Consider the following 56,303-nt stretch of genomic DNA (forward strand, 5'->3'; position numbering starts at 1 on the left):
GCTAAGGCGGTCACTAGGTTTGCTCCTGTGGAGAACCCACCGAGCCAAACACCTTCCACTTTTTCATTGAGCAATTGGTAGTGATGAGCGACAACGTTTTGCCAATCCTCTAGCTCAGGAAGCGACAAATCTGCAGCCCGCGTTCCGTGACCGGGTAACAAAATGACTCGCACTAGATAGCCTTGAGCGGCAAGGTCGGGAGCGATATCCACATAAGAGAATGGAGAGTCCCCAAGCCCATGTACTAACAGAATACCTTGTCCATTTGGATTTTGGGGAACAAGCTCAAAAGGTGCTACAGCGCTAAGTTCGGTTTGCTTGTCGTCGGTAAAGAATACTCGATTTTCAAGTAACCACTGTTGAGTCTCAGCAAGGTAGGTTTGATAGTCTTCTTGCATGTAGGGCTGTAGTGATTTTGATGCGACAAATTGTGGATCTTCAGGTTCACTGGCACATCCAGAGAGAGTTAAAGCAAAAACGGGTAATAAAACTAGTTTTTTGCACTTGAGCATTATCTATATCCTTATAAATGGTCAGTATGCTGGCATATGTATCCACTTGCTTAAAATAGATTGAAATAATCTATCGCAAAGCACTTTGGAGGCAACTTTGCTTACATCAGTCATTTGAATGTAACTTAAATTTATACCAAGCATAGGTTTACTGTAATAAATACTCAGCATTATTCAATTAGATTAAGAAACTGATTTCTGGCTTGGTATCTATTTTGCATTTCTGTGGATTATCAAGCAGAAACCATAGATTTGAGTGATGAGTGGGAATGAAAGGATTGTTTGAGTTTTGTACAATCTGTGACATTATTCACCAAATTGCATCTTGCTCACACGTTTGCGTGACCTATCTCTCATTATCATTATATTGAGATTTGATCTTTCTAAAAGTGTGAGTTTAAGCAGATATATTTTGAAGGATTAATTTATTATCTCTGCAATGACGAACAAAAGAGCTTTTGAAAAGCCGTAAGTCGTTTTTTATTACATTATATTAGTTCAATGTTAGAGGCCCCCAGAATGACGGAACATAATAATAATTACTCGCATTTGTCGAGTAACAAATTAGTACGTAACACAGTTGCATTAGTACTAGCAGGCGGGAAAGGTACTCGCCTGAAGGGATTAACCAAAGAGATCGCAAAACCAGCTGTTTCTTTTGGTGGTAAATACAAAATTATCGATTTCACACTTTCAAACTGCATCAACTCAGGTATTCGTCGTGTAGGCGTACTGACTCAGTTCATGGCACACGATCTTATCGATCACGTGCAAAAAGGCTGGGGCTTTATGACCAACTCTACGCTTGATGAGGGTGTTGCAATTATCCCAGCACAACAGCGTGTTGGTGAATCTTGGTACCGTGGTACAGCTGATGCTGTATACCAGAACCTTGATTTGATTCGCAGACGTAAATGCGAACAAGTTCTGATCCTTGGTGGCGACCACATTTATAAGATGGATTACTCTCGCATGCTTAACTTCCATGCTGAAAGTGGTGCAGACGTAACAGTTGCTTGTATCAAGAAACCAATCGAACAAGCATCTTCATTTGGTGTAATGTCACTGGATGATAACGGTCGTATCGTTAGCTTTGATGAGAAGCCAGAAAACCCAACTCCACATCCAAAAGATCCAAGCCAATCACTTGTTTCTATGGGTATCTACATTTTCAATGCAGATATCTTGGACAAAGAGTTGAACGATGCTCTACTAGACCCAGAATACGGTCACGATTTCGGTCACAACATCATTCCAAACCTTTTAGAGCGTGCACGCGTAAACGGTTATGTATTTACTGAACGTCATCCTGGTAACAACGGTTACTGGCGCGATGTAGGTGATTTGGATGAGTACTATGCAGCTAGCATGGACCTTGTTGCTCCAGATCCTGAACTAGACTTATACGACCACTCTTGGCCGATCATTACTCAGCAGCAGCAACGTCCGGGCGCAAAATTTGTGTTTAACGATGAAGACCGTAAAGGCTTCGCTGTAGATTCGGTTCTATCTGCGGGTACGATTATCTCTGGTGCAGAGGTGAATCACTCACTAGTAGCGACTAACTGCCGCATTGAAGAAGGCACAGTACTTCAAGACAGCATTATTCTTCCAGAAACCGTCATTGGTAAGAACTGTCGACTAACTAAGGTTATTGTGGGTGAGAACACTATCATCCCTGATGGCACAGTTATCGGTGAGAACCTAGAAGAAGATTCTAAACTGTACGAAGTTACTAAAGGTGGCGTTGTACTAGTGACTGAAGCAAGCTTCCAGTAAGCATTGCAAAAGTTGATGAAATGGAGCCTATTGGCTCCATTTTTTTTGCAATCGAGAAATGGTTGCGCGGTAATTATTCCAAGCAAAAATGCCCGCGAGGGTGTTACCGATTGCGGCCCCAATAAATAAACCTTGCAAGCCACCCAGGTATGCGCCGGCATACAAACAGGGCAAAAAGAAAACAAACAGTCGGCAAGATGAAACCAGTAATGCCTTCATTGGTTTGCCCAAGGCATTGGAAACAGAAACCAATAAGATACAAACGCCCAGCGGAGCAAGGCTAAAGGGGACAATAACCAAATGCATGTCCAAAATTCGCTCTACACTTTGCTCACCTGTCATTAAGGTAGCCAGTTGTCCTGAGATAACCAAGGTGATCAGCGCCACTAGCACTTGTGAGCCAAGAATATATACGCAGGCAATATTGACCAACTTGATGATCTTATCGCTGTCTTTCGCCCCAACAAATCGACCTATCATAGGTGGCATGGACATAGTTAAGGCAAGCACGCTGACAATAGCAAAAAACTCATAACGACTTCCTAGAGCCCAAGCAGCAACTGCGGCTGTGCCGTATGATGCGAGAAGCTTAGTTGAAAGCATTGCCGCTAGAGGCGGCATCAGCTGGCTGGTCATTGCCGGCATCATGATACCGAACAGTGAACTAATGCTTTGTTTGATATCTAGGTTACCCCAGTCAAAGGAATAGTAGTGCTTTGATTTAATTCGGTAGACTACGTAGAGAATACCGATACCGAAGGCAATGATGGTTGCCACTGCCGCGCCATGGATTCCCATATCAAAATAGAAAATGAAGATAGGGTCGAGCACCACGTTTAAGATGCTGGTTACCACCATCATGATGCCGGGCAACATAGTATTACCGTTTGCACGACATACGCTGTATAAAAAATACAGCACCGCACCAACCCAAGCACTGATCAGCCACACTATCCAATAAGTATCTATGATAGGAAAGACTTCTTCGGTCGCTCCTAGTAGAGACAGCAATGGCGAACGAATCAAATACAAAAATAAGCAAATAGCGGCACAACCAACGCTACCGAGTGCCAGCACCAATCCACCTAGTTGCTTGGCGTACTTTTCATCGTTTGCACCTAAAGCATGGGCAATGACAGAAGTGGTTGCGATGCCAAGGCCTACTTGCACCCCAATGATCAGTTGGCCAATAGGAAGGGTGAAACCTTGCGCGGCTAGAGGGAGAACGCCAAGCTGTGCGATAAAGGCTGAATCGATAAGCTGGAAACTCATTAAAGAGAGTACGCCAAAGATCATTGGCCAGGTCATCTTATAGAGTTCGATACCTAAGGTTCGGCTAGTCTGTGATTTCATTAATATCAGTTTGATTCTTAAGGGAATTATAGTGAGTAGTAAGAGTAGTCGCTATCTGGTCTCGCTGCGAGCGAGACCAGTGCTGAACTTTAGTACGGCGGTAACAACTGATTGTTGTTTAGCTTATGTTGATCATCCACTTTCTTAGCGAACTGTGCAATTTCTGAAAATTGCTTTTTAGTCCAAACGTGGCGTTCTTTAAGGTAACCGGGTAGTGCACTAAAGTTCTTCTCAGAATCGGTGGCAACGAGAGTAAGGTAACCAAATTCTTCAAGGTATTCATATTCAGATAGTGACGTTGTCACTCTATTGTCACTGTCTCCCCAATGCGGAGTAATGGTTAACCTAGGTTCGTAGTCGCGGGTTTTGACAACCCATTTGTTGGGCAGTCGCTTGCCACTGTCCCACCATTTCTTATCAAGACCATCCATAATCTCTTCAGTTCGGTCTTCGTTTTGAGCGCCAAGCTCAGTCAGTTTTCTCAGAAATATCTCAGAGAAGGCTTGCTGATACTCTTCTTTCGTTGGATTTGAATTGGTTTCTAAAATCTCTATTGCAATAAAAGCGCCAAGCATATTGGAGTAGAGATCTTCTGGAGAATAAGCTGATGGGTATTCTTTGAATCCGGCAACCGAGGTAAAACCAAACCACTGAGCAACTTCGTGCCACTGTGCTAAACGATAGGCAAGAAGGCCACTTAGCTCTATTTCAGCTTGTGCCTGCTCTTCAGGCGTCATATCAACAAGCTTATCCGTCATCTCAATCATACGACTGCGAAGCTCATCTTCTAGGATGACCTGCTTTTTCGTGCCTAGTTGTCCACTGATTTGAGAGTGTAAGTAGAGCGTATAATCTGCGGTATCTCGGACATGGGCGGTATCAATGATGCCGCCTTTTGACGTATAGATAAGTCCATTCGACTCATCACCGGTGCCCATTAGGCTACTCGCAACACCTTGTTCTCCATCGTTGTATAGATGATCTTCGAGATCGGAAAGCTCGACAATATTGTTAACTCGAAAGAAGGGGACTGGAACAACGCCGAGTTCTGACTTCATGTTGATACCAAAGGCACAACAGGGGCGGACGCCACTAGGCGCATCTATTGCATAGCTTGCAGAAGAAAAGAGAGTGATTCCTGCGATAAGTAGAGATTTTAGTTTCATTAAATGCCTTTAAAGGGTTCTTTAGAACGCTTCATGTATATTGAAATAAACAGTGGTCTCGTCTCCAAAGCCTAGGTCAAGACGAACATTGACTCTAGGTTTGAAAGCAAAACGGTAACCGACTCCATAGGTAGGGAGCCAACTGTCTTCAAATAATCCTTCAAAGTGAGGGGCGATATTTCCTGCTCCGCCCCAAATTACAGCGCCATGTCGTTCGTTAAACTTGTGGCGGTATTCTAGCTGTGCGGCCATCTGATAGCGGTCTCTGTACCGGCCGCTATAGTAACCGCGCATGCGATCGTCCCCACCCAATTTGCTCATAGCAAACCAAGGGAGGTCTTCGTCATTGCTTAGCCCTTGCACAAAGTAGTCAAAGGCGAGGATGTTATCGTCGTATAAATTCACATACTCACGATAATTGATGGTCAGCTCTTCATAATCGTAATCACCACCGAAGGCTTTTACATACCATCGATGTTCAAAGCTAACTAGGCGACCAGAGTAAGGGTTGGTTTCGTAGTCTCGGGTATCGTATTCAAGTGCCAGAATAATACCCAGGTTAGTAGTGTCTTCCAATTGCTCAGGCGTCAACGCGCTACCGTCTGATTCTTGATGGTATAGGAACGTGGCGTCGAAACCGGTTTTGATAAAGTAGCCATCTATAAACTGGTAGGCAACGGTGGGCTCTAATCTAAGGTATAGGGCTTCATGCTGGGTTTCATTGCCATCTTGTTCAGCGGCATCTTTTCCCACGCCCCAATATTTACTGGGTGTCTGAGAGAGACGTCCCATCAAACCTAACTTCCATTGGTTTTGATTTAAGAACGTTGTGTTGTCGACGCCTATCCCGTAAGTACCTTCTGACGATACATAGCCGCTCAGCGTTAGAGTAGAGAGTTGGTTGCCTGTTTCAAGGCCTTGAGGCGCATACAAACCCACGGCGGCCACACCAATACCGACACCTTGTTCAGGGTTGGCAAAGGGGCCGGGTAAAACGCCCCAATCCATGCCACCAGACAAATCCACCTCATCACTAGAGCCAAAGAACTCCAGTAAATCGGTCACCCAACCCGTGCCTTTGTTGGTCAGGTCGTTACCTTCAGCCAATGCGTAAAAGGGGGCGCTAGAAAGTAGCAGCAGGCTTATTGGATTGGATAAACGCTTCATTAACTGCGTACACCATGTTGACCTAAGGTGTTAGCCTTAGGTGTATGTGCGCGGATAAATAGGGACGGGTTTGTTGGCATCTTTAAAAGCGGGTGTCCAAAGAGATAAATGCACTTTGACGGTCGCCAAAGCCAAATTCACCGATGATGTTGAAAGTAGGGTTGATGACGTAGTTGAAGCCGACGACGGTGTTCCATTCAGATTCAAGCTCCTGTTTAACAACAAAACCTGCTGTTTCTCCTTCTGCTTCAATCATGTTTACGAACTCCGCGGGGAAAATATCTCGTAAATCACCCTTTAGGGTTTGTTGAATATTCTGATATTGACCACCCACCCAAACACGAATTGGATGGCCGTGATTAGTAAAATCAAAACCTACTCTTGGCGTTACAACGATAGAGTCGATGCCGCCATCAATAACAGTAAGATTAGTTTTAGTGTAACTTGCATCAATAATGGTGAACCATTCTTCATACCCACCAGCAACAACGAAACCACCACCATACATGTTGCCGTCGAGGTCAAGCTTGAACGGAAGTTGTGGTAGCGTGAGGTTGCGATCATTACCGTAGTTTACGTTTACTATTATGTCTGTTTCAGAATAGCCAGATATCTTCCCGGCAATAGCGTAAAAGTTTAAGAATGGGAAAAGCCACATATCTGCGCGAACAGTCCATACCTCACTTTCTTGATACCCACCAATAGTCTCTACATCAATGCTATTGATTGGGATATCAGCGGGGATCCCAGGAATTGGTGGGATTAGGCAATCACCAGTAATTGGATTACAAACACCAGGGAAACCGGGAGTACCTTCATTTCCAAGACTGTCTTTTATGCCATTTAAATCTATTGAAGTAACATTAATCCCTTGCTCGACCTTCATGTAACCCACGCTAAGTCCAAATGCTTTAGGCAGAACGTAACCACGCTCTTCTGCTTCTGACTTCCAAATAGGGAGCTCGAATGATGAGGCGTATGAATAGGTGGGAGCAAAAGTAGTGCCAATGATGGCGGCGGCAGTGGAGAAACGTCTAAGTTCCATTCAGAAATCCAAAAGGTATAAAATTGTGATACGGATAACGCAATTATATACCCTTTGAACAAAAAAGTGAGAAATTACACAGATTTACACTTAGCTAAGTGGGTGTTTTATATTCACTTTGTTTAGTATTTCATCGATTAGTTGCAATGTAGCAATAGTCTGCTCAGGAGATATCACCTCACTGAATAATTTTCCTTCACGTAGACAGCTTTGCACTTCGCGAACTTGATACTCAAACCCCGAACCTTCATGAGGGAGATTAAGCGCAATGGGATCGTTACCGTACACCTCAAGCGTTGCTTTCGTGGCATCCCAAAAAGCGCCATCAATGGTTAATTTGCCGTCACTACCATAGATGGTCATGCTGTTATCTAGGTTGGACCTAAAAGAGCAGGTGAACTGGCTGGTGAAGTCGCCGTAATCCAATGTCGCAGAGCAGCGTTCATCAACATTGGTTTCGCCAACGAACACATGTGACGAGATACTTTGTGGCTCTCGTTTAGCTAGATATTGAGTCAAAGAAATATTATAGATGCCTGCGTCGAGCAGCACACCACCAGCCAGTTTTGGATTGAATAAGCGGTCTTCATAATTGCGCTCTGCCTTGAATCCAAAAGTAGAGTGGATATTTTCTAGCTGTCCAATTTGACCTTCTTCAACCCAGCGTTTTACCTCAAGCCAAGTAGGAAGAAATCGGCTCCACAGCGCCTCCATCAAAAAGACGTTGTTGTCTTTGGCAATCTGAAATAACGCTTTGGCTTGGGAGGCATTAACAGTAAGCGGCTTTTCACACAATACAGCCTTGCCTGCTTTAAGACACTGCTTAGCAGTATCAAAGTGAAACTGGTGGGGACTGGCGATATAGATAACATCGATTTCTGGAGAGTGGATGAGCTCAGCATAACTATCGAACACATGGGTTATATTGTGCTGCTTGGCAAATGATTCTGCGTTAGGACGACTGCGACTGGCCACACCATATAATCTGCCATCATTGATTACGCTAAATGCTTCGGCGAAGCGATTAGCAATACGCCCCGGTGCGATAATTCCCCAGTTGATCATCCGTTATCCTATTCGTTAGTCTTCTGATTTGAGTTCGTTCAATGGCAGCCAATCAATGGTGACGCCGGCTTGATTAAACATGTCTTCACTGACCTTGATTTTGTCTCCCCAACGAGAGAGAAAATCCGGTTCTTGTTCTGGGCAGTGTACCGCAGAGATACCTGTTTGAATGATCTTCGCCGCACAGTTTGGACAAGGGAAGTGGGTTACCCAGATTTCACAGCCATCCAGATCACGTTTCGCGAACAAGATCGCGTTTTCTTCGGCATGCAAGGTTTTCAAATACTTCATATCACGCTCATCGGTCTCAGCGCTGTCGGTAATACCGTGGGGATATCCGTTAAAGCCAACTGACACAATACGGTTGTGTTTGGTAATGACAGCTCCAACTTGAGTAGAAGGGTCTTTACTCCAAGAACCCACCAGTTCAGACATCTGATAAAAGCGCTTTGCCCATTTCGTTAGCATGTTTAATTCCTTGATTTAACTAAGGGTATCAATAATTGATTGGTTTTAGCTTAACGGTTATTCCTTACAAGCCAAAACATTTTTATTCGATTAACCGTATCTGTTTGTAATTTATGCCAGATGTGGCTTGAACATGATTCTGCTAGGCTTATCGAGAATTTTGTCTATACAGTTGATCTATTGGTTTACTTGAACCAATAGTTAATCGTTGATTTCATAGGGTGATGTTTAAATTTGTTAATCCTTATTCGTGGCTTGCCTGGTTCGGGCAAGTCCACATTAGCTAAACAGCTAACACGAGCACATGAATTACTGCACTTAGAAGCGGATATGTACTTCACCGACGAGAACGATGAAAACTATCAATTTGATGCAAGCAAGCTTGGAGAGGCCCATCTATGGTGCCAAAAGCAAACACTAAAGAACCTCAAACAAGGCAACTCTGTTGTGGTTTCGAATACCTTCACTCAAGTATGGGAAATTAGACCTTATCAAAGAATGGCAAAACAGTGCTCAGTTGAGCTATACATATATGAATGTGAAGGGCAGTTTGCGAATGTTCACAATGTTCCGCTAGACAAGGTTGAAGCAATGCGCAAGCGCTGGGACGTCTTACCACGAGATCTAAAAAAGCGTCTAAAATCAATTGAGTACTAATGCACAAGGAGAGTGGTATTGCGACAGTTTATCGAAGGCCTACCTAAAGTAGAGCTTCATTTACATATCGAAGGGACGCTGGAACCAGAACTCATGTTCGAACTGGCGAGAAGAAACAACATTGAGATACCATTTTCTAACGCTGAGGAAGTTCACAAGGCTTATCAGTTTAACAATTTACAGTCTTTTCTTGATATCTATTATCGAGGGGCAAACGTACTGATCACAGAGCAAGATTTCTTTGATTTAACTTGGGCCTACTTACTAAGGTGTCACCAAGATAATGTGATGCATACTGAAATCTTTTTCGACCCCCAAACTCATACCAATAGAGGCGTATTGTTTGATACGGTTGTTAATGGTATCCATAGTGCTCTTATCAAAGCCCATGAAGACCTTGGTATCACTAGCCATTTAATTATGTGTTTTCTGCGTCATCTCGATGAGGACTCGGCGTTAGAAACACTTCAAAGCGCCTTGCCTCATAGGGATAAAATCATAGGAGTGGGTTTAGACTCTTCTGAATCGGGACATCCGCCTAAGAAGTTTCAAAAGGTTTTCCAGTTGGCATTAAAGGAGGGGTTTCTTACGGTTGCTCACGCTGGAGAAGAAGGGCCTTCAAGTAATATTCAAGATGCAATGACGATGCTCGGCGTGTCTCGTATTGACCATGGAATACGTTGTGTTGATGATCCCAAGCTTATTGAGACGCTACAAGTGCTGCAAATCCCATTGACTGTGTGTCCATTATCAAACGTCAAATTGAAGGTGTTCGATACCATGGAAGAGCACAACATCGTAGAGCTGCTGCATCAGGGACTGTGCGTGACCATTAACTCAGATGACCCTGCGTATTTTGGTGGCTATATGACAGATAACTTTCATCAAATCGCCCTGACTCATCCAGTGGAATCTAAAGAACTCGCTCAGTTTACCCGCAATGCCATCAAGGCAAGTTTTGCGAGCGAAGCTCGTAAGCAAGATCTATTACGACACTTAGAGGGCTACCTTGTCCAAGGGATCCACTGATTATTGATATTTACCAAGAGCCAAGGTTAGGTTACTGATGACCTTGTCTCTTATGTGCAAAGGCTCAATAACCTCAACTAGATTAGCGTTTTTCATTAACCACCACTCAAAGCCTAAACTATCACGTACTTTCGCTCGAATAGTGGTGTGCTCATCATCGGACTCTACAATGGATTGACACTCAGAAAGCTGCGTTTCTTCGATAAGGTGTAAGCCGTGATAGTTGTTGATTTTGAGCACGACTTCGGTGAATTGCCCCCCAGAGAAATGAGGCACATGCTCCTCAATATATTGCTTAGCACTAAAGTTTTGATGGGGCTTTAATACCGTAAAGCCGAGCGACATATCGGTGATCCTATGGATAGCAAAGGTGCGGTACTCTTGGCTGTTCTCTTTCACTGCCAGTAAATAAAAGCTGCGACCATGCAGAGCAATACCAAGAGGTTCGACACTGTACGGTTCGTCATGCAAACTGCCACGTTTTCGGTATTTCATTTTGAGTAGTCGCTTCTCTAATATTCCTTGCTCGATAGTGTCTATTAGAGCTTCATCAAAGCTTGGCGAGGTGAGTTGAAACTCGATGGGTGCATAGCTAAAGCGTTCCTTCCACAGTTCAATCCTTTTGTCTCTCTCTGCTTTACCTGTACTGATGAGGTTTGACACCTCTTTGCGCATGGTAGGTGGGAGCATTTCCAATACTTCGTGCTCAATAATTTGCAAAGAAAGGACGCTACTCATTGCCGCAGGATTGATAGGGTGCTGCTGGCCCTGAGAGATCTTTATCTGATGAGGACGTTTTTCAGTATCAATTTCGACAGAATAATAATCTGACGCCACCTTATTGATAACCCTTTGCACTGTCTTCATTTGGCTTTTGTCATCTAGGGTGGAGTCGATAAGATCCTTTGAAAGCAATATCTGGCGCAGTTCAAGACTGGTGACATAATCGGGATGGCAGGGAATATTTTGCAGAACGAGTTGATAGCGCTCAAACGTTTTGGACATTGCTTTACACCTTCTCATCAGATAACGTTGAATATTCTAGTTAAAGAGACAGTTTTTGTCTCTATATTGACCATAATTAGTAGTGTCATCGTTAATTGGAACAGAAAATATGCGATTTAACCTCGCAATGTGCATGATGGTATTGGCAACCTCATTCAGTGCATTTGCAGACAATACCTGCCGAACAGACTCTCTAGGCACAACGCGCTGCAGTGATGGCACCACTTATCGTACCGATTCATTGGGCACGGTAAGAGACAACAAAGGCAATACATGGCGCACTGACTCTTTGGGTACAGTAAGAGGTAGTGACGGAACCACTTACCGCACCGACTCGTTAGGGACGGTAAGGGACAATAAAGGTAATAGCTGGCGTACAGATTCTCTGGGAACAGTTAGGGGTAGCGACGGCACTACCTGTCGAAAAGACTCTCTTGGCACGGTTAGATGCACTAAATAACAAGGAATTATAATGACATTAACCTATGTGATTTTTGGCTTAGTGGTTCTGCTGACATCAGCAGTGGCGTATTGGGTCGCTCAGCGCCCTGTTGGGCAACTGAAGCTAGAGCTCGAGCTAGCTAATGCAGAATTGGCGAATCAGTCAGAGCTGGCGCAGAGTACGCAACAAAAGCTAGAACATGCGCAAGAAGATGTAAGCGACTTAGAAGTGCGCTGTGCTCAGCTAGGCTCTGAACTCCAATCTGTCCGAGTCTCTGAGCATACCTACCGAAAGCAGCTGAGCGAGAGAGAACACACCCTGCGTCAAACCTCTGAATTGCTTAGTGAAGCAAAGGTGGCGGAGAGTTCGGCAACGGCCAGTTTTAAAGCCAAACTCGAAGAGCTGCAGCTTGAAAACCAAAGAAGCCAGGCACTCAACGTTGAACTTCGTGATCTAAATGAAAAGTACTCCAATGCTATGGGTAAGATTGGAGAGCTTAACACTGAGATTGAGACCAAGCAGACCCATTACGATCAGCAAATTGCGTTACTTAAAGAGAGCAAGCAAGAACTGAGCAAGGAGTTTGAGCGTCTAGCGAATGAAATCTTAGAGCGTAAAGGTCAGGCATTTAAGCAGCTTAATACTGAAAGTATGAGCTCTATTTTAAATCCTATTCATCAAGAGCTACGAGGCTTTAAGAACAAGGTTGAGGATATCCATAGCAGGGAGACTGAGCAGCGAGTGCAATTGCGTACTGAACTGCAGAATCTGCAAAAACTTAACCGAGAGATCACTGACCAAGCGGATAAACTCACTACTGCGCTTAAAGGCGAGAAAAAAGTGCAGGGCAACTGGGGCGAGTTAATGCTTGAGAATGTTCTGGATAACTCCGGGCTTCGCCTAGGCACTGACTACAAGCGAGAAGTGAGCATCGATAGTGAAGAGGGACGCTTTAGACCCGATGCTATTGTTTATCTTCCGCAGAATAAGCACTTGGTTATTGATGCTAAGACCTCACTAAACGCCTATACGCGTTATGTGAATTCAGAAGATGTGAATGAGCGAGAAATCGCCCTGCGTGAACATGCCTCAGCGGTGCGCGATCGCATTAATGAGCTAGCAGCAAAAGAGTACAGCAAGCTGCCAGGTCTTAACTCGCCAGAAGTAGTGATCATGTTCATCCCTATCGAATCTGCGTATGTGGAAGCGTTAAAGGCGGACTCTAACTTGTTCCAATCGGCTCTGGAGAAAAACATTCTTGTGGCTACCCCAACAACGCTATTAACCAGTTTGAACATAGTCAGACAGCTGTGGCGATTTGAAGAGCAAAACAAGCATACGGCTGAGTTGGCCAACCGCGCAGAGAAGTTCTACACCAAACTCAATACCTTCTTAAACTCTATGGAAGGGGTAGGTAAGCAGTTGGATAAAGCCAAAGAAACCTATGACAGAGCACTAGGGCAATTGCATACGGGTAAGGGAAACCTTATTAAGCAAGCGTCAGAGTTTAAAGAGCTGGGCGTTGCAGTCACAAGAGAGTTGCCAGCTGAGTTAGTCGAGAAGGCGAACCTAGAGCTTGAGTATCACCATACAGCGCCTGAGCTGACCGTGATTGATCACAGCAATAGCTAAACGGCTAAAACCACAAACACTATACTTAAGGCAATTACTAATGAAGGCGATTGCCTTACATCTCCAAACGAGATAAACGAATAATAAAGGAAACACAATGGCATCACGCGGCGTAAACAAAGTCATCATCGTAGGAAATTTAGGCACTGATCCTGAACTGCGTCACTTCTCAAACGGCAATGCAGTCGCCAACTTTACGGTGGCAACATCTGAGACTTGGCAGGATAAAGCGACCGGTCAGCAGCGAGAAAAAACTGAGTGGCACCGCATCTCTGTCATGGGTAAGCTGGCTGAGATTGCGGGAAATCACCTGCGAAAGGGCTCTCAAGTGTATATTGAAGGGCAATTGCAAACCCGCAAGTGGCAGGATAAATCAGGCCAAGAGCGCTACACCACAGAAGTCGTCGTGCAAGGCTTCAACGGCACCATGCAAATGCTAGGTGGCCGTCAGCAGGGCGAGCAAAGCAGCCCAGGCAATCAATATGCTGGTGGTTCAAACCAAGGCAATCAGTTTAGTGGGGGCAATGCCCCTGCTAATGCACCGACTAACCCAGGTCAATCGGGCGCACCAGGTGGATTTACCCCAAGCCCTGATGACTATGATGATATTCCATTCTAGACCCTGCTTTTCAAGTTAGTCTGTTAACACTCAAAGACAAAAACAAAGCTCAACAGTGTGTTGGGCTTTTTTTTGTCCGTTTAATAGAGGCGATTATTTCACCATCTACTGTTAAGGACACTTGTAGTCGCCAATCTCGGTATCTTGACCTTACACGATGACAGTAACGTTTGTTACTGTCGTCAATTGATAAGAACAAGATAACCATCAGCTTTATACTGGGTAAATACTCCGTAAAGACTTTAAGTTGATGATAAGAGAGATGTAACTGTGTTTGACGAAGAACTTGAAGAAGAGTGTGGCAGTATTATTGGCGATATCTTGGTTGGCTTTGGTATCTTCTTTCTGGTGATCGGTATTTTTAAGCTGATCTTTGCTGCCATTGAAGCGTTTTTTATTCTGCTGAGTTTCTTGTTCAATTGCATACTGTGGGTGTTCTATAAAGCGAAGCTAATAGCGGTAAGAGGAACCGGCTACCAAGCGTCTGAGTCAAATGATGAAGAGCTCGCCAGTTATGGCGGTCGAAGCCCGTATGCTCATGGTCTAGCAGCCCTTGTGATGATAGTCGGTGGTTTATCTTTGTTTATGGGTAATGATGCGAGCAATGTGTCAGCAAATGAATCCTATCGAATGAATCGAGAAGTGGTTCAAACAGAGCCGGCTAAGTTACCCCTATTACAAGCAAAGGTGCTAGCGACTAAGCTCAATGCACGTAAAGAGCCACATACAAAAGGCAAGATTCTATATAAACTACAACGCAACCAGACCGTTGATGTCTATATGAAGCAGGACGGCTGGTGGTTGGTTGAAGTGAATGGCGTTAGGGCTTGGACAAGTGCCAAGTACCTGAGGGCTCAATAGACACTATTGCTCAACCGTACATTGGAAAATAAAAGAAAAACGCCCAATTTAATTCTACAAATTGGGCGTTTTTGTTTGAACTGAGATTTACTAGTTCTCAATTACTAACCTTTGCTAGCTCTTAATTATTGAGCTTTACTAGCTAGCCACTCAAAGATCGCAATCAAACGCGAATCATTAAGGTTGAACAGCGTATCACCCACATACCACTCAATCATAGATTGGTGTGGATTGCCGGTCACCTGAGGATTTCCCAGCCAAACGCCTTGCTCTTTGGCAAGCTGGTCTCTGATCTCAACGGCGGTTTCATAGTCGAAGGGTAAGATCAGGTGAAGCATGTTCGCCTGTGGCTCGACAGGGTTTAAAGTGAACTGCGGAAATGCCTCGAGCAACGAATAGATTTCTTTAGTGCGACGGTATAGCGCTGGCATTTGCTCTAAACGCTGCTCAAACTGCATCGCAGCTGAAACCACGTAGGGGGTTCTATGGTAAACATTGCCACCTTGGCGCTGCATCCATTTTCTAGCGAGAGCGATAAAGGATTCATCTCCCAGTAAGATTGAGCCACCGAGTCCGCCAAGTCCTTTATAAAGCGATACATAGGTAGTATCAAAACCCGCGGCTATCTCGTGGTATGGCTTGTCATAGAAAGCGGCAGACTCCCACAAGCGAGCGCCGTCCATATGCAGGTGTATGTTGTTTTCCTTGCAGTAGGCCTTGATGGCTTGTAGATCATCCCATGGCAGCAACTGACCACCAATCTCGCGCATAGGGAGTTCGTACAACACCGCTGACAGTTCATCAGGGCAAGAGGCGAGGTCATCGACCTTCCAAGGTCGGTAACGGTTGCCTAGATTAAGGACATTGAAGCGTTGCTGCAGCTGATAGTTTTGATTCTCATGGCGCAAGATATGACTGGTTTCATGCATCCCAACCAACTTGTTACGCTTTTGTCGGCAGACTAAATCCAGAACCGTTGGCTGAGTCAGTGTGCCTGTCATTACAAATAGGCCAGCCTGGTAACCGAGCAGTTTTGCTATTTTCGCCTCGAAGTTTTGGATCAAGTCACCTTCGCCATAGACGTCGTGCTGAATATCGTTGTTTTCACACCATGTTGCCATTTGAGAGAAAAGCTCGGCGGGGGTAGGCGTGTGATGGCTTGATAATATGAGATCACATTCAGCGCGTAGGTTGTTTGTCATGTTACCCTTCCTTTGGTTTTAATTATTCATGCTATAGGAGTTGTTAATTCACCTCAACTCTCTCTTTTATCAAACCAAATCTTTGCGATACTCATAATAGGATTTGATTGCACTGCTTAATACATAGTGGAAGGAGTGCACGATATGCAGCTGTGTTTTAATGCCTCTTCCTCTACCAGGTTGCCATTTTATCCAGCCTAGATCAGCAAGATTCTTCATTGTTTTTGCCACATTCCGAGTGGAGCAAGACATGACGCGAGCTAAGGTTTGAGTGTCTAATTTAGGAATGTTCATTGGAGCCGTACCTTTGTTTTCCCGCCCACAAAAGGAAAAGACCGAAGTGATAAACACTGTCGGTCTTTTTTGTAGAGGTTAACCAATAGGAGTTATACATAGAACTCGAAAATTTATTCAGAGACTGTAATTACTCTTTTTTCTGAGTCCAAGTGTGGAATGCATTGCGGTGTTGCTTTTGCTGCATTCTTTGCTTGTGTTTACATTGTCTTCCAATGCGAGTTCGTCTAGTGCGGGTTAGGCGGTTCATTTTATGTACTCAAAAGTGTGTTGCTGACCGTAAGTGCGATCAAAAAGGAGTGAACAATGTGTACAATAATTGCTCGCTTTTAAGTATGTACGCGAATGACGGATTTTTCCTGTTCAATTTTCATCACAGATCACAATAGGGCAAATCAGTCCTAAGCCGTCTTGGAATTAAATATTCGTTACAGGTACGATATAATGCCTAGCCCCTACAATACAGACACTATTTGTCGCTTTTTAACGATATGATAGAGACTAGATCTTCAACTACTGATTCATAACAAATAAAGGTGAATACTGTGTATACACAAGGCGATTTATGCCCGCATTGCGGAATACTTATCATGATGCCAACAGATTTGGAGCCAGTTTGCCTGTGTTGTGGTAAAACTATTAATGAAGACGAAGATGAGTAACCTACACGCGTCTTATTAAACGAATTTAACCCTATCTTTCATAGATATAGGGTATTGTGAAAAGTTCTATCTCTTTACTTTTAAAACGACTTTCCTACGTTGGTTTTGATGAAAATACTGCACACCTCTGACTGGCATTTGGGCCAGAATTTTTTTACTAAAAGCCGCTTAGCTGAACATCAGCAGTTTATTCAGTGGCTTTTAGGCACCGTCGAGTCCGAACAGGTCGACTGCGTCATCATCGCCGGTGACGTGTTTGATACTGGTACGCCTCCAAGCTACGCACGTGAGTTGTACAATCGCTTTGTTGTGGATATGCACAGATTAGGGTGCCAGCTTATCGTTCTTGGTGGCAACCACGATTCAGTCGCTATGCTCAATGAGTCAAAACAGCTTCTTAAGCAGCTTCATACTCAGGTGATAGCGAGCGTAGGTACAGAGATCTCAGAGCAAATACTAGAGATAACTAAGAGTAGCGGGGATGTTGGCGCTATCGTATGCGCCGTTCCTTTCATTAGGCCAAGAGATGTGCTTAAGAGCGTGTCTGGAGAATCGGGAAGTGAAAAACAAAAAGCGCTTGGCGAGGCGATAAAAGCCCATTACTCAACTCTTTATCAAAACGCTTTGCAGCTGCGTTCAAGTAAAGAGTTAGATGTGCCTATCCTTGCGACAGGGCACTTAACCGCGCTTGGGGTCACTACCTCAGAGTCAGTTCGAGATATCTATATTGGCACGTTAGACGGCTTTGCCGCTGATGGCTTCCCGCCAGCAGATTACATTGCCCTTGGGCATATTCACCGCCCGCAAAAGGTCGCTAAAAGTGATCATATTCGTTATAGCGGCTCACCTATCTATCTGAGTTTTGATGAGCTGAAATCCCAGAAACAAGTGGTGTTGGTGGAGTTTGCATCAAGCCATCTTGTGGGTATAGAGCCCGTTGCTATCCCTTCATTTCAGCCGATGTTTTCTTTAAAGGGCGATTTAGCTAGCTTGCAGCATCAACTGGATAGCATCAGCGTTGAAGAAGGGGCATCTGTGTGGGTGTCTATTGAAGTTGAGGTTCAAGACTACCTAACGGATCTTCAGCAAGCGGTACAAAAGATGATTGGTGACAGAGAGATTGAAGTGTTACAACTGCGCCGCTCTAGATCGCACAGAGAACGCACGTTAAATCAGGAGCAAGCCGAAACCTTGTCAGAACTTAGCCCAATAGAGGTGTTTAGTAAGCGATTAGCTGTTGAGGTCTTTGACAGCGAAGAAGACAAAGCCCGACAGCAGAGAATAACTACGCGCTTTAAGCAGATTGTCGAAGATGTTGAAGGGGAGAGGTCATAATGAAGATCCTTAACCTCACTTTCGAAAACCTAAACTCCCTCAAGGGTAAATGGCACATTGATTTCTCATCGCCTTCTTTTGTGGAAAGCGGTTTGTTTGCCATTACCGGTCCAACAGGAGCGGGTAAGACCACCATACTCGATGCCATCTGTTTGGCTATCTATCACGAAACCCCAAGACTGGGCGGGATCTCAACATCAAACAATGAAATCATGACTCGTGGCACAGCCAGTAGTAGTGCAGAAGTAGAGTTTGAGGTTAAGGGTAAGGCGTATCGTGCCCACTGGAGCATGCGCCGATCTCGCAACAAGGCGGATGGCAATCTGCAACCAGCGACGGTTGAGTTAGCCGAGGTAGAGTCTGGCACCATTATCGCCGACAAGGTTAAAACAAAGAATGAGCAGGTCAACGAGATAACGGGACTAGATTTTTCTCGCTTCACTAAATCCATGATGCTTTCTCAAGGCCAATTTGCCGCATTTCTAAATGCCAATGCCAACGATAGGGCTGAATTACTAGAAGAACTTACCGGCACCGAGATCTATGGTCTTATCTCAGAGCGCGTTCATCAGCACTACAGCGATGCAAAGGTTGCCTTGGGTCAGCTTAATGCACGCGCCGAGGGCGTTGCACTGCTGTCGCAAGAGCAACTTAAAGAGTTAAACGAACAACAAGTAGAGCTCACAGCATTAAGCTCAAGTCAGCAGTCACAGCAAACGTTATATCAATCACAGCTGAACTGGTGGGGGCAACAGCAGTCGCTAGAACAGAAAGTGACAACGCAACAAAGTAGCCTTGCTAATGCACAAGAAAAACATCACGCATTGCAACCCGACATTGAAAAACTGCAACGCAGTGCTCCAGCAGAAGGGATGCGTACCAGCTTTGAACTATGGGCCAACACCAAGTCTGAAAGCGAGCAATTAGAGACGCAAATTGCGGGTAAACAACAATCTATTGATGAACAAAACAAAGCCCTAGAGCCACTTCAAGAAGGCGTACATCAAAACCAGCAACGACTGAATCAAGCAGTGGAGCAACAAACTCAATTACGAGAGTTAATTCAGCAGCAGATCGTTCCGCTAGATACGCGCATTGCTGAGCAGAAAAAATCAGTGACAAAACAAACGACGGCAACTGAGGAATCGGTTCAGGCACAACAAGGTATAAACAAAAGAGAACTTGAGCTTTCAGCTGAGATAGAGTCCGCGCATAAAGGGATAACTGAAGGGAAAGTCTATTTAGACGCTCACGCTAAAGATGAATGCCTGCAAAGTGCCTTACCTTTGTGGATGCAGAGCTATAAGCAATATGCGCAATTGCTAACAAAGTCTAAGCAAGCAACGCAGTTGGTTACGTCTCTCAATAGTGAGCACAGTAAGGGCAAGCACACTCTAGATTCAACACAGCAAAAAGTGGAAGCGTCGAAGCGCGTTCTACTGGAAAAAACCAAGTTATTTTCTAGTACACAAGAGCAGTTAGAAGCAGCCCTTAAAGACGGCGACACGTCATCATTGCATGACCAACTGCAGGCTTTGCAAAGCAGCCACCCTGTTTATATAAGGCTGGAAAATGGCAATGATAAGCATGCTGAGAACGGTAAAGAATTACTTGAGATTACTCAGTTTATAGACCAGCAAACAGCCTTGATTGCGAAAAATCGTCAACAGGTCACTGAACTTCGCAGCAAGCAGGCACAACTTGAGCAAAGTGTAGCGGATATTAGGCAGCTTCTGGATCAAGAAAGTGAATTGGCGAAGTACAGAACGCAGTTAGATAACCATACGCCGTGCCCGCTGTGCGGATCTGCCGAACATCCTGTGTTGCAGTTCAGCGACAGTAGTGTTGATGTGACTAACTTGCTGACGAGGCAAACAGATACAAAGCATCAACTCACTCAAACAACGACAGAGCTAAAGGAGCAAGAAGCACAGTTAAATACGCAGCTTAGCCATCAGCAGCACGCTGAGAAAAGGCATCCAGCTCTGTTACGAGAAAAAGAGAAGATACAAGAACTGTGGGGCACGCTTACCGCATCACTTGGCTTAGTTTTAGAGCTAGGTGACAGCCAAGGTGTTGAGCGCCTGCTGAAGAAAAACGACGAACAGCAGAAGAAAATCAATGCTCAGCTTAAGCGTTTGGACAACCTTCAGAAAAATCGAGATGAAGCGAATAAGGCGCAGCAAGAGTGCCAAGCCTCTGTTTCACTATTGTCTGATAATCTAAATGCACAGTCGAACGCCCTTGCTCTTATCAACAGCAAACTGGAATCTGCGCAAAAGGAAGCCAAGCAATGGAGTGATGAGGCAAGCACTGTTTGGAGTGAATTGGCGGCAGAGGTCAAAGCGTCAGGATTTGATTTGCCAGAGGTCGATACTGAGCAGTGGTTTAACCAAAAGCGTGAAGACCTCACTCGCTGGCTAAAACTGACCACCGAAATACAGCAATCAGAGCAGCAGTTAGATAGATTGCGTACTCAAAGTCTCGCTTTGGAAGAGACGCTAGCTTCTGCAAACGCAAGGCTTGAACAAGAGCGCTCTCGCTTAAAAGAGATGCAATCAATCCTGCTAATTGATGAGAAACAGCGCCAAGGGTTATTTGCGGATAAATCGGTAACCGCTGAATCTGAAAGAATGCGCCAAGAGGTGGATGGGGCAGAAAAGCGCTATAAAATCGCTATAGAAAATAGAGATTTATGTAAGAGCACAATTGCCACGTTATCGGGCGAGTTAGCGTCAATGCACCAGCAGAAACAGCTTGTTGGTGATAAATTATTACAACACACCAAGGCATGGGAGAGCGAATTACAATCGAGCCCTTTCTCTTCCATTCATGAGTTCCAAGCAGCGTTACTGTCTAAACAAGAAAGAGATGCGCTCACTGCAAAGATTGAAGAGAGTAAACAGAATCTAGAGCATGCCAAAGCAACGCTTGCTAGCGCAAGTTCTGCATTGGTGGCACATAAGCAAGATGCAGACGAAAAAGGCTGGGAGTTGCAGCCTCAGGCAATCCTTGAACAAGAATTTGCCCTTATTAAGCAAGAGGCTGATCAGACGCTGAAACAGCAGGGCGAAATTACTCAGCAGATCGCCTCTGATCAAGCTAATCGTCAGCGCCTAAGCGGTTTGCTAGATGAAATAGAAAAGTTTGAGCAAGAGTACAATGATATCTCACACTTGAACTCACTGGTGGGCTCGGCAAAGGGAGATAAGTTTAGAAAGTTTGCTCAAGGTCTAACCCTAGAGAACTTGGTGTATCTTGCGAATAAGCATTTAGCGCGTTTTCATGGGCGATATGAACTGCAGCGTAAGTCTGATGATGGTCTTGCACTGCAGGTACTGGATACCTGGCAAGGAGATGCGGTGCGTGATACCAAGACCTTGTCCGGTGGTGAGAGTTTCTTGGTCAGCCTTGCATTAGCCTTGTCTCTGTCGGACTTGGTGAGCCATAAAACTAGTATTGACTCGCTATTTCTTGATGAAGGCTTTGGTACGCTTGATGCGGAAACCCTGGATATGGCACTCGATGCACTCGACAACTTGAATGCGTCGGGCAAGATGATCGGTGTTATTAGCCACGTAGAGGCGATGAAAGAGAGAATACCTTTGCAGATCAAGGTCTCGAAACGAAGTGGTCTTGGCGTCAGTGAACTTAGCCGAGAGTACGCCTTGTAAGCCTAAGTACATAACTAAACACAAACAGTCGCACCTATAGCGACTGTTTTTGTCTTGAATGTCGCTATTGTGGAACAAGATTTAAAATTGATTCTATAAGGGTTGGCGATGGTTAAGTGGGGCGTGGGTATAGCGGTTGTGTTGGCGTTGTTGAGCCACTGGGAATTGGCACTCATCGCGGTGATTTGCATCCCAATTGCTATGGTGGCTATCCCTACAATGATCATCACGGCAGGTGCTACTATTGGTGTGTTGTTGGCGAAAGGTCTGTTGATCTTATTGCTCATCTTGATCTTTGGCTAATCACTTTAAACGGTGTGGAGTGTGTGATGGACTACCAAGAGTTCAACCAATTTTGTAGCTCATTTAAGGCAACAGATCATGTTGTGCAATGGGGTAATGCCGACGTCTGGAAGGTAGGCGGCAAGGTGTTCGCTATTGGGGGATGGAGTAAAGACAAAACACCCGCATTCACGTTCAAAACCTCAGATCTAAATTTCCAGTTTTTAAGTGATCACGATGGATACATACCAGCCCCTTATTTTGCCAGCCGCGGAATGAAGTGGATCCAGCAGGTGGATAGCAGTGGCCACTTGGATGAAGAGCTAAGATATTATATCTCTGAATCTTATCGCTTGGTTGCTCTAGGTTTAAGTAAACGCAAGCGCGCAGAGTTTGGGATTGAGCTCTAGTCTTCTGAGCTCTAGACTTCTTCTCTCGACATCTCACTGTTACCACTTCAACATGCTTGTTACTGTCAAAGTGTACTAAACTCACTCATCTGACCACATTAAAGTTAATGTATCTACTAGTTCGGAAAAGGAGAGCCCAGCATGTACCCATTTTTTCGCCTTGCTAAGGTGTATTGGCAAGCACGAAAACAATCTTCATTAAAGATAAGTGATAAAACGACGACGTATTTTTCTTGTCGTCCATGGGATCTCGATATTTTCAACGAGCTTAATAATGGCCGTGTGTTAACCCTTTATGATCTCGGACGAACGGCGTTAGGCATTCGTTGTGGACTGATGACCGTGCTAGCAAACAAACGCTGGGCATTAGTGGTAGCAGGGAGTTCGGTACGCTATAGAAAGCGCATCCATATGTTCAACAAGATCACTATGCACACTCAATGTGTAGGCTTTGATGATAAATGGCTTTATGTGGAGCAATCCATGTGGGTAAAAGGGCAGCCATGCTCATCGGTACTGATACGAGCCGGAGTAACGTCTAAGAAGGGGATTGTAAGCCCTAATGAAGTATTAAATGCAATGGGCGAACCCAATCAATTTGGAGAGCTACCTCTTTGGGTTAATGAATGGGTAGATTCAGAGCAACATCGTCCATGGCCGCCATTGGATGGTGAAGTCGAGGCTGAACCACAAACCGAGCATGCGTGATTCAGACAGGAAGCTTCACATCAGAAGCTTCCTATCCTTTATTTAGCGATGTTCGTTAAAAATGCGCGGCCCATCCTAGCAAGAAGCCTTGTGACGCCGTGTCGTAGGCAAAGGTATCCCCATTGTCATAGTCTACCCAAGTGGATTTGTACGCTAGGTTTAAGTCCGACCAACCATTGATGGCATAACGCACTCCAGTTTGTATTGAGCTAGTAAAGTTGGTGTCTCCACTCAGTCCTATATCGCCATTAAAATAGACACTCCAGCTTTCGGTAAGAGGGGTAGTTAAGCGTGCGCCAATCAAATAATCCACCCAATCTTCTTCTAGGTTACTAGAGTCGTCAATGACACCGTTTTGAGAGCGAACCCGAGTATCGATGTCATTGTCCCACCAGCGAATACCCGCCATGTAGTCTACAAAGCCAAAGTCATACTGATAACGTTTGAAGACTTTGGCTTCTAAAACACCTTGTCGAATGTCCATGCTGCCACTAACAACATTGAAATCTTGCTGTAGCAAGGAATCAGTTTTGCCTGACAGTTTCATGAAGCTGTAGTCGATATAGAAGCCCCATGTATTCTTATACACACTTTCCCAATGACCCATCGCACCCATATCAATCTTGTCCATGATGAATTTTGGATCGACATCGACATCGGCAGAGAGGTTATTGATCTTGCTGTCGCCACGAATATTCAGAGCGAGGGCATATATCTCAATAGAATGTTGCCAGTTGGAGCTAGAGGTATCGGGATCGTTGGCAAAGGCATCGGATGAAAAGGCTAGCGCAAGTGACATAGCGAGTAATGAATGACAAGTAAGGTTTTTCATTGGGTCACGAATCCTTGTGTATGAAAAATCAAAGCAAATCTGTATACCGCTTGGGGTTGTACCCATACGGTCATGTTAATTCAGTATGGCACAATCTAATTAAATGAAAGGGTTAGGGGGATTATTGTTTGTGGGTTCTGTTTTAAGTCATTGGTGTGAGTCACCAATATTTGTCGACTCTAGGAATGAAGATGGTAGGGATAAGAGAAGTAGGATGTTCCAGTTACAACAAAGCCCGCTAAAAAGCGGGCTTTATCATAAATTTGGTGGGTCCGGGCGAATTCGAATCGCCGACCCCTACCATGTCAAGGTAGTACTCTAACCAACTGAGCTACGGACCCAAATTTTGTTGTTCAATACGATTGCAGGTTAATGCAAGAGGATGGTGGGTCCGGGCGAATTCGAATCGCCGACCCCTACCATGTCAAGGTAGTACTCTAACCAACTGAGCTACGGACCCATCTTCTTGAACGAGAGTGATGTTATCGATAAGCGGGGTAGGGTTCAAGCACAAATCTTAGGTTTGTGAACTGTTTGCCGTTTTTGTAATCGAACAAGGACTTTTTTGATTGAAATGCGATCAATGCCATTGGAATTCACTAAAGAAAATAAACGCGTCTTTTCAAAGAATAAACACTTAGGTATTTGAATTCTTTGTTGAATTTGCCATTCTCATACTAGTGACTGCAATTAACTAGGAAAGGGAATGACTCAGGCAGAACAGTCTATCAACCTTGTTCGAATAGAAGACGTTAAGTTTTTCGTCGATCTTTTGATGCAAATCGATGCGGATGCGTACCAAATTCTTCGTCAAGCCACCATCCCTAATGATATCAATAGTGACAATAGCTACGACTGTTTGCCCGAAAGTGCAATGTTAAATGCTCTTGAGGTGTTAGGTTCGCACTATAGCAAAGAAGAGCTAGGGGTCATTTTTTGGGAAGGGATCCGCAATAGTTATATGCCGACCTTTGTGTCGCAACTCTCCGAACATGACTCAGTGCTCGATGCCTGCCACGAACTGACTGAGCTTGTGAAAATCTCATCACCAAACTCAAAGGTGTATCCAACGTTTACCGCTGGATCTTGGTGGCTAGTAAGAGAAAAGCTCGGCCAAAAAGAATCTTGGTATGAAGACGCAGAGGTGTTTTCTGTGCTGTTTATGGTGGAATTCATTCGCTCTATTACTGAGGCGACGTGGAAACCTGAGCAGATCTCTTTAGTCAGTGATCATAGTGACCTCTATACCAGCTTACCCACTTTGCACAATGTTACGTTTATCCATCAGCGCTCTGCCACCGCTATCAAGATCCCTGAAGCGGTAATGGAGAGAGTACCGAGTTTTTATAAGAGCTCCAGTGTCTCGAACAGTGTAAAGCCAATTTTGTTCAGTGAGCCTACTTTCATGGATACCTTTAGGCTGGCTATCTCGCCTTACCTGTCTATGGGGAAACTTCCGGTAAAGCTTGCCGCTGAGATACTAAGAATGAATGTACGAACCTTACAGCGCCGTCTAGAAAAGGAAGGCTTAGTGTATAAGGCGCTCATTGAAGATATGACCTTTGAGCTGATAATAGAGGCAATGAAAACCTCTCAAGAATCTATTACCACCATTGCCAACCGATTTGGCTATTCGGATGCTGCTCATTTCACCCGCGCTTTTAAGCGTCGTTACAATCAAACTCCTAGAGCGTTCAGAAAGTCTCTTACAAACGAGCCTGAATAAATGGATTGTTTTAACTCATGTCATTAAATGGCAATTATTAAAAGTGGAAAGTCTTTAATATCACTCCTAAGTTATTGAGTGTTACAGAAATTAACTCTCGGATTTCAATCCTGAAGATGATGTAACTGTAGGAAAGCAAAAAAGACCTACCCAATGGCTTCATTGTTAGATGGATATAACGTCATTAAACCTGACGAATCACGATGGATACTGAGTTTGACGCTTTATAGGAAACAACAAATGAAAAACGTTTTGAAACTTTCAGCAGTTGCAATTTCATGTTCTCTGGCATTTTCTGCCTCAGCAGCAACGACCATTTTTAAGAACGTCGATATCTTTAACGGTACAGAAGACAAGTTGTATGAAGATCACCATGTAATGGTTGTCGACAACAAAATTGCTCAGATTTCGTCGAAAGAAATCACTGCCGAAGATGCGACAGTCATTGATGGCGAAGGCAAAACCCTTATGCCTGGTTTGATTGATGGTCACGCACACATCATGATCAACTACAACTTTGACCAAATTGAGAAGAATAAAGACCTTACAGACATCTCTATTAACTCAGTGACTGTAGCGGAGCGCTTTTTGCAAGATGGCTTTACTACGGTTCGTGATATGGGCGGCCCAGCATTTGGTCTAATGCGTGAGATTGAAGCGGGCAATGTAGCCGGTCCTCGTATTTACCCATCTGGCGGATTCATTTCGCAAACCTCTGGCCACGGTGATTTCCGAGACCGCTCTGATGCGGGCTTCTCTATTCAATCTGCGGGCGATATTTCAAACTTTGAGCGTATGGGCATTGGCGCAGTCGCTGATGGCGTACCTGAGGTGCAAAAAGCAACGCGTTTGAACCTGCGTAACGGCGCGACACAAATTAAGATCATGGCTGGTGGCGGCGGTTCATCACGCTTTGACCCAATCGATACCACGCAATACTCAGTTGAAGAGACGTGTGCCATTGTAGAAGCAGCAAAAGACTGGAACACCTATGTAGCAGCGCACGTATTTAACGACCGCTCTGTAAATCGTCTTCTCGATTGTGGCGTGAAAACCTTCGAGCATGGCTTCTTCATCAATGATGAGACTATGCAGCGTATTTCTAAGGAAGGCGGTTATGTAGTTCCGCAAATGTGGGGATTGTCACCAGACCTTGCGAAGAACCCATTGATGCCTAAAGATAAACTGCCTCTTATTGCTGAGCTACGTAAGAAGTACGGCACATTCGGCCAACGTCTTCTAGAGAACGATGTGAAGGTTGTATTTGCTTCTGACTATGTGGGTGTGAATTCGGATGCAGAACGTGCACGTCGTTATGAGATCTACTGGCGTGCTGAAGCCTTTGGTAGCAACTACGAAGTACTGAAGCAGATGACGTCTAATGCAGGTGAGATGCTGGCTATGTCAGGTCCTCGTGGTACGGCTAAAGGTAAGCTAGGTGTCATCGAGAAAGATGCAATCGCCGATATCATTCTTGTTGAGGGTAACCCTCTAGAAGACATGTCTGTGATTGGCGCGACTGACGCTTGGTTTGACGCGGACCCAGAGTACAAAGAGATTGAAACCATCAAGCTAGTTATGAAAGACGGTAAGATCTATCGCAACAAGCTGTAATCAATTCTGATTAGTTAACTATCTAGTATTCAATAACCAGTGTTTAGTATCTAGGCAGGGCAATATGTCCTGCCTCTTTTCTTAAGGTATCTGTAAATGAAGTTGTTAAAACGAATTCTGCTAGGAAGCGCATTGTTGTTCTCACTGAACCTATTAGCCAAGGATGTGGTAGCCCAGGAAATGGAACCAACATTATGGCAAGACTTGCTTCCTCAAGTAGAAACGGTTGAAGACCCGTTTGCAGCGCTAGATCCTAATCAGCTTTACGATTTGGGCACAATAGCCCGCTACCGTGATGCTCAGAAGGTAGAAGGGTTTACACCTTCTAAAGAATCACAACAAGAGATTGAAGCGTTAAAAGCGAATTTTGCCAAATCGAATATTGATGTCGATGAGTTATTTGTTCAGCGTGAAACGATCATGCAGCAACGTACTAAGCTTGCGACTCTACCTAATACAGAGCTACTTAATAAGGCTCATCGCATACCAGGCTTTATTACTCCTGTTGAAATGGAAGGCACAAAAGTGACTAAGTTCTTCTTAGTGCCTACTGCAGGTGCGTGTATTCATACGCCACCGCCACCACCTAATCAGATTGTATTGGTTGAATACCCGGAAGGCATTGAGCTAGTCAGTTTGCAAACACCAGTTTGGGTTGAAGGCGAGCTGTTTAATGAAGCTGCAAAAGCAAATGTGAACTACAGTGACGGCGCAAGCAATGTTGAGACGGTATATCAGATGTCAGCGCAGGAAGTCGAACTGTATCAAACCAACTAAGTTATTCGATTGATGGCGCATAAAGGGCGTCATTGAGTAACAAATACCACTAAAATACAAACAAATCATAAAGATATCAGGGTGTGACATGACATTGACTTCTCGACTTTCTAAATCTTGCCTAGCAATCGTAACGGCACTTGCGTCAGCATCAGCTTTTGCAGAAGGGGCAAACTTTGAAGGACCAGACTCAGTAGAAAACACCATTGCAGCGCAAAAGGGTGAGCAGAAACATTGGCGTGAAAACTTAGCTGATAAGGGCTTTACCTTTGGCGCTGACTATTTTGCTCTTGGACTGGCAAGTCCTAATGGTGCAACTGGCGATGATGTCAGTGCTTCATCGGGTGTTGCTCGTTTGTACGGACAGTGGAACCTTGTTGGCCGTGATAGTGGCAATACTGGTAGCTTAATTTGGAAAATCGAACATCGTCATGCGTATTCCGATTATGCACCTAAGGATTTTTCTGGAATTACGGGTTCTCCTTTTAATCCCGACACTTTGGGTTATATGGGGTTGATGTCTCCGGCATTTAGCGATCAAGGCTTTCGTGTTACTGACTTAAATTGGAAACAAAAGATCAACGGTGGTCGCGGTACTATCCAAATTGGTTGGCAGGATGTGACTAACTACGTCGATACTTATGCGTTAGCGAGTCCGTGGACAGGGTTTTCGAACCTAGCATTTTCTACCGGTTCTGGAGTGATGGGCTTACCTGATGACGGCATCTTAGCGCTATCTGGCGGCCATATGATAAGTGATAACTTTTATGTAGTCGCTGGTATCGCAGACGCCAATGGTGATTCTGGTGATATTTTTGAAGGCTTTAATACTGTTGGCGATGGTGAGTACTTCAAAACACTAGAATTTGGCTGGACAGCATCTCAAGATCAGATATTTACAGAAAACTTCCATATCACTTTATGGCAGATGGATGGAGGTACTCGTCACAACATAGACGCAGATGGTGATGATGGACAAGGTATCAATTTCTCGTACAGCACATTTGTAACACCGCAAATTATGCCATTTGTGCGTGGTGGTTTCTCAGAAGGTGGTGTCGCTCTTTATGACAAATCGATATCTGCAGGCTTTGGTTATTTTGCTTTGGGAGGCGCGAATAACAATTTGGGCTTTGCGCTTAACTGGAGTGAGATCAATGATGAATATTTCCTTGCCCCGTTAGCCAATAGTGATTCACAGGTAACCGCTGAGTTGTACTACAACATGCAATTTGGTGACCACTTCCAAGTCACCCCCGATATTCAGTTGATTGTCGATCCTGCATTTTCTACAGAAGACACCGCGCTAGTCGTTGGAGTACGTGGACGCATATTCTTCTAATACCGTTACTCGCTTCTAATTCCACAAAAGGGTCTTGATTCTATCAGGGCCCTTTTTCGATCTTGCTAAGCTAGCTTTACCTTTTCGATTTGTTATAGTGAAACAAATCAATAGCTTGATGGATAACAAGGAGAGTTGATGGAAGTCACAGTCAGACGTTCAGAGCCGCAGGATGCAAGAGCCGTCAAAGAGATTTATGAGTGTACCAATGCCTATATGGGTACACTGCAACTGCCTAACCCATCACTAACATTGTGGGAAGGGCGACTATCCACTGTTCCTGATCATGTCTTTTCCTATGTCGCGGTTGCAGATGATGAGATCGTTGGCAATATCGGCTTTGAAGTAGGTACAAACCCAAGGCGTCGACATGTGGGCTCATTTGGTATGGGCGTTAAGGATCATCACCAAGGAAAAGGTGTCGGGACGGCATTGCTCGCCACAGTGATCGACTTGGCCGATAACTGGCTTAACCTGAAACGCATAGAACTGACTGTATTTGTAGATAACGAATCAGCGATCAATTTGTATATGAAGCATGACTTTGTCATTGAAGGTGAGTCCCAAGCCTACGCATTTCGAGATGGGGAATATGTCTCGGTGTATCACATGGCGAGAATCAAAAGTTAGACCATTGCTGAGCTTGCAGTAATATAATCCTGCACAGTATTTAAACGCTATTTTCGGTTGAGTGTTCAGCCCTAACAGGAAGTCTTATGAATTTGGATAAAGCTAAGAAACGAATCGCGAAACAGGTTAAAAAAGGCTTCAACGGTCACCCAAAAATTACTTTAGCCTACTTTGGGCCCTCAAAAGACTATGCGACTGAAGTGTCAGTTCAGTTTACTTTGAGTGAAGGCGATAGTGCTCAGGAAGAACGCTTCGCTTGTGAAACAGAGATTAGAAACAATGAGTTAATTCAAACCACATTACTTAAAATCATTGAGAGAGCCAATGTGAATTCTGTCATTGAGGTTGAAGGCGTTACCGTTCTTTAGCCCAAGTAATTTGTCTCATTGTTTTCCAGTTCTATGTTTGTGGTCTTCATAAGCTAGGTTTAGCTTCGCGTTAACTATGTATTGAAATAACGGAGTATCAAATGTCAGAACATTCAGCAACCGTTAGATGGAAACGTGGTGAAACTGAAGCTTTCAGCGACAACAAGTACAGTCGAGGCCACACCTGGGAATTTGATGGCGGTGCATCTGTTTTGGCTTCAGCATCGCCTCATGTTGTTCCTCTACCGCTATCTGTTGAAGAAAACGTAGATCCAGAAGAAGCCTTTATCGCGGCTTTGTCCAGTTGTCATATGCTTGTCTTTCTATCGATTGCCGCAAAGAAAAAATACGTCATTGAAAGCTATACGGATAACGCAATAGGTACGCTAAGAGAAAATACCAAGGGCAAGATGGCCGTCACTCAAGTGGTACTCCGTCCTCAGGTAGTCTTTTCTGGTGAGCGTGTTCCGACAACAGAACAACTAGAAAAAATGCATCATCTGTCTCATGAGAATTGCTTTATTGCGAACTCGGTAGAAACAGAAGTAATCACGGAAATAATTACCTAAAGACTTTAAAACAACAAAAGCTTAATGGGCTTGGCCTAAAACCATACAAGGAGCGTTAATGGTTGTATATGGAGATCTGCAGTCTGGGAACTGTTTAAAGGTGAAATTGATTCTGTCATTCCTTGGCATAGAACATCAGTGGATTCACGTGAATATTCTAGAGAACGAAACTAAAACTCCTGAGTTTCTTTCTATCAACCCAAACGGGAAAATACCTGCTGTTGCCCTTGATGATGGACGCACTTTAAGCGAATCAAATGCTATCTTGGGCTACTTTGCCGAAGGCACTGATTTCCTCCCAACAGATAAATACCAAAAAGCCAAAGTTTATGAATGGCTGTTCTTTGAGCAGTATTCACACGAACCCTATATTGCGGTGGCTAGGTTTATTCAAAAGTACCAGGGAATGCCTGAAAATCGAATTGACGAGTTTAATTCTCTACAAGAAGGGGGCAACAAAGCGCTGGCTCTAATGGACAGCCAGTTGTCTCAATCAAACTTTCTGGTAGGTGCACAGCCAACAATCGCCGATATTGCTTTATATGCTTACACCCATGTTGCCAACGAAGGTGGGTTTAATTTATCAAACTATCCTCACATACAGCGCTGGATTGCGAATATTTCAGCAATAGATGGCTATGTGGACATGTCTTGATTGATGCGCACCCCCACCAAATATGGTGTAGCTAAATGCATTTGAGAATGTCATTTGTAAATCGAAAGATGATGCAATAACAAGGTAACCTTAAACAATGGAAACAACCCGACTGCGTTTAACTCCTCCTTCATTAGAGGATCAGCCGGCTATGCTGGTGGCCATTAAAGAAAGCGAGCAAGAGCTTAAGGAATTCTTACCTTGGGTCCCATTTGCGCTTTCACAGCCGGCGTCCATTGAAAACACCCAGCAGGCCATAGAAAACTTTGCAGGCTTCAAGGATGAGCTTCGTTACTCTCTAATAGAAAAAACATCGGGTAGGTTAATAGGCGCCATCGGCCTGATCATTCGCGATAAAGAGGTGCCTTTCTTTGAGATAGGCTATTGGCTGCGAAGCGATAGTGTCGGCAAGGGGTTTATCACCGAAGCGGTAACTAGGTTAGAAGCGTATGCCTTTGATGAGCTCAAGGCGAACCGCATAGAAATAAGAGCGGCCCAAAGTAACGTTAAAAGTAGGAATGTGGCCCAGCGCTGTGGTTATGAACTTGAGGCAACTTTGCGCAATGAACGACGACTGCCTTCAGGAAACCTCGATAACACACTAGTGTTCGTAAAGCCACGTAACTAGCGACTAGCGAGCCAGGTTGGCTCGCTGTCTTGAATTACTCTTGTTTAGCTCTCACACACTTCGTAATTGGATTTACGTCGACAAACTACATACCAAATCAATGGCAGTGACATGAACAGTGCCATCATCTGCAATGATCCTAGTGGCAAGAAGTTAACGATACCGATCAGCGTTGAAGCTCCAGCCATCTGGAAGAAACCCAATAGTGAAGCGGCGGTTCCTGCTCGCTCAGAAAATGGCGCTAGTGCAGCGCTACAGCAAATGGCCAGAGTTAAACAGAAACCAGTACTCGCAATAAACACAGGCCCCATGAAGGCAATAGGACTATCTACGCCTTGCAGCAGCAAGATTGAAGCTGCTGCCAGAGTGCACATTGCAATCGCCAGTTTCAGTGCTCGTGATTGACCTAAACGGCGAATGATAATCGGCGCGGTAAACGAACCCAAAATGTTGATAAGTGCATTGCTACCAAACCATAGTGAGAAGGTGGTTGGGTCTAAGTCCAACTCGACCATAAGACGCACTGGAGCCACGCTAACAAAGGCAATAATGATCGCCATTGCCAACATAACCAGACCTGCGTTAAATCTAAAGGTGTGGCTTTGTAAAATGGGTTGGTATTGTTTCCAGTTGATAAGCTTAGGGCTTGAGATGGTATTCGACGGGCGCGTTTCCGGTAAACGCAACAAAGCAAATAGAGTCACGAACAAGGCATAGCCTGCCATAAAGTAGAAGGTTGCTCTCCAGTCCCATGTTTCACTCAGCCAACCACCAAGCATTGGCGCTAGCGCAGGAATGACGCAGATAACGCCATTGATGTAACTGTAGATAGACGCCGTTCTTTCGGTGCTATAGCTATCGCGCACCCCAGACATTACACCTACTGATACCGCACATGTGCCCAAACCTTGTAATATTCGAGCAAGCCATAACACTTCTATTTGCATAGCGAATGCAGCAACGCCAGATCCAAAAATATAAAGCAATAGGCCACTTAGAATGAGGGGTCTGCGTCCGTAGCGATCAGCCAAAGGCCCTGCAAGCAATTGACCCAAACCTAAAGCAGCGAGAAAAAGTGTGATGGTGGTTTGGATGTTTGCCATTGGGGTCTGTAGATTGTCTGCCATTTGCGGGAGCGCAGGGAGATAGATATCAATTCCCATAGGGCTAATGACGATCAACAGTAAGAAGAGATAAATAGGGGCTTTGTGGTTCATTTGTATCTTTGTCTGTGTGGTGTAGGGCGGCAGTGTATCAATGTTGCGATATGACTAATATTGAATTATTGTCATCAGATACTTTCTTAAATGGAATATCTAGTGAAACTAGACCACATAGACTTAAATCTGCTCAGATTGATGTTAATTCTGCTTGAGGATGGGAGCGTGAGCCGTGCGGCAACACGATTGAACCTCAGTCAGTCGGCAGTGAGCAAGCAATTAACTAAGCTAAGAGAGCAGCTTGGTGCTGTGTTAGACGATCCACTGTTTATACGTACAGGTAGAGGGCTAACCCCAACAGCGAGAGCTTTAAAGCTTGAAACACCGCTTCGCCAATGGCTAAGAGATTCGCACATCATGTTGCTTCCAGAATCCTTTGATGCGGCGAACGATGAACGTACTTTTACCATCAGTATTTGTGAGACCGCATTCCCGGTTATTGTCCCTAGACTCATGCCTAAACTGACTCGGCTGGCGCCTGGGATGCAACTCAGCATTGTTCCTAAATCGAAGGCAAGCCTAAACCATTTGAATCAAGGTGATTTGGACTTGCTTATAGTGGCAAGGGATACCGATCAACGTGTAGAGGCACCTTATCATGTCTCTGATCTTGCAGAGCAACCGAACCTCGAACTCTATCGCGATCATCATGTCTGCTTGGTGAGCCAATATCATCCTATTTCTATACAGGCATGGGACGAACAAGGCTTTTTGGACTCAGATATCATTCGAATCTTTGTAGAAGAGAGCGAGTTTTGGTTGTTAGACCGAGTGGCAGCTGAACAGGGGCAACGATTGAAAGATAAGGCTAAGGTGCCAGATTTTCACAGTGCGGCGCTTCTGGCGCAACACACCAACATGTTTTTTGTGTGTACCTCTATCTTTGCAAAACAGTTAGCACAAAGGTACACACTTAAACCCTTACCGCTACCCTTTGAATTAAAGCCTGTAAGTTACCGCATGTTGTGGCCAAGCATGCTAGAGCGGGATTCAGCGCACCAATGGCTAAGAGAGTTAATCGCAGAGTGCTGTCATGATCTGTGAGAGTGAGAGTGAGAGTGAGAGTGAGAGCTTAAATATCCCGCGCTATTGAGTGGGTGATTATCCCCTTTATGGGCGGTCAGATCACCGCTATACACGCACATAGCTGGATTCATAAGGCAATGGCAAATGGTTGCGGTTTCTTTTTACAATTGCCAAATATTAGTGGTGATACGGTTTTAACGCCGGATGCTGAGGGGTTAGTAGAGAAGGTCATGATTCCTGAGGATGGGGAAGTGTTGATCTAACTGCAAAACCGTTAATTTAATCGGCGCAATTGGGCTTTAAATTAAATTAGCTATAATCAATTTGATATGAGGTTTGGGTCATGCAATATACATAGAGAAGCATGCCAGAGAGTTGGAGATGTTTTCTTTATGCAAAAGATAATTGGTCTGATACTAGTCGTGTTTCCTTTCAGTTTATGTGCCCAAAGCAATATAACATTTGAACCCCCGAAGCGGACAATCGCTCCAGTCCAATTCGCAGTAATTGGGGATCTGACGGGTGGTGAAAGGGCTGGAGTGTATCAAGGCGCTGTAAATGCACTGAGCCTACTCCAGCCAGACTTTATCTTGTCGGTTGGAGACTTGATTGAAGGGGGAACAGAAGAGCTCAGTACAATGAACTCTGAGTGGGAGACTTTTGCCACCATTACTCAATCCAATGATATCCCATTTTATCCTGTTGTCGGTAATCATGATATTTCCAACATAGCAATGCGTGAGTGGTGGGAGTCGAGTATTGGCCCTAGGTACTATCACTTTAGGCATAAAGATATGTTGTTCTTGATGCTTGATTCTGAGGATTTTATTGCAGAACGTTTTAGCGAAATTAAAGTATTAAGAAATGAAGCGGTAAACCTTTATAAAACCGAGGGTGAGGACGCTTTTATGGCGACCGAGTATGCTCAATTAAAAGAGCGGAAATACGGAAAACTTAGCGATGAACAAATTAAGTACTTCCTAAAGGCGTTGGATAATAATAAGGATGTTAACTGGGTATTTGTCTTAATGCACAAACCCTTGTGGAGCGACGATTCTTCAGGCTTTACGGCAATAGAGTTAGCATTACAAAACTTCTCATATACAGTTTTGAATGGTCATGAGCATACGTACTATTATGAAGAACGAAAAGGACAAGACTACATTCAGCTAGGAACAACAGGTGGGGCATTTACACCGTCTGATCGTGGCTTTCATATGGACCATATTATGTGGATTTCGGTTTCTGAAGGCGAGCCAACCATCATAAATTTAAAACTGGATAGTTTGGTTGATAAGTATGGTGAACCTTTACTTGATCTAAATGAAAGCAAGTAACTCAATTATGATTGCTCATGGTGATATAGGAATTATTAGGTGACTGTAGCTAAATGACTCGAGAGTAGCTCGTTACCACAGGATATTGAACCAACGAAACCTTTGTTGATGGCGTTTTTCTTCCGTTACCAAAAGCAAATCAGTCTGTGTATCAAATCAATGTTTCTTAAAAATTAAAAGCTCGATAGACCTAGACGGAATATCGAGCTTGTAGACATTTGCGATTCTATAGTCGTTATTTTTTGGTGTGATAAGCCTTTGATACTGCGAAACTGTCTTCAAACCAGTTCCAACTCTTCACTTTGCCATTTTCAACGTGAACTCGTACTGCCCAGCTGAATTTGCCTGTGTCTACACCTGACTCGTTCGCAATTGCACTCATACTGCCCATAAATACGGCTTGGTCACCGCTTACAAAGCTATAGTCCGTAGTCCAGCTGGTTACTTTCAAACCTGCACCGAAGAGGGGGAGAAAAGTATTGAGTACTTCTTCTTTTGAATCCCAGTTTCCGATCCAGGGGATGCTATCGTCACCTTCATTATGCCAGACAAAGTCATCAGCCATGAGTGTCTTAAGTTTTTCCATATCGCCAGAGCCTGCAGCCCATAGAAACGCTTGAGCCGTTTCTAATGTCTTAGCAGGATCAACCATTTCTGTTTCATCCGCCATGGCTGCTGTTAGGTGAAAGAAAGCCAATAGACTAGCAAGACCGATCAATAGATTCTTCTTTAACATTTTATCTCTCCTGACTGTCAATTTTGAAGTTCAGTGCCTAGAAGATAAGGGTCGCTATCTACGTATGCCTTGATCTTCAACTCCGCTTATTGCATTCGTGTAATAACTATAGTCGTGCTAAATTTTAAGTAAATGCACTAATTAAACACATATGGTATGCAAAAATGCACAACATTCGATGGGGTGACCTGCAATATGTTCTGGCGGTGGCTAATGAGGGATCTTTATCGGGGGCGGCGAGATCACTTGGAGTTAATCACAGTACCGTATCGCGTCGTATTGACTCTTTTGAGTATCGGCATAAGTTACGAATTTTTCATAAGCTTTCTACCGGTTATAAATTAACGGTTGAAGGACAAAAGCTACTAGAGTCTGCACTCTCTGTAGAGTCTACAGTGAGAGAGTTGGAACATAAAATTTTCGGTCAGGAAATGAAGTTGGAAGGTACGTTGAGATTGACTACTACAGACGCTTTGTCACGTTTAGTATTAGGTCCTCATTTGGCTGCGTTTCATCGTCTGTATCCTAAAATCCAATTAGAACTGAGTCTGACATCTCGTCGACTAGACATTTCACATTTAGATGCAGATGTTGCGATTCGTCCTGCGAGTGAGTTATCTATGTCTTTGGTTGGCACAAAGTTAAGCAAAATTGCCTTTGGTGTTTACGGTGCACCTAGTTATATCAATGGGCTTAAAAGCAAGCACCCATTAAAGTCTGCATCTTGGTTAGTCATGTATAGGGGTAGCGCTTCGCTTCAGGTATCTGAATTAATTTCTGACGAAAAGATAGTAATGAAAACGGATTCTTTCGAATCTCTGATATTAGCCGCTGAGAACCAGATGGGACTTGCCTATCTACCTTGTTTTGTTGGTGACAGTTCTAGGTCTTTGCAAAAGCTGGATATGGAAGTGGAACAACACAGTACAGACCTTTGGATTATGACCCATAAAGACCTAGAGGACTCTGCCAGAGTAAAAGCGTTTTTCAACTTTATGAAAGAAGCAATTAAGTCAGATCGCAATCGATTAGCGGGCTTAGATAATTAACCTTTTACTCTTGATGCAGAATAAATACTACTGATGTGGAATGAGCTTCAACTTTGTTGTGAAAGCCTTATAAGTTTGCATTTTAGTGATCGATACATCCCGAAAAACAGCTTATAGCTTGTCTACTTAATTCAATTATCCTCCATTCTATTAATGTCCCTTTAACGGAGGCTAATTATGTCAATACGAACTCCCGTCACTTTAATTGCACTTGCATGTTCTGCTCTCGAATCCGAAACGGCTCAATGTAGCGAGTTTTCTGATTTCTTAATGCTTGCTAAGCCTTATCAAGGGGAAGAGCTCAATAGCAACTACCTTGTGAGTGAAAAATTAGATGGCATAAGGGCGATCTGGGATGGAAAAGAGTTGCGTACTCGAGGAGGTATTGCGTTGACTGCGCCTAGCTCTTTTACCGAACAGTTGCCTACGTTTGCTGTTGAGGGAGAGTTGTGGGCCGGGCGTGGCAATTATGCTCAAGTGCAGAAAACGGTTCTGGATGAGAGGCCAGATGAGCCTAGCTGGAGCACTATAACTTATATGATTTTTGATAGGCTAGACAGCCTAGCTACCTTTGAAGAGCGTTATGCCTCACTTCGTTTATGGAAGATGGCGTCAGGTTCTCGTTCTGATCAGGTACAGGTAGTCGAGCAGATTCCTTTTCAGTCAAACGCTCAGTTAAATAAACAATTACAACAAGTTACCAAACGAGGTGGCGAAGGGCTGGTGGTTCGTCATAAGCAAGCTGTCTATATGTCAGGTCGTAGTGAGCAGCTGTTTAAGATAAAGATCCACCAAGATGCGGAAGCGACAGTGATTGGATACAAGCCTGGTAATGGAAAGTATCAGTCGCTGGTGGGCGCACTTCATGTTGAGTCTCCATCAGGTGTGCAATTTTATATTGGAAGTGGACTCACAGATGAAATGCGAAAAGCGCCACCAATGCTTGGTTCGGAGATTACTTATCGCTATAACGGCACAACAGAAAATGGTGTGCCGCGTTTTGCTCGATTCTTAAGAGAGCGTAAGGTGCATTAGCGTAAAGTGCATTAGCGCAAAGTGCAATTAGCGAGAGGCAAACTCTAGCTGAACCTCTCGGCTCTGACGATGCATCCACTTAATGCGCATAGATAACAACACTGCTGCAGTGGTTAAGCCGATGATAAAGCCATACCAGTATCCGTGAGCGCCCATCGGCTCAAACAGCCAGTCCGTAGAGCCGAGTACATAGCCGATAGGTAAGCCAATCATCCAGTAGGAGATAAAGGTGCGGTTGAAGATAGATTTCATATCTTTGTAACCGCGAAGTGCGCCAGCGCCTACGACCTGTACGGTATCACTAAATTGATAGATGGCAGCAAGTAACAGCAGTTGTACTGAGAGCGCGGTTACTGCTCTGTTATCTGTGTATAGGTTTGCAATATCTTCTCTAAACAGCACTGTAAGAACCGCGGTAACAACGGCTATCGCCAAGCCTAAAAAGATACCGACACGGGTAGCAATACGAGCGCCTTCTGTATCCTCTTCACCTAATTTATGCCCAACTCGAATACTCACTGCGCCACCAATACTCATTGGGATCATAAAGACCATTCCCGATACGTTGATAGCGACTTGGTGAGCGGCAACAATTATGGGACCCAGCGGAGAAACCAGTAGGGCGACGACGGCAAACAAGGTTACCTCAAAGAAAATCGCCAGCGCCACCGGAAGCCCAAGCTTGAATAAACGATATTGCGCTTTTAGATTTGGTTTATGCCACTTATCAAACAGGCCAATCTTCGCCAGTCGTTTAGACGTCATGGTATAGAAGAGCAACATGCTAAACATCACCCAGTACACTATGGTTGTGGCCACACCACAGCCAATTCCGCCTAGAGCGGGGGCGCCCAACTTTCCGTACACAAAGATGTAGTTCAGTGGAATGTTAATCAGTAGCCCGACAAAACCAATAACCATTGCGGGTTTGGTTAAAGACATTCCATCGGTAAAGCTTCTAAGAGTTTGGAAGAATAAGAATGCTGGCACTGCTGGAAGCATTGCATACATGTAACCCGTGGTGATGTCTGCCATGGCCACATCGACATCCATCAACCCCAAGATATTACTGGTTTGCAGTAAGACGAATGCAATAGGGAAGGCAATTAATACTGCTAGGCTAGCACCTTGCTGAATCTCGTTAGCAATCTTGTGTTGATGTCCTCTACCGTTAAGCTGTGCCACGATAGGGATGAGTGCCATCAAGATGCCGATACCAAATAAAATAGAAGGTAGCCAAATGCTTGAGGCGATCGCAACTGCAGCCATATCCGTTGCACTCACGCCGCCGGCCATGATGGTATCAACAACACCCATGCCTGTTTGAGCAACCGAGGCAATGAGGATCGGGGTCGCTAGCTTTATCAGGTTCTTGGCTTCTTTTTGGTAACGGTGCACGGCGTTTTCCTATATTCATTTAGGGGAGGAATAGTAATACCAAACTGTTGAGCGTGCTACGGTTTTTCCAGTTTTTATTGCTCTATTTATCAATGCCTATTGACCGATTGCCTTGATGCTTTAAATGTCTCTAAAAAGGTCCACATGGTATACTTTTGAAAAATTAGAAAGCTTGTTAAGGGGAAATATGTTTACAGGAATTGTTCAAGGAACGGCTCGAGTTATCTCAATAGAGCAGAAGCAAGATTTTCAAACTCATGTCATTGAATTACCTGACTCATTGAGTGAAAACATTTCTGTTGGCGCGTCTATTGCTCACAATGGTTGTTGCCTTACGGTGACCAAGGCAGATGACAATAGAGTCACTTTTGATCTGATGAAAGCCACTTTGGATCTGACCAACTTGGGAGAGCTTCAATCAGGTGACTACGTCAACGTAGAGCGGGCTGCGCGCTTTGGTGACGAGATTGGCGGGCACAATATGTCCGGTCATATTTCTGGAACCGTCATCATTATAGACATTGTAAAAAGCCCTAATAACCAAACTATTTGGTTTGAAGCTGACACGGATAGCATTCGTTATATCTTAAAGAAGGGATATATAGGTCTTGATGGATGTTCGCTAACCATTGCAGAGGTAGAGGGTAATCGATTCAGCGTGAATCTTATCCCAGAGACTCTGACTCGTACTTTGTTTGGCCACCGTGCTGTAGGCGATAGGATTAACCTTGAGGTTGATCCTCAAACACAGGCGATTGTTGATACTGTGGAACGAGTGTTAGCTCAAAAAGCACTTTAGAAGATTTGCTCGTCGTCAGCATCAATCCGCAGTTCCACTTTATCTCTGACCTCGTCTAGCTCCATACTGAGGTGGATAGAGTGGCAACACGCAGGGCAATCATCATAGAAGTCTTGACTGCCCTGAGTTGTATCTAGAGGAACCGTAATATGTTGTCCACAATGTGGGCAAGAAACATGTCTTTCAGCATATTCTTTCATAATGGTGCTCCTGACGCTGGGTTCAGTATTCACGCATATTGTTTGAGTAGTTCGTCTATCCTCAGTTGCGCGTCATGTAAATAGTGCCCGCCAAATAGATTACAATGGTTCAGCACATGATAAAGATTATAGGTGTTTTTGCGCTCTTCATAACCTTCAAGTAGGGGTTTGATACTCTTGTAACCTTGATAGAAAGCATCAGGGAAACCCCCAAATAATTCGGTCATGGCAATATCACACTCTCTATCTCCCCAGTAACAGGCCGGATCGTAGCAAATAGGTCCAAACGGCGATTCGGCGCAGTTGCCGTGCCACAAATCACCATGCAACAAGGCTGGTTTTGGGTGGTGATTGGATAGCGAAAACTTGACGCTGTCTATGATCTCTTCCAGATTCCCAAACTCGATGCCTTTTTCTTTCAGTAACTGCAGTTGCCAGCCTATGCGCTGTTCTGCAAAGAACTGACACCACTTTTTGTGCCAACGATTGGGCTGTACAGTGGCGCCAATATAATTGTCGTTATCAAAGCCATACTCTTGCTGATCACCCCAAGAGTGCAATCGCGCAACAGCTTTCCCAAACTGGTAGCTGGCTTCGTGATTAGATAATGGATGGGTAGGGAGGTAATTGAGAATCAAGAAAGAGGCTTCTTTGGTGGAACCAAAGTGCACAATCTCTGGAGTGGCAACGGTATTAGAGAGTCTCAATTCGTTTAGGTTATCAACTTCGGCAGAAAAACTAGCAAGAAAATCCTTACTATTTATCTTGATAAAGTAACGCTGTTCACCATCACTGATCATATAGCTTTCGCTAATATCACCGGAAGTAATACGGGTCTTTTCTTCTATCTTGAATTCAAACATTAATACGTCTGAAAGTTGTTGGGTTATCGCCTGCCACATAAACGTACGCCTCAGCTGATCCTTACGTAGTTAAGTTTAGGCTAATTCTCGTCGGGTAATAGCAGTAGAGTGGTATTACCTAGTCTGGATCAAAAAATTTAATCTAAAAAGGTCAACAGACCCTAGTTTACACGGCGAATTTGCCAGAATACGTCGGCCCAGTAAGGGGAGTCTAATCTGGATATGATGACGCCGCGAGACGTAGAGGCGTGCATGAAACTGTTGTCTTCTACGTATATCCCGACATGACGGGTATTGATCCCTGTTTTAAAGAACACTAAGTCACCAAAACGTCTGTCGCCGTAGTCTACCTCGACACCCATCTGGCTTTGCAGTTTGGTGGTCCTTGGTAAGGGGTGTTTGAACAACTGTGAATAGGCGATTTGGGTAAACGCAGAGCAATCTATGCCGTTTTGTGTCGTTCCTCCCAGCCGATAGGGGGTCTGATGCCACACATTGTAAAACCGAAATAGCTCGTCACTTTTTTGTGCAGACACCTTGTGGTCAATTTGCTGGTCAATCTGGCTTGTGTTTACTCGTGCTTGAGAGTTCGTTTCGGGACCAGAAGCACACGCTGTGAGAAGCGAGCTTAATGTAATGAGTAGTATTTTATAACGGTTTAGGTGCTTCATTAATTGTTCCTAAAAGGCTGAGTCAGCATTTTATCAATTCGTTGCTCTTTAGGCTCTCGGAAAACACCAATCCCAATGTTCATCCCTTGATGACCCAACTTTGGTTGCTTTATGTAACTACCAAACAAGCGATCCCAAATAGATAGGCAAAAGCCATAATTAGAATCGGTTTCTTGTCTTATGGTGGAGTGGTGAACTCTGTGCATATCGGGTGTGACCAACCACTTGCGAAGCACTTTGTCTAGTGACAAAGGCAGGCGCATATTGCTGTGATTAAACATGGCGCTGGCATTAAGCACGATCTCAAAGATGATAACCGCAACAGGCGGCACACCGAGGGCGATGACTATGCCTATCTTTATCCACATGGACAACCAGATCTCAATGGGGTGAAAACGAGCGCCGGTAGTGACGTCAATGTCTTGGTCTGCGTGATGGACTTTATGTAGGCTCCACAGCACAGGTATCGTGTGAAATAAACGATGTTGCCAATAGATGGCACAATCTAGTGCTATCACAGCAACCACAGTGGCAATAGGCAAAGGGACGGACAACCAATACAGCAACCCAACTTGATTTTGCTCTGCCCATAGCGCGGCCTCTACGGCTAGCAAAGGCATGGTAATCATCAAAACTATGGAGTTAAACCCAGTTAAACCGAGATTGTTTAACCAACGAAAACCTTTTGGTTGCGTCAGTGGACGCTTGGGTTTAAGAGCCTCTATGAGTGCGCAAATACACAGCACTGCAATAAAAATACTCAACCTTATGGATGCAACGTCCATTAATTATTTTTCTCCAAGGTGATGACAATTCTGGTGTGCTTCATTACTCTTACTTCCTTTTACGCAGTAGGGCGAAAAATGCGTGTACATGCCGTTCATAAACTCGTTGAGTACAGACTGAAACAATCCACTAAGCCCTTTAGTGCCAGAGGCTCCAAGGTAGATCGTTGTCCGCACTGTCGTATTGCACAGCAGTATTGTATCTGCGCACATCAACCCCAAGCTCACACGGGCTTTGCGTCCTTGTTGATATACTCGGACAACGAGGTGTTAAAACCGAGCAATACGGGACGTCTCATTGCCGATATCTGCGGTGATGCTCATGCATATCAATGGAACCGTACTGAGCCTGATGAGCAAATGTTGTCGCTCTTACAGGATACAAGGTATCAGCCCATTCTGATATTTCCAGAAAATTATCTATTTGATTCTAATGCGCTTGTTCCTGATGATAGGCAAAGCTTTGTTCGGGATAAGATCCCGCTGTTTATTTTCTTGGATGCCAGTTGGCGTGAGGCGCGTAGGATCTATAGAAAGTCAGAGTATCTGCATCATTTACCTGTTGTGTCTATTCAACCAGAAAAAATCTCTGAGTATGTGATGAGAAAATCAGAACATGCACAACATCTCGCCACTTGCGAGGTTGCTTCGCTTGTTTTTCAAGAGTTTGGATTAATCCATGCCAGTAATGAGCTGCAATCTTGGTTTGGGGTGTTTAAAGAGAGCTACATGCTGAGCAAAACTCGAGAAAAGAGAGATTTTAGCCGTCCAATACTCAATCAATATTTATCAAAGTAGGACTTCTAGTTACATCTTCGGACGTTGTTTAACCGAATAGACTGAGCGGGGTGCGTTTTATGGCAGTCATCACGGTATGTATGCCATAAGATCTGGATAATACGAATTATTTTTCAATGAATTATACGGTTTAGTTTAGGAGATAACTGATGTTTTATGGCTTTGATGTGGGCGGCACCAAGATTGAATTTGGTGCGTTTAATGAGAGTCTGGAGCGTTTAGCGACAGAACGAGTGCCAACACCTGGTGATGACTATGCAAAGCTAGTTGAAACATTGGCAGGTTTGGTAGAAAAATACGATGCGCAATTTGGTGTAGAGGGTCTTATCGGCTTTGGTCTTCCAGGTATGGAAGATGCCGAAGACAACACCATTTTGACGGTAAACGTACCAGCAGCAAAAGGTAAGCCTTTACGCGCTGATCTTGAAGCTCGAATTGGCCGCAGCGTTAAGATTGAAAATGATGCGAACTGTTTTGCATTGTCTGAAGCGTGGGATGATGAACTGAAAGATGAAGAGTCTGTAATGGGTTTGATTCTTGGCACTGGTTTCGGTGGCGGTATCATTCATGAAGGTAAGGTCTTTTCTGGTCGTAACCACGTAGCAGGTGAGGTGGGTCATACCCGTCTTCCTATCGATGCATGGTTCCACTTGGGCGAGAACGCGCCTTTACTAGGCTGTGGTTGCGGTAAGAAGGGTTGTTTAGATAGCTACTTATCTGGTCGCGGCTTCGAGCTGATCTACGCTCACTACTTTGGCGAAAAGAAGAAGGCCATCGACATCATCACCGCTTATAACGAGGGTGAAGAGAAAGCGGTTGAACACGTAGAGCGCTTTATGGAGCTGTTAGCAATCTGTTTTGCGAATATCTTTACTGCTTACGACCCGCATGTGGTTACCCTTGGTGGCGGACTATCAAACTTCGAACTGATTTACGAAGAAATGCCTAAGCGTATACCTAAGTACTTAATGTCAGTGGCTAAGTGTCCTAAGATCATCAAGGCGAAACATGGTGATTCAGGTGGCGTACGTGGCGCAGCATTCCTAAATATTCGATAATCTTATTCGTTAGATCATCAAGTAAAAAGAGAGCACTTCGGTGCTCTTTTTTTGTCTAAAGATTCGCCCATAGATTGATCAGATGAATATGAATTGTTAAGTATCCTGTTCTGTTTATTTTATAAATGTAATTTTCGGTTCTTTTCACAGCAAAAATCTACAAAGTTGGGCGCTATTTTGCTATAAACACGCTTCAAATTTTCATGCCTGCTGAGAAGCAGTGAACAGGGGAATCATTTAATGAGACTTGCACACAAACGTAACGTGCAGATGAAGCTACAAAAGCGCATCAAAACGAGCACTAAAACTGTTGCTTCTAAGACAGTGGCTAAAGCTGAAACTAAACCAGCAGCAGTGACTGAAACCGTTGAAGTTAAGGTTGAAAACAATGCAGAAGCGAAGGCTTCAGACATTGCACTTACTCCAAAGCAGCAACAGGTACTGGACATCGTTGTCGCAAACGCTGAAGGCATCAACCCTAAAGGGATTGGCCTAGAAGCAGGTCAAGAAGAGGCTAAAGCGGCTTCTTGGGCAACGGGTGCACTAAAAAAATTACTGACTGAGAATCTTGTTCAAAGAGAACAGTTGTCAGGAAATAAGGTTATTTACAAGGCTTTATAGTCTGACCCTGGATAACTATCAATGCCTCGATGACTCGGGGCATTGTTGTATTTGGGCGAGAGTAATTTCCATCTTGGGTTGGGTAAACTATCAAATTTGCAAGATACTGTATATTAATACAGTATCTTGGTCAGGCTCAATAAAAAGGGACCGTTAGGTCCCTTGTGTTATTTTTTTCCAATCGGCTTGTTCTCTTTTGGCTTTAGCGTGATCTTGCCAAAGCCTAATTTTCTAAAGTAGTTGTCACGATAATCACGAACAGCTTTAGTATCAGAAACCGCTTCAATTTGTTGTTCCATCTTAAGGAACTCTTTCAGGTCGATCCCTTCAGCTTCAGCTACCGCTTCATGAATATTGCGGTGCTCCTGATAAGAGAACAGTAGTTCTTTGTGTTCTTTGTTATATACGTATTGAATCGTTCTTGCCATTGTATTCTCTGTTTAGTAATCGACGGTTACGCCGGTTGTGAACTCACAGCGATGCGCGGTGGAGTAATGCCGTTCTTCTTGAACTCTTTCATTACACGCAGTGTGATATCAGTTTCGAACAGTTTCTCATATCCCGTATCGACAACATAGGCCTTACAGGTCAATTGTATCGCTAAATAGTTCTCAGTGATGGTTTGTTTGACTAAAACAACAACGGGTTTAGGAAGATGTATGTATCGGCTCGAAGAAGCGGCCTCTTGAATCAGGTTTCTTGCCAGGTCTATGTCCTGATCCATTCCGATAAAGAAGGGTATAACCACTTGCATATCCAATGCGCCGTAGTTGCCACTAACGGTGACTTCATTTAGGAATTTGTTATTAGGAATGGTAATGATGTCATCATTCAGGGTACGCATTCGTACTGAGCGCAACCCAATGGTAATAATGTCGCCATAGTTTCCTTCAAAGGTGACGCGGTCACCTACTTGGAACGGACGGTCTATCATAACCGTTAAGCCTGCGATAAATGAAGCTGCTAGATCCTTCAAGGCAAAGCCCACCGAAACCGCAAGCGTACCACCAATCAGTGCCAATATATGGTCGTTGATTCTGAAGCTGATCATGAACACCACAATACCGGCCGTGATGTAGATGAAAAACTGCAGGAAGGATTGTGCTTTTTGCAAAATCATTCGGTACTGAACGAACTGCGTACTCACACTGTCCACTATAGAGTCGATGAATCTTAGTAGTAACCACGTACAGGCAATGATCAATACAGAAAATAGCACACCGCCCCAGCGAACCAGACTAGCAAAGTCCTGAATAGCGGTAACATCAGGCACTTCTTGCATTGCGAAAGAGAGACTACTGAATGTAGTGATGAAAACAAGGAACAAAATTCTTAGCATATTATTTTACCAGTAGATGCTGACGGTGAAGGACATTAGTAACGTGGCGATACCAGTGATCTGAAATCTTTGCCTTATCGTCACTCCATTCAATGTAGCCACGGCTTTGGAAATAACGCAGAGTACCTAACACTTCAGAGAGACTCAGCTGAGTACACTCAGACAGTTCTTCTTGGTTTGCCACTTCTAATTGAACAATTGAGCGAAGCACTGCCAACATAGGTTTCGGCATTTTTTCTAGCTCTTCAGACTCAGGTGCTCTAAATAACCTAACCACTATGCTGTCATCACTTTTATTGCGACGTAAGGACAATCTAAAGAATCTGAGGGCTACCGTTGGATTGCCATCTGCGTAGTGCCAAAGGATTCGATAGAAGCCATTTCGAGCGCGGTCTTCTTCACTGATATTGTCGTGATCCCATTGTTTTGGTACCACAAGACCTTCAAACGAGAGTCGATACTCATCTGATTGGTTTATTCGAGACTCCAATAGTTGAGAAACTTGAGCTTCGTTCCAGTTTGGAAGAAAAGAAACCCAATCAAACAACAGCCTTTCTCCGCGAGCTCTATCAACAAAACGCCAACTCGCTTTCTCGATAGCGAGCACAGCGCGGTGGTTTTTCTTAGAACGACGCAATAGGTTAGTAAACCTAATTAGGCCATTGAGTCCGCCCACCATTGGTTTAACTAGGCGCTGACCGTTATCGAGGGCAATGAGGTAGCTTTCATTACTTTTTCGAAGATGGTTTAGGATTTGGATCTCGCCAGCTTCTCGATCAAGGCCTAATTGCTCGGCAAACTCTTCGATAAGCTCTGAATAACCCGCATAAGGGCAGTTGAGATAAATAGGCGTGGCATTCTTGACCTTGTGTAGTAACTGCTTAAGGAAGGTTGTCGTGCCAATACCGCGCTCACCGGAAATAACGCATACAGCAGGGTTGTTAGACAGTACATATCGAGAGACCTGTTTGAACTCATCCGTTGCATAGTCAATTAAGGTGCTGTCTTCGTGCCCTGGTGTAATGTATTTGAAGGTTTCATCACCCTTAATGCGAACAAAGTTTTGTGAGTGCGCTTCACTTTGATTCTGCTTGGCGACTTCAATTTTGAAGAGGTAGGCTAGGCCTTGGCTGAAGAAGGTAAAATTCGACAGTTTGGCAACGATCATGCCCTGGCACGTTGCGGTGAAAATCCAAACAATGCCCAATACGGTGGCGATGATATTGAGCAGGAAGGTATTCTCATTCTTTTCAGCCCAAACAATCCACAGGGGTTTCTCCGGCATCTTGGCGATGCGACGGAAAACAATAGGTCGCCACTTACGCAATACATGGATGGTAATCAGCACAAACCAGAAAAAGACGAGGCTGGATATCCAGTAATAAATGGTGCCTTTACCCACCATTCGCTGTGAAATCTGCAGGAACACGCCAACAAAGATAAAGCTCCATACATACCAACGTATCGTAGACAATCGGAGTGCGACGATTTCTTTACTGGAACTGCGGCTATTACGGTAAGCGAACTCGAGAATAAAGCTTATGGCAATCGAGCCACCTAAGATCCACCAAGTGAAAATCTCTAGGACTATAAGCTGACTTAAGCTCGGTATTGCAGAAAGTACACGTAGCGATAGAGTGATGGCGATAAGCACCGCTATGGCGCGATTTGCTCGACTGATATACCAAATCAAACGCATCCATAGAGGAGGACGAGTGCCATATTCTGTTTGAGCATTTTTGAAGGCTTCAATAAATCGCTTACTGTTGGCTAACCACCAGGTCAGTAGAAAGTAGATAAATAGAACCTTAATGACCGCCCACATCAGAGGAATAGGGGAAATGAAGATATCTTTTATCAGCGCTTTAAAGCTGCGTATTTGCAGATGAAATAGAAACTCGCCGTTTAAACGCGTGATATACCACTCTTGCTTAAACTGAATTACCCCAGACGGACCAAAGCCTGCCACTAAGTCTTTGGTAGAACTGCTGGCGAGCTGTAGTAAGTTAGCCTTACTTTTCCCTAAGCTACTTAGTGTCAGCCAAGAACGCTCTGCTATTTTCCAGTTTTCATCAGTACTGTCGTCACTATAGGCGTCAATCTGCTCAGCGAACTGGTCAGCGTGTTTACGCTGCTCCCTGATAACCGCTTCCATCAACTGATTGACCTTGTCTCGGTCCGCTCGCGACATAAACAGTGGCTCTGGCAATTTATCTATCTCTGTAGCAATACTGATAGACACTTTGTCGATATTCGGTTCATCTGCTAAATCGTATTCCCAATTGGCATGAGCGCCAAAAGAAAATAAAGCGAGGAGCAGAGGAAGGAAGAATAGTTTTGAACGCATGATTCTCTCTTGTCCGTTTGATTCCTTGAAAAGTTTAGTGCAGAGAATGTGTTTCACGAAATTTTTTGTGAAAAAACATTGAATTAGAGGTAAAACATTTCACTAAAAGATGCGATCTCAGTCTCTTTATTTTCCCCTTGTATGAATGTTAATCTTTATTAACAATTCATTAGCAATTGCTTTGGGGCCTCAATATGAACTTTCCATACAAAAACATAGTCGTGTTAACCGGTGCTGGTATCTCAGCGGAGTCGGGAATCCAAACGTTTCGAGCGCAAGATGGACTTTGGGAGAATCATCGTATTGAGGACGTTGCTACACCAGAAGGCTTTGCTAAGGACCCCGTGTTGGTGCACTCTTTTTACAATATGCGCCGCCAGAAACTCTTGTCCGAGTCTATTCAGCCAAATGCGGCACATAAAGCGTTAGGGCGTCTCGAAGAGATGTTGGATGGAACTGTCACGGTAGTGACGCAGAACATCGACAACCTTCACGAAAGGGGCGGTACCAATAACATAGTGCATATGCATGGTGAATTACTGAAGGCTCGTTGCAGCGAATCAGGTCAAGTGGTTGAACAACTGACGGATCTCAATGATGGTGATCTGTGCCATTGTTGTCAGATACCTCATCAAATGAGACCGCATATTGTTTGGTTTGGAGAGATGCCGCTGCAAATGGATAGAATCTATGCCGCCATAGAAGAGGCGGATCTTTTTGTTTCTATCGGCACATCAGGGGTAGTTTATCCAGCGGCAGGGTTTGTGCATGATGCAAAAATGCACGGTGCGCACACCATAGAAATCAACCTAGAGCCGAGTGCGGTACAGAGCGAGTTTGAAGAAAAACGCTATGGTCCTGCAGGTGTTGAAGTACCTAAGTTGGTTGAAGAGCTGCTCTCGTAAACCAAAATGCATTAGCGTACTTTAACTTCTAGGAATAATTGTTCGTATTTCAAACGACTCTCAGGTGAGTTGAGCTTAAAGTGGCCATTTTCAATAGTCTCTGCCGACAGCAGTTTCAGCAGTTTACTCTGCATAGGAAGGCCATCAATCACTGGAGTTAAGCCTGAATAAAGTGAAATTTGTGATTGAACGGTTTTATCCATAAGGAAGTTCATCAGCAAAAGCGCGTCTTCCTCTGCATCGCTGTCAATGTTCATTGATAGGGCATAGGCGTCTAAAATAGCGCCTTCTGTAGGCCATTCAATTGCGATATCCGCATCTTCCAGACTACCAATATACGCGTGGTCATTACTCAATATACCAACCGAGACTTGCCCCGATAGAAAATGCATCTCTGGGGCTTCTTTTGATAAGAAGGCGGCATTATTTCGCATATTGATGAGCCATTGTTTCGACTTTTGTAGCTGCTTGTCGGTTGCATTGTTGATGGGATAACCCATCCCCAGCAGTGCAATAGAGACCAGTGTTTGAGCATCATCTAAAATGAGAAGCTGCCCAGTCCACTGTTCATCATGAAGGTCAACCCATTGTGTAAGCATCGAGGGTGGCAACATTTTAGAGTTGGTCGCTATACCTATGCCATGAAGCATTAAAGGCACTGAATATTGGTAATGTTGAGCGAGTTCGACTCTATTTAACTCAGGTTTTATGGTGCTTGCGTTGGACAGCGAGTCTTTCGCTATCGGCTTAAAGTGGCTCGCGAGTTCTGTTTGTGCTGGGAAATAGCTGTACGGAATCAACGTGAGGTCTACGGCGGAATAGTCTCGTCTACTGATATGTTGTGGGGTGTCTATATTATAAACACGCTGCTCTACGATGATACCCGTTTGAGCGGTAAACTGAGACAGAACAGACGATGGAATCAGATTATTGGGTAGATAGATACTGACAGCACGCGGAGTGATTATATCTACAGATTCTCCTTTAAGCGGCTGTTCTGATTCAGAAAAAGCAGAGAAGCTAAAGAATAAGGATAGAAGGCCAAAGGTCTGAGTCATTCGCATTAGTAGAGCCATAGTTGTAACGTTAGCTTTCCCTTAAGTATCTTTTAGGGCGCGAGTATAACAGAAGTGCAAGGGTTTGCACTTAAAGAGGTTTCTTAAGATTCACCCCATAATTTAGACTTGTTGATAATTCATACGAAAAACGGTGCGGATGGTTTGTTTGTATGCTCAAAACAGAGTTAAGTGATAGGACCTTTTGCTTAAGACTATGCCGTAACGCCAGTTTACAGGTATACTTGCGCCAGAATATTTTCTTTTAAAGGCAAGGACCTAAAGATTCAATGAGCGATCCGATAGAGAAAAACTTCAACCTTGGTGGTAGCGTAGAAAAGGCATTGGCTGGGGATTTTGAATTAAAGCCCATCAGTGTGATTAGTGAAGCATGGCAACTGACGATGCGTAATTTTTTGACTTTTTCCCCCGCTGTTATCCTTCTTATCGCCATCCAAGCTGCCATTTTTATCGTTGCACTTAAACTGCAAATTGGTGATCTCTCAGCAATCTTAGTTATGTTTCAAGACCCTGAGTCTTTGCAGCCAGGCATCTTTCAATCGATCTTCGTGGCGAACTTTAGCTATGAAGTGGTCGCTGCGCCTATCTATGCTGGTGTTGCGTTGATGGCAATGAGCCATGCGGCAGGCCTGAGAACAGAGACCAGACACATCACCAAAGGTTTGCCTTTTATGATGCCAGTGATTCTGGTCACTATGCTCAATCTATTGTCCCAAGCAATCGCTGGAGCATTGCTGCCGTTCTTATCTCTTTATCTGTCTCTTGCCTTCAGTAACGCGGTTTTACTGGTCTGTGAGAAACGTTTGACCCCAGTTAAAGCTCTATGGACATCGATGCGCGCAGTGAACAAGCGTATCTTCTCTATTGCAGTTATCTATCTTGTGACCATGTTTGCATTTGTGGCTGGCATGATGCTGTATGGTCTAGGTCTCGTTATCGCAGTACCGTTCTTCTTCCATGCAAAAGGTATTATCTACCGCAATATGTTTGGTATTCGCTTGCAGGTTGTTGCCACGCAAGATGCACCAAAGCAAGAGAATGAGAAAGATGAGCATATTGATGAGTCTGACGATGACAATACCCCCCCAACATCGGGTACCCCTCGAGGTGGCTCAAACACATTTGATGCATAGGATAATCGCTTAAAATGAAATGTCGTATATTGACCGCGGCGCTATTGGTCATGGGCCTGAACACAGCACAGGCCGAAGAATACATGTTTACCTACAGTAAGTTGTATTCGCCATTAAAACACAATCTGAAAGAGCCACAACAAGACGTCAAAATAGGGCTCTTTTTTACCAACTTTGAAACCAAACAACCTTGTTCAATCGAAAAGGCTTGGATGGAAAAAGAAGAGCACTTTGAAGAGTTGACTATCAGTGACAACGGAGAGGTGAATGTGCCTCTAGATAGTAACCTTAAGAGTGCCAATCCTTTAGTCTATATTCACACGCAAAAAGACGCGCGTTGTGATTACTCTTTGGTTGTCTTAACGAAAGAGCCATTAAAGGGTGAAGTAGGGTATTCAGAGTTAGAGAGTAAAACCTCTCAAATGAAAACGGTGCTTGGCGGTCTAGGTGGTATGTTCTCGAACTGGTTTACCCCAGATATTGAAGGCGTAACACTTGAATTCACCCCAGATACTGTAAAGCAAATCATGCTTTCCAATGGCAAGGCTGTCCCGGTTAACGAACAAGGAAAAGCCATCCTTAAGTTAGTGGATTTAAGTGACGGTGTCACAGCTAATATATCTGAGCAAACTCAACGGGTTATGCCATATATTGAGCAGTAAAGCAGATACAAAAAGGCCGGAGCAATTAAGTCTCCGGCCTTTTTTATTTATCTGAATTAAACGTTAGTTACGTCTAACTGAAGTTTAGGGTCAAACTCTACTGGTTCAACTGCTGCAGTTTCTACAGGTATTTCTTCTTTATCAAAACCAATATCACCGCCATTGATCACGCCAGAATCTTGATCGACCGATTTAAAATCGAATAAATCAAAATCGGCTAGGTGGCTAGGTACTACGTTTTGCATAGCACGGAACATGGTTTCTATACGGCCTGGGAACTGCTTGTCCCAACCGTTTAGCATCTGCTTGATGTTTTGACGCTGCAAGTTTGGCTGCGAACCACAAAGGTTACATGGAATGATAGGGTATTCGCGCATATCGGCAAACTTGATGATGTCTTTTTCACGGCAGTAAGCCAGTGGACGGATCACAACGTGTTCGCCGTTGTCTGAAACCAACTTTGGTGGCATAGCTTTCATTCTACCGCCATGAAACATGTTCAAGAACAGTGTTTCTATGATGTCATCGCGGTGATGGCCAAGGGCAATCTTGGTTGCGCCAAGCTCTTTGGCTGTACGATATAAGATACCGCGACGCAGACGTGAGCAAAGAGAGCAGGTCGTTTTGCCCTCAGGGATCTTGTCCTGAACGATAGAGTAGGTGTCTTCTTCTACAATCTTGTATTCAACACCAAGGGTCTCTAGATATTCTGGAAGAATATGGTCAGGGAATCCTGGTTGCTTTTGGTCGAGGTTAACTGCAATCAAGGAGAAATCGATTGGAGCACTCTTCTTAAGACTCATCAAGATCTCAAGCATAGTAAAGCTATCCTTCCCGCCAGATAGACAAACCATAATGCGATCGCCTTCTTCAATCATGTTGAAGTCTCTGATTGCGTTGCCTGTGTCACGACGAAGACGCTTTTGCAACTTGTTAAAGTTGTATTGTTGGGCCTTGGTGCGCTCTTGAACTTGTTCGCTCATTTAACTATCCGGATCTTGATTAAAAAGAGAGTGCGTATGATACGGATATTCTAGGCAGTTTCCAGTGAAAAAACAGCGAACATAAAAAAGCGGTGTTGCCACCGCTTTAACTATGAACTTGATTGATCACTTATTGAAACTAACTGCCATGTGGATCCAATGGGCTTACATAACCGCTAGGTTTGAGAGCCAATACGTCACAATTTATTTCATCAATGATGTTTTCCGCTGTGTTACCTAGGAATACTGCGGACAAGCCTGTCCGGCCAGAGGTGCCAAGGACGACTAATCCAGCGCCAAGGTCTTTCACCGCTTTAGGTATAACGTCTTGAGGTAAGCCTTGCTCAACAATGGTTTGCTCCTCAGCAATGCCATACTCTTGTCGAAGGGCTTTCATGCTTTTTAGGTGGTGACCGCGAACAGAGTCTGTGTAGATGGTTGGATCAAACTCAGGTAATTCGACGGTGATGTTTGGAGGAGTGATAGGGTAAGAGTTGACTAAGTGCAGCTCTGCATCAAGACGATCTGAGAGATCGAGTGCCTGTTCAACCATCCTATGGTTGAGCTCAAGGTGAGCCTCATTCTCTGAACCAACGTGAACGGATACCACTACATGACCTTTTTCTGGCCAATCATGGTTTTTAACCAGCAATACAGCACAAGGGCATTTACGTAGTAGGTGCCAGTCTGTTGGGGTAAACAGTACAGATTCGAGGAGATCGTGTTGGCGTGTCGTTTTAACTACAAGCTCGTAGTCTTTGGCAAAGACTTCACTGATGATGGCTTCATAAGGTCTGTTGTGCCAAACCACCTTAATATCGAGCTCAATGTGGTCATCATCTCTATAGGGTTCTGCGACTTCTTTCATCCACTGTTCACGTTGATGGATAACACCAGCGCGCATCGCATTTCGTTCATCAGGGGAGAGCATAGATGTCATTTCATACGAAAAGTCATATATTGCGAGGAAAAAAGTAATCCGACTTGGTGACTTACTTTTCTTTCCGATTTGCATGGCTCGAGCCAAGGCTGGCTGCTGCTCTGCGTCGATATTGGCAACAACCAGAATGTTGTTGTATATACTCATAGACCACCCGTTTCATTCTATTAACGATAAGTACAATATAACTCTACTGTGAAGAAAAGTGTTAGATTGCAATCTAAGATTAGACGAAAAAAGAGTGACTTATTAGTGATTTAGAAGAAATAAATGAGGAATTTGAAGTGACTCAGCTAAGAGTCACTTCTGGGAGTAGGTTAGCTACGGCTAGCGCCTGCCAATTTTGCGAGAGCATCGTGGTCGTTGATCGTGATGTACTTACCTTTAACAGCAAGAATATCTGATTTTTGGAAGCGACCTAATAGACGACTGATAGTCTCGACCGTTAAACCAAGGTAGTTACCGATATCACCACGGGTCATGGTCAATCTGAATTCTCTTGGGCTGAAGCCACGCTGAGAAAAACGCTCAGATAGGTTATACAGGAAGGCCGCTAAGCGCTCTTCTGCATTCTTCTTAGAGAGAAGCAAAATCATATCCTGATCGCCTTTGATTTCACTACTCATCAAACGCATGATTTGTTGGCGCAGTTTTGGCATTTTGCCTGACAAATCATCAAGGATTTCATAAGGGATCTCACACACCATCGACGTTTCCAAAGCTTGTGCAAAGCTTGGGTGTGATTGGGTGTTGATCGCATCGAAACCAACCAAATCGCCGGCTAGGTGAAACGCGGTAATCTGCTCGTCGCCTT

General features: G+C 44.3%; 57 protein-coding genes and 2 tRNA genes (2 of these 59 cut by a window edge). 32 read left to right on the forward strand and 27 right to left on the reverse strand.

Going from position 1 to position 56,303, the window contains the following annotated elements:
• Positions 1–512, reverse strand: partial view of an alpha/beta fold hydrolase gene (locus A6E01_RS06235; RefSeq protein ID WP_065209833.1) — the beginning only. 661 nt of this gene lie to the left of the window's left edge; 512 of the gene's 1,173 nt are visible here — the first part of the coding sequence; the start codon lies at positions 510–512; its stop codon lies beyond the left edge, outside the window.
• A gap of 519 nt (positions 513–1,031) precedes the next feature.
• Here A6E01_RS06235 and glgC point away from each other — a divergent pair.
• The gene (gene glgC / locus A6E01_RS06240; RefSeq protein WP_017030695.1) at positions 1,032–2,291 is read left to right on the forward strand and encodes a glucose-1-phosphate adenylyltransferase; all 1,260 of its coding nucleotides are present in this window, start codon (positions 1,032–1,034) and stop codon (positions 2,289–2,291) included.
• 27 nt (positions 2,292–2,318) lie between these two features.
• Here glgC and A6E01_RS06245 read toward each other — a convergent pair whose 3' ends face one another.
• The 6 genes from A6E01_RS06245 to A6E01_RS06270 form a co-directional block, all read right to left on the reverse strand.
• On the reverse strand, positions 2,319–3,644 hold the full coding sequence (locus A6E01_RS06245) for an MATE family efflux transporter (RefSeq protein WP_065209834.1): 1,326 nt from the start codon (positions 3,642–3,644) through the stop codon (positions 2,319–2,321).
• Between the two features lie 89 nt (positions 3,645–3,733).
• The gene (locus A6E01_RS06250) at positions 3,734–4,810 is read right to left on the reverse strand and encodes a DUF4056 domain-containing protein (RefSeq protein ID WP_065209835.1); all 1,077 of its coding nucleotides are present in this window, start codon (positions 4,808–4,810) and stop codon (positions 3,734–3,736) included.
• A 21-nt stretch (positions 4,811–4,831) separates the two neighbouring features.
• On the reverse strand, positions 4,832–5,977 hold the full coding sequence (locus tag A6E01_RS06255) for a BamA/TamA family outer membrane protein (protein ID WP_065209836.1): 1,146 nt from the start codon (positions 5,975–5,977) through the stop codon (positions 4,832–4,834).
• Positions 5,978–6,059: 82 nt separating this feature from the next.
• Complete coding sequence (locus tag A6E01_RS06260) at positions 6,060–7,022, reverse strand: hypothetical protein (RefSeq protein WP_065209837.1); 963 nt, start codon at positions 7,020–7,022, stop codon at positions 6,060–6,062.
• A gap of 90 nt (positions 7,023–7,112) precedes the next feature.
• The gene (locus tag A6E01_RS06265) at positions 7,113–8,087 is read right to left on the reverse strand and encodes a Gfo/Idh/MocA family protein (protein WP_065209838.1); all 975 of its coding nucleotides are present in this window, start codon (positions 8,085–8,087) and stop codon (positions 7,113–7,115) included.
• A 15-nt stretch (positions 8,088–8,102) separates the two neighbouring features.
• A complete protein-coding gene (locus A6E01_RS06270; protein ID WP_017027238.1) occupies positions 8,103–8,555 on the reverse strand; it encodes a dCMP deaminase family protein in 453 nt (150 codons plus the stop codon).
• A gap of 234 nt (positions 8,556–8,789) precedes the next feature.
• On the opposite strand from A6E01_RS06270, the gene A6E01_RS06275 reads away from it, so the two are divergent.
• Both A6E01_RS06275 and A6E01_RS06280 read left to right on the forward strand, forming a co-directional pair.
• Positions 8,790–9,212 (forward strand): ATP-binding protein, encoded by a 423-nt coding sequence (locus tag A6E01_RS06275; protein ID WP_065209839.1) that lies wholly within the window; start codon positions 8,790–8,792, stop codon positions 9,210–9,212.
• A gap of 18 nt (positions 9,213–9,230) precedes the next feature.
• Positions 9,231–10,241, forward strand: a complete 1,011-nt coding sequence (locus tag A6E01_RS06280) for an adenosine deaminase (protein WP_065209840.1) — start codon at positions 9,231–9,233, stop codon at positions 10,239–10,241.
• Here the strand turns inward: A6E01_RS06280 and A6E01_RS06285 are convergent, their stop codons facing one another.
• Positions 10,242–11,246, reverse strand: coding sequence for a helix-turn-helix transcriptional regulator (locus A6E01_RS06285; protein ID WP_065209841.1), 1,005 nt, complete (start codon positions 11,244–11,246; stop codon positions 10,242–10,244). It lies immediately after the preceding gene.
• 109 nt (positions 11,247–11,355) lie between these two features.
• On the opposite strand from A6E01_RS06285, the gene A6E01_RS06290 reads away from it, so the two are divergent.
• The 4 genes from A6E01_RS06290 to A6E01_RS06305 all read left to right on the forward strand — a co-directional run bounded on the left by A6E01_RS06290 (position 11,356) and on the right by A6E01_RS06305 (position 14,800).
• Positions 11,356–11,706, forward strand: coding sequence for a hypothetical protein (locus A6E01_RS06290; protein WP_017027242.1), 351 nt, complete (start codon positions 11,356–11,358; stop codon positions 11,704–11,706).
• A gap of 12 nt (positions 11,707–11,718) precedes the next feature.
• A complete protein-coding gene (locus A6E01_RS06295) occupies positions 11,719–13,320 on the forward strand; it encodes a DNA recombination protein RmuC (RefSeq protein WP_065209842.1) in 1,602 nt (533 codons plus the stop codon).
• Between the two features lie 97 nt (positions 13,321–13,417).
• Positions 13,418–13,939 (forward strand): single-stranded DNA-binding protein, encoded by a 522-nt coding sequence (gene ssb, locus A6E01_RS06300; protein ID WP_065209843.1) that lies wholly within the window; start codon positions 13,418–13,420, stop codon positions 13,937–13,939.
• Positions 13,940–14,209: 270 nt separating this feature from the next.
• A complete protein-coding gene (locus A6E01_RS06305) occupies positions 14,210–14,800 on the forward strand; it encodes an SH3 domain-containing protein (RefSeq protein WP_065209844.1) in 591 nt (196 codons plus the stop codon).
• 125 nt (positions 14,801–14,925) lie between these two features.
• On the opposite strand, the gene A6E01_RS06310 is transcribed toward A6E01_RS06305, so the two are convergent.
• Both A6E01_RS06310 and A6E01_RS06315 read right to left on the reverse strand, forming a co-directional pair.
• Complete coding sequence (locus A6E01_RS06310) at positions 14,926–16,002, reverse strand: threonine aldolase family protein (protein WP_065209845.1); 1,077 nt, start codon at positions 16,000–16,002, stop codon at positions 14,926–14,928.
• 69 nt (positions 16,003–16,071) lie between these two features.
• Positions 16,072–16,296 carry an SgrR family transcriptional regulator gene (locus A6E01_RS06315; RefSeq protein WP_017027247.1) on the reverse strand — a complete coding sequence of 75 codons (225 nt, stop codon included), beginning with the start codon at positions 16,294–16,296 and terminating at the stop codon, positions 16,072–16,074.
• 770 nt (positions 16,297–17,066) lie between these two features.
• On the opposite strand from A6E01_RS06315, the gene sbcD reads away from it, so the two are divergent.
• From sbcD to A6E01_RS06340, 5 genes are all read left to right on the forward strand, one after another.
• Positions 17,067–18,293, forward strand: a complete 1,227-nt coding sequence (gene sbcD / locus A6E01_RS06320) for an exonuclease subunit SbcD (protein ID WP_065209846.1) — start codon at positions 17,067–17,069, stop codon at positions 18,291–18,293.
• Positions 18,293–21,967: an AAA family ATPase gene (locus tag A6E01_RS06325; RefSeq protein ID WP_065209847.1), complete on the forward strand. Its 3,675-nt coding sequence runs from the start codon at positions 18,293–18,295 to the stop codon at positions 21,965–21,967. Before sbcD ends, A6E01_RS06325 begins: the two co-directional genes overlap by 1 nt.
• A gap of 108 nt (positions 21,968–22,075) precedes the next feature.
• Positions 22,076–22,270 (forward strand): hypothetical protein, encoded by a 195-nt coding sequence (locus tag A6E01_RS06330; protein ID WP_017027250.1) that lies wholly within the window; start codon positions 22,076–22,078, stop codon positions 22,268–22,270.
• A 26-nt stretch (positions 22,271–22,296) separates the two neighbouring features.
• Positions 22,297–22,659 carry an MmcQ/YjbR family DNA-binding protein gene (locus tag A6E01_RS06335; RefSeq protein WP_017030677.1) on the forward strand — a complete coding sequence of 121 codons (363 nt, stop codon included), beginning with the start codon at positions 22,297–22,299 and terminating at the stop codon, positions 22,657–22,659.
• 141 nt (positions 22,660–22,800) lie between these two features.
• The gene (locus tag A6E01_RS06340) at positions 22,801–23,367 is read left to right on the forward strand and encodes an acyl-CoA thioesterase (protein WP_065209848.1); all 567 of its coding nucleotides are present in this window, start codon (positions 22,801–22,803) and stop codon (positions 23,365–23,367) included.
• 55 nt (positions 23,368–23,422) lie between these two features.
• On the opposite strand, the gene A6E01_RS06345 is transcribed toward A6E01_RS06340, so the two are convergent.
• From A6E01_RS06345 to A6E01_RS06355, 3 genes are all read right to left on the reverse strand, one after another.
• Positions 23,423–24,199 (reverse strand): hypothetical protein, encoded by a 777-nt coding sequence (locus tag A6E01_RS06345; RefSeq protein WP_065209849.1) that lies wholly within the window; start codon positions 24,197–24,199, stop codon positions 23,423–23,425.
• Positions 24,200–24,463: 264 nt separating this feature from the next.
• A tRNA-Val gene (locus A6E01_RS06350) sits at positions 24,464–24,540 on the reverse strand.
• Between the two features lie 42 nt (positions 24,541–24,582).
• A tRNA-Val gene (locus tag A6E01_RS06355) sits at positions 24,583–24,659 on the reverse strand.
• Between the two features lie 246 nt (positions 24,660–24,905).
• Between A6E01_RS06355 and A6E01_RS06360 the strand changes: the two genes are divergently transcribed.
• The 9 genes from A6E01_RS06360 to A6E01_RS06400 all read left to right on the forward strand — a co-directional run bounded on the left by A6E01_RS06360 (position 24,906) and on the right by A6E01_RS06400 (position 32,508).
• The gene (locus A6E01_RS06360) at positions 24,906–25,925 is read left to right on the forward strand and encodes a helix-turn-helix domain-containing protein (protein WP_065209850.1); all 1,020 of its coding nucleotides are present in this window, start codon (positions 24,906–24,908) and stop codon (positions 25,923–25,925) included.
• Positions 25,926–26,165: 240 nt separating this feature from the next.
• On the forward strand, positions 26,166–27,539 hold the full coding sequence (locus A6E01_RS06365; protein WP_065209851.1) for a metal-dependent hydrolase family protein: 1,374 nt from the start codon (positions 26,166–26,168) through the stop codon (positions 27,537–27,539).
• Between the two features lie 96 nt (positions 27,540–27,635).
• Positions 27,636–28,316, forward strand: a complete 681-nt coding sequence (locus A6E01_RS06370) for a DUF3299 domain-containing protein (protein WP_017030673.1) — start codon at positions 27,636–27,638, stop codon at positions 28,314–28,316.
• 88 nt (positions 28,317–28,404) lie between these two features.
• Positions 28,405–29,658, forward strand: a complete 1,254-nt coding sequence (locus tag A6E01_RS06375; protein ID WP_065209852.1) for a carbohydrate porin — start codon at positions 28,405–28,407, stop codon at positions 29,656–29,658.
• Positions 29,659–29,796: 138 nt separating this feature from the next.
• On the forward strand, positions 29,797–30,288 hold the full coding sequence (locus tag A6E01_RS06380) for a GNAT family N-acetyltransferase (RefSeq protein WP_065209853.1): 492 nt from the start codon (positions 29,797–29,799) through the stop codon (positions 30,286–30,288).
• A gap of 86 nt (positions 30,289–30,374) precedes the next feature.
• Positions 30,375–30,656 (forward strand): hypothetical protein, encoded by a 282-nt coding sequence (locus A6E01_RS06385; protein ID WP_065209854.1) that lies wholly within the window; start codon positions 30,375–30,377, stop codon positions 30,654–30,656.
• A gap of 101 nt (positions 30,657–30,757) precedes the next feature.
• Complete coding sequence (locus tag A6E01_RS06390) at positions 30,758–31,225, forward strand: OsmC family protein (protein ID WP_065209855.1); 468 nt, start codon at positions 30,758–30,760, stop codon at positions 31,223–31,225.
• Positions 31,226–31,283: 58 nt separating this feature from the next.
• Positions 31,284–31,880, forward strand: a complete 597-nt coding sequence (locus A6E01_RS06395) for a glutathione S-transferase family protein (protein WP_065209856.1) — start codon at positions 31,284–31,286, stop codon at positions 31,878–31,880.
• Between the two features lie 97 nt (positions 31,881–31,977).
• Positions 31,978–32,508 carry a GNAT family N-acetyltransferase gene (locus A6E01_RS06400; RefSeq protein WP_065209857.1) on the forward strand — a complete coding sequence of 177 codons (531 nt, stop codon included), beginning with the start codon at positions 31,978–31,980 and terminating at the stop codon, positions 32,506–32,508.
• 44 nt (positions 32,509–32,552) lie between these two features.
• On the opposite strand, the gene A6E01_RS06405 is transcribed toward A6E01_RS06400, so the two are convergent.
• On the reverse strand, positions 32,553–33,725 hold the full coding sequence (locus A6E01_RS06405) for a multidrug effflux MFS transporter (RefSeq protein WP_017027263.1): 1,173 nt from the start codon (positions 33,723–33,725) through the stop codon (positions 32,553–32,555).
• 102 nt (positions 33,726–33,827) lie between these two features.
• On the opposite strand from A6E01_RS06405, the gene A6E01_RS06410 reads away from it, so the two are divergent.
• Positions 33,828–34,772 carry a LysR family transcriptional regulator gene (locus A6E01_RS06410; protein ID WP_065209858.1) on the forward strand — a complete coding sequence of 315 codons (945 nt, stop codon included), beginning with the start codon at positions 33,828–33,830 and terminating at the stop codon, positions 34,770–34,772.
• A 374-nt stretch (positions 34,773–35,146) separates the two neighbouring features.
• Positions 35,147–36,091, forward strand: a complete 945-nt coding sequence (locus tag A6E01_RS20900; RefSeq protein WP_133150939.1) for a metallophosphoesterase family protein — start codon at positions 35,147–35,149, stop codon at positions 36,089–36,091.
• 235 nt (positions 36,092–36,326) lie between these two features.
• Here A6E01_RS20900 and A6E01_RS06420 read toward each other — a convergent pair whose 3' ends face one another.
• Entirely contained in the window at positions 36,327–36,827 is a 501-nt protein-coding gene (locus A6E01_RS06420) for a nuclear transport factor 2 family protein (RefSeq protein WP_082961346.1), read from the reverse strand.
• Positions 36,828–36,991: 164 nt separating this feature from the next.
• Here A6E01_RS06420 and A6E01_RS06425 point away from each other — a divergent pair, with 164 nt between their 5' ends.
• Positions 36,992–37,876: a LysR family transcriptional regulator gene (locus A6E01_RS06425; protein ID WP_065209859.1), complete on the forward strand. Its 885-nt coding sequence runs from the start codon at positions 36,992–36,994 to the stop codon at positions 37,874–37,876.
• Positions 37,877–38,053: 177 nt separating this feature from the next.
• Complete coding sequence (locus tag A6E01_RS06430) at positions 38,054–38,911, forward strand: DNA ligase (protein WP_065209860.1); 858 nt, start codon at positions 38,054–38,056, stop codon at positions 38,909–38,911.
• A 27-nt stretch (positions 38,912–38,938) separates the two neighbouring features.
• Here A6E01_RS06430 and A6E01_RS06435 read toward each other — a convergent pair whose 3' ends face one another.
• Positions 38,939–40,309, reverse strand: a complete 1,371-nt coding sequence (locus A6E01_RS06435) for an MATE family efflux transporter (protein WP_065209861.1) — start codon at positions 40,307–40,309, stop codon at positions 38,939–38,941.
• 187 nt (positions 40,310–40,496) lie between these two features.
• On the opposite strand from A6E01_RS06435, the gene A6E01_RS06440 reads away from it, so the two are divergent.
• Positions 40,497–41,108: a riboflavin synthase gene (locus tag A6E01_RS06440; protein ID WP_065209862.1), complete on the forward strand. Its 612-nt coding sequence runs from the start codon at positions 40,497–40,499 to the stop codon at positions 41,106–41,108.
• On the opposite strand, the gene A6E01_RS06445 is transcribed toward A6E01_RS06440, so the two are convergent.
• From A6E01_RS06445 to A6E01_RS06460, 4 genes are all read right to left on the reverse strand, one after another.
• Positions 41,105–41,308 carry a CPXCG motif-containing cysteine-rich protein gene (locus A6E01_RS06445; protein ID WP_017030659.1) on the reverse strand — a complete coding sequence of 68 codons (204 nt, stop codon included), beginning with the start codon at positions 41,306–41,308 and terminating at the stop codon, positions 41,105–41,107. The two genes, A6E01_RS06440 and A6E01_RS06445, sit on opposite strands and share 4 nt — an antisense overlap.
• 29 nt (positions 41,309–41,337) lie before the next feature.
• Positions 41,338–42,210 (reverse strand): fructosamine kinase family protein, encoded by an 873-nt coding sequence (locus A6E01_RS06450; protein WP_065209863.1) that lies wholly within the window; start codon positions 42,208–42,210, stop codon positions 41,338–41,340.
• Between the two features lie 122 nt (positions 42,211–42,332).
• Positions 42,333–42,842 carry a C40 family peptidase gene (locus A6E01_RS06455; RefSeq protein WP_017030657.1) on the reverse strand — a complete coding sequence of 170 codons (510 nt, stop codon included), beginning with the start codon at positions 42,840–42,842 and terminating at the stop codon, positions 42,333–42,335.
• On the reverse strand, positions 42,842–43,627 hold the full coding sequence (locus A6E01_RS06460) for a sterol desaturase family protein (RefSeq protein ID WP_017030656.1): 786 nt from the start codon (positions 43,625–43,627) through the stop codon (positions 42,842–42,844). The genes A6E01_RS06455 and A6E01_RS06460 overlap by 1 nt, the downstream gene beginning before the upstream one ends.
• Before the next feature lie 78 nt (positions 43,628–43,705).
• On the opposite strand from A6E01_RS06460, the gene A6E01_RS06465 reads away from it, so the two are divergent.
• From A6E01_RS06465 to A6E01_RS06475, 3 genes are all read left to right on the forward strand, one after another.
• Complete coding sequence (locus A6E01_RS06465) at positions 43,706–44,425, forward strand: tRNA-uridine aminocarboxypropyltransferase (RefSeq protein WP_237334505.1); 720 nt, start codon at positions 43,706–43,708, stop codon at positions 44,423–44,425.
• Positions 44,426–44,574: 149 nt separating this feature from the next.
• Positions 44,575–45,483 (forward strand): N-acetylglucosamine kinase, encoded by a 909-nt coding sequence (gene nagK / locus A6E01_RS06470; RefSeq protein WP_017030654.1) that lies wholly within the window; start codon positions 44,575–44,577, stop codon positions 45,481–45,483.
• Between the two features lie 240 nt (positions 45,484–45,723).
• Complete coding sequence (locus A6E01_RS06475; RefSeq protein WP_065209865.1) at positions 45,724–46,104, forward strand: hypothetical protein; 381 nt, start codon at positions 45,724–45,726, stop codon at positions 46,102–46,104.
• Between the two features lie 167 nt (positions 46,105–46,271).
• Here A6E01_RS06475 and A6E01_RS06480 read toward each other — a convergent pair whose 3' ends face one another.
• The 3 genes from A6E01_RS06480 to A6E01_RS06490 are packed head-to-tail and all read right to left on the reverse strand — an operon-like array spanning position 46,272 to position 49,790.
• Positions 46,272–46,532 carry a DUF2960 family protein gene (locus A6E01_RS06480; RefSeq protein ID WP_017030652.1) on the reverse strand — a complete coding sequence of 87 codons (261 nt, stop codon included), beginning with the start codon at positions 46,530–46,532 and terminating at the stop codon, positions 46,272–46,274.
• A gap of 26 nt (positions 46,533–46,558) precedes the next feature.
• Entirely contained in the window at positions 46,559–47,386 is an 828-nt protein-coding gene (locus A6E01_RS06485) for a mechanosensitive ion channel family protein (protein ID WP_371935916.1), read from the reverse strand.
• Positions 47,387–47,444: 58 nt separating this feature from the next.
• Positions 47,445–49,790, reverse strand: coding sequence for an ATP-binding protein (locus A6E01_RS06490; RefSeq protein WP_065209866.1), 2,346 nt, complete (start codon positions 49,788–49,790; stop codon positions 47,445–47,447).
• 194 nt (positions 49,791–49,984) lie between these two features.
• Here A6E01_RS06490 and cobB point away from each other — a divergent pair, with 194 nt between their 5' ends.
• Entirely contained in the window at positions 49,985–50,695 is a 711-nt protein-coding gene (gene cobB, locus A6E01_RS06495) for a Sir2 family NAD+-dependent deacetylase (protein WP_017030649.1), read from the forward strand.
• 11 nt (positions 50,696–50,706) lie between these two features.
• Here the strand turns inward: cobB and A6E01_RS06500 are convergent, their stop codons facing one another.
• Positions 50,707–51,759: an ABC transporter substrate-binding protein gene (locus tag A6E01_RS06500; protein WP_237334506.1), complete on the reverse strand. Its 1,053-nt coding sequence runs from the start codon at positions 51,757–51,759 to the stop codon at positions 50,707–50,709.
• Between the two features lie 281 nt (positions 51,760–52,040).
• On the opposite strand from A6E01_RS06500, the gene A6E01_RS06505 reads away from it, so the two are divergent.
• The gene (locus A6E01_RS06505) at positions 52,041–52,904 is read left to right on the forward strand and encodes a DUF2189 domain-containing protein (protein WP_017030647.1); all 864 of its coding nucleotides are present in this window, start codon (positions 52,041–52,043) and stop codon (positions 52,902–52,904) included.
• A gap of 14 nt (positions 52,905–52,918) precedes the next feature.
• A complete protein-coding gene (locus tag A6E01_RS06510) occupies positions 52,919–53,566 on the forward strand; it encodes a DUF2987 domain-containing protein (protein ID WP_065209868.1) in 648 nt (215 codons plus the stop codon).
• Between the two features lie 56 nt (positions 53,567–53,622).
• On the opposite strand, the gene ttcA is transcribed toward A6E01_RS06510, so the two are convergent.
• The 3 genes from ttcA to A6E01_RS06525 form a co-directional block, all read right to left on the reverse strand.
• The gene (gene ttcA / locus A6E01_RS06515; protein WP_017030645.1) at positions 53,623–54,549 is read right to left on the reverse strand and encodes a tRNA 2-thiocytidine(32) synthetase TtcA; all 927 of its coding nucleotides are present in this window, start codon (positions 54,547–54,549) and stop codon (positions 53,623–53,625) included.
• Positions 54,550–54,688: 139 nt separating this feature from the next.
• A complete protein-coding gene (gene uspE, locus A6E01_RS06520) occupies positions 54,689–55,636 on the reverse strand; it encodes a universal stress protein UspE (RefSeq protein WP_065209869.1) in 948 nt (315 codons plus the stop codon).
• A gap of 170 nt (positions 55,637–55,806) precedes the next feature.
• A protein-coding gene (locus A6E01_RS06525) for an FNR family transcription factor (protein ID WP_017028966.1) crosses the window boundary here: on the reverse strand, positions 55,807–56,303 show its 3' portion. 253 nt of this gene lie beyond the right edge of the window; the window shows 497 of its 750 coding nt (coding positions 254–750); its start codon lies off the right edge, out of view; its stop codon occupies positions 55,807–55,809.

Origin of the sequence: Vibrio breoganii (assembly GCF_001677275.1) — a bacterium.
Lineage (GTDB): Bacteria > Pseudomonadota > Gammaproteobacteria > Enterobacterales > Vibrionaceae > Vibrio > Vibrio breoganii.

What these genes read in the sequence shown, in the direction of transcription:
- A6E01_RS06510 (WP_065209868.1), top strand. Translation starts at nt 52,919, where the DNA reads ATGAAATGTCGTATATTGACCGCGGCGCTATTGGTCATGGGCCTGAAC.
- A6E01_RS06345 (WP_065209849.1), bottom strand. Translation starts at nt 24,199, where the DNA reads ATGAAAAACCTTACTTGTCATTCATTACTCGCTATGTCACTTGCGCTA.
- A6E01_RS06480 (WP_017030652.1), bottom strand. Translation starts at nt 46,532, where the DNA reads ATGGCAAGAACGATTCAATACGTATATAACAAAGAACACAAAGAACTA.
- A6E01_RS06485 (WP_371935916.1), bottom strand. Translation starts at nt 47,386, where the DNA reads ATGCAAGAAGTGCCTGATGTTACCGCTATTCAGGACTTTGCTAGTCTG.
- A6E01_RS06245 (WP_065209834.1), bottom strand. Translation starts at nt 3,644, where the DNA reads ATGAAATCACAGACTAGCCGAACCTTAGGTATCGAACTCTATAAGATG.
- A6E01_RS06440 (WP_065209862.1), top strand. Translation starts at nt 40,497, where the DNA reads ATGTTTACAGGAATTGTTCAAGGAACGGCTCGAGTTATCTCAATAGAG.
- A6E01_RS06335 (WP_017030677.1), top strand. Translation starts at nt 22,297, where the DNA reads ATGGACTACCAAGAGTTCAACCAATTTTGTAGCTCATTTAAGGCAACA.
- A6E01_RS06430 (WP_065209860.1), top strand. Translation starts at nt 38,054, where the DNA reads ATGTCAATACGAACTCCCGTCACTTTAATTGCACTTGCATGTTCTGCT.
- A6E01_RS20900 (WP_133150939.1), top strand. Translation starts at nt 35,147, where the DNA reads ATGCAAAAGATAATTGGTCTGATACTAGTCGTGTTTCCTTTCAGTTTA.
- A6E01_RS06265 (WP_065209838.1), bottom strand. Translation starts at nt 8,087, where the DNA reads ATGATCAACTGGGGAATTATCGCACCGGGGCGTATTGCTAATCGCTTC.
- A6E01_RS06260 (WP_065209837.1), bottom strand. Translation starts at nt 7,022, where the DNA reads ATGGAACTTAGACGTTTCTCCACTGCCGCCGCCATCATTGGCACTACT.
- A6E01_RS06450 (WP_065209863.1), bottom strand. Translation starts at nt 42,210, where the DNA reads ATGTGGCAGGCGATAACCCAACAACTTTCAGACGTATTAATGTTTGAA.
- A6E01_RS06270 (WP_017027238.1), bottom strand. Translation starts at nt 8,555, where the DNA reads ATGCTAACGAAATGGGCAAAGCGCTTTTATCAGATGTCTGAACTGGTG.
- A6E01_RS06475 (WP_065209865.1), top strand. Translation starts at nt 45,724, where the DNA reads ATGAGACTTGCACACAAACGTAACGTGCAGATGAAGCTACAAAAGCGC.
- A6E01_RS06285 (WP_065209841.1), bottom strand. Translation starts at nt 11,246, where the DNA reads ATGTCCAAAACGTTTGAGCGCTATCAACTCGTTCTGCAAAATATTCCC.
- A6E01_RS06250 (WP_065209835.1), bottom strand. Translation starts at nt 4,810, where the DNA reads ATGAAACTAAAATCTCTACTTATCGCAGGAATCACTCTCTTTTCTTCT.
- A6E01_RS06420 (WP_082961346.1), bottom strand. Translation starts at nt 36,827, where the DNA reads ATGTTAAAGAAGAATCTATTGATCGGTCTTGCTAGTCTATTGGCTTTC.
- ttcA (WP_017030645.1), bottom strand. Translation starts at nt 54,549, where the DNA reads ATGAGCGAACAAGTTCAAGAGCGCACCAAGGCCCAACAATACAACTTT.
- A6E01_RS06455 (WP_017030657.1), bottom strand. Translation starts at nt 42,842, where the DNA reads ATGAAGCACCTAAACCGTTATAAAATACTACTCATTACATTAAGCTCG.
- A6E01_RS06490 (WP_065209866.1), bottom strand. Translation starts at nt 49,790, where the DNA reads ATGCGTTCAAAACTATTCTTCCTTCCTCTGCTCCTCGCTTTATTTTCT.
- A6E01_RS06310 (WP_065209845.1), bottom strand. Translation starts at nt 16,002, where the DNA reads ATGACAAACAACCTACGCGCTGAATGTGATCTCATATTATCAAGCCAT.
- A6E01_RS06425 (WP_065209859.1), top strand. Translation starts at nt 36,992, where the DNA reads ATGCACAACATTCGATGGGGTGACCTGCAATATGTTCTGGCGGTGGCT.
- ssb (WP_065209843.1), top strand. Translation starts at nt 13,418, where the DNA reads ATGGCATCACGCGGCGTAAACAAAGTCATCATCGTAGGAAATTTAGGC.
- glgC (WP_017030695.1), top strand. Translation starts at nt 1,032, where the DNA reads ATGACGGAACATAATAATAATTACTCGCATTTGTCGAGTAACAAATTA.
- A6E01_RS06445 (WP_017030659.1), bottom strand. Translation starts at nt 41,308, where the DNA reads ATGAAAGAATATGCTGAAAGACATGTTTCTTGCCCACATTGTGGACAA.
- A6E01_RS06505 (WP_017030647.1), top strand. Translation starts at nt 52,041, where the DNA reads ATGAGCGATCCGATAGAGAAAAACTTCAACCTTGGTGGTAGCGTAGAA.
- A6E01_RS06385 (WP_065209854.1), top strand. Translation starts at nt 30,375, where the DNA reads ATGAATTTGGATAAAGCTAAGAAACGAATCGCGAAACAGGTTAAAAAA.
- A6E01_RS06460 (WP_017030656.1), bottom strand. Translation starts at nt 43,627, where the DNA reads ATGGACGTTGCATCCATAAGGTTGAGTATTTTTATTGCAGTGCTGTGT.
- A6E01_RS06295 (WP_065209842.1), top strand. Translation starts at nt 11,719, where the DNA reads ATGACATTAACCTATGTGATTTTTGGCTTAGTGGTTCTGCTGACATCA.
- A6E01_RS06370 (WP_017030673.1), top strand. Translation starts at nt 27,636, where the DNA reads ATGAAGTTGTTAAAACGAATTCTGCTAGGAAGCGCATTGTTGTTCTCA.
- A6E01_RS06330 (WP_017027250.1), top strand. Translation starts at nt 22,076, where the DNA reads ATGGTTAAGTGGGGCGTGGGTATAGCGGTTGTGTTGGCGTTGTTGAGC.
- A6E01_RS06340 (WP_065209848.1), top strand. Translation starts at nt 22,801, where the DNA reads ATGTACCCATTTTTTCGCCTTGCTAAGGTGTATTGGCAAGCACGAAAA.
- cobB (WP_017030649.1), top strand. Translation starts at nt 49,985, where the DNA reads ATGAACTTTCCATACAAAAACATAGTCGTGTTAACCGGTGCTGGTATC.
- nagK (WP_017030654.1), top strand. Translation starts at nt 44,575, where the DNA reads ATGTTTTATGGCTTTGATGTGGGCGGCACCAAGATTGAATTTGGTGCG.
- A6E01_RS06380 (WP_065209853.1), top strand. Translation starts at nt 29,797, where the DNA reads ATGGAAGTCACAGTCAGACGTTCAGAGCCGCAGGATGCAAGAGCCGTC.
- A6E01_RS06360 (WP_065209850.1), top strand. Translation starts at nt 24,906, where the DNA reads ATGACTCAGGCAGAACAGTCTATCAACCTTGTTCGAATAGAAGACGTT.
- A6E01_RS06400 (WP_065209857.1), top strand. Translation starts at nt 31,978, where the DNA reads ATGGAAACAACCCGACTGCGTTTAACTCCTCCTTCATTAGAGGATCAG.
- A6E01_RS06465 (WP_237334505.1), top strand. Translation starts at nt 43,706, where the DNA reads ATGCGTGTACATGCCGTTCATAAACTCGTTGAGTACAGACTGAAACAA.
- A6E01_RS06365 (WP_065209851.1), top strand. Translation starts at nt 26,166, where the DNA reads ATGAAAAACGTTTTGAAACTTTCAGCAGTTGCAATTTCATGTTCTCTG.
- A6E01_RS06325 (WP_065209847.1), top strand. Translation starts at nt 18,293, where the DNA reads ATGAAGATCCTTAACCTCACTTTCGAAAACCTAAACTCCCTCAAGGGT.
- A6E01_RS06405 (WP_017027263.1), bottom strand. Translation starts at nt 33,725, where the DNA reads ATGAACCACAAAGCCCCTATTTATCTCTTCTTACTGTTGATCGTCATT.
- A6E01_RS06315 (WP_017027247.1), bottom strand. Translation starts at nt 16,296, where the DNA reads ATGAACATTCCTAAATTAGACACTCAAACCTTAGCTCGCGTCATGTCT.
- A6E01_RS06375 (WP_065209852.1), top strand. Translation starts at nt 28,405, where the DNA reads ATGACATTGACTTCTCGACTTTCTAAATCTTGCCTAGCAATCGTAACG.
- uspE (WP_065209869.1), bottom strand. Translation starts at nt 55,636, where the DNA reads ATGAGTATATACAACAACATTCTGGTTGTTGCCAATATCGACGCAGAG.
- sbcD (WP_065209846.1), top strand. Translation starts at nt 17,067, where the DNA reads ATGAAAATACTGCACACCTCTGACTGGCATTTGGGCCAGAATTTTTTT.
- A6E01_RS06390 (WP_065209855.1), top strand. Translation starts at nt 30,758, where the DNA reads ATGTCAGAACATTCAGCAACCGTTAGATGGAAACGTGGTGAAACTGAA.
- A6E01_RS06290 (WP_017027242.1), top strand. Translation starts at nt 11,356, where the DNA reads ATGCGATTTAACCTCGCAATGTGCATGATGGTATTGGCAACCTCATTC.
- A6E01_RS06395 (WP_065209856.1), top strand. Translation starts at nt 31,284, where the DNA reads ATGGTTGTATATGGAGATCTGCAGTCTGGGAACTGTTTAAAGGTGAAA.
- A6E01_RS06255 (WP_065209836.1), bottom strand. Translation starts at nt 5,977, where the DNA reads ATGAAGCGTTTATCCAATCCAATAAGCCTGCTGCTACTTTCTAGCGCC.
- A6E01_RS06500 (WP_237334506.1), bottom strand. Translation starts at nt 51,759, where the DNA reads ATGCGAATGACTCAGACCTTTGGCCTTCTATCCTTATTCTTTAGCTTC.